Origin of the sequence: Anoxybacillus sp. J5B_2022, from assembly GCF_026847645.1 — a bacterium.
GTDB lineage: Bacteria > Bacillota > Bacilli > Bacillales > Anoxybacillaceae > Anoxybacteroides.
In genome coordinates, this window is the sequence record NZ_JAPSMC010000013.1 from 1 (window position 1) to 57,671 (window position 57,671).

The following is a 57,671-nucleotide window of genomic DNA, read 5'->3' on the forward strand; positions in this document are numbered from 1 at the left end:
AGAGTTAATTATTTCATATGAGAAAAAAGCGTTAGAAAGAGGCTTGAAAGAAGGAGTAGAGCGAGGATTACAGCAAGGACTACAGCAAGGACTACAGCAAGGTCTACAACAAGAAAAACGCCATATTGCGAAAAAGATGCTGGAAAAAGGGTACGACGTACAGACAATCCATGAACTGACGGAGTTGTCTGTGGAAGAAATTGAGATGTTGAAATGATATGGTGCTGTTCCTTTGGCTTCGGTGCCTGTCACCTGTCGATGATGCAAGCCAGGCTTAGAGAAGTGCGTTTGCTTTTTTCTCTTCTTTCCATTTTAAAAAACCGAACGAAACAATGCTTGATGTCGCGAGGTGATTCGATGATCGTTGACTATGACCGATTGTTCAAAGAACTAATCCAAACATCCTTCTCTTTTCCCCAATATGTACGAACATATTGACTTTTGGCATTTGTGGATTTTGCCGAAATATCTGTTTTCTGATGTAGCTATTTGAAAGAATGTGTCTATATTTTGGATATACTTGGTTGGTGTTGAATGGTATAATAAAAATATACAGAAAGTGAGGGATAGCAATGGGAAATGTAGACATTTTAAAAAATCATAATGAAGATGAGCGCCACGACTATGTGCATATTTTTCAATTAGTTAAGCGGGCGTTACAGGAAGCGAATTTATTGCAGTTGACTGTCATTGAAGAACAAACAGATAAATTGATCGTGAAGCCGAAACCGTTGAGTATCGAGGATAAAGTGAAAGCTTTTGAAAGCTTAGCAGGTAGTGCTGTTCTCGTTGGTGAAAATGTAAAAGAGTTGCTTAAAATGGCTAATCGGGAAGAAGAATGGAGGAATAATGAGCTTGAGTAATATCGCACTCATTGATAATAACATTTACGTTTATCATTATTTGGGCTATGAGCCAGTGAAACACCTCTTCACTCAACTGTTAAATGATGGTTTTGAAATCGCAATGTCTAGTGTTGTTGCGATGGAGTTTCTTTCATATGAAAAGATAGAAACGAACGAAGCGATTCGTCATAAGCGATACGGCTATATTCAGACATCAACGCTATACAACGTGGACTTCGAAATAGCAGAAAAGGCAGCGGAATTGCGGAGAAAATGTAAGACGGAAACCGGAAAAACATTAAAAGCAGGGGATGCGCTTATTGCTGCTACAGCGATTGCAAAAGGAATGACATTGTTTAGCAATAATGATAAAGATTTTGTACGTTTGCAAAAATGGGGATTGAATTATGTGAATCCTATTCAAGATCCAGAAGACTTGCAAACGTTTATTCATAAGCTGTTATAAGACCGTTGCTATGAATGTTTATCATTCAGCCCTTTTTTGAAATTCCACATGTGCATGATGCTGTCTTCTCATTCAATGTCTTTGTCACGTGAGCTTTTTGCGATGGTGAGTTTTTCAAAGAAACATTATACTCTCCTATGCTCACCGATCGTTCTCTCCTTACTTTTCCTTACAAACCCATATTTCCACATTTGCATTTCTCTTCGTCCCTCAGTATAGTATGCCAGAACGGCTGTTGTACTATTGGCGCGGTTGTTTTCGTCTTCCCTATCAAAAGGAGAACGGTACGACACACTCCCTCCGATCATTATGATTGCCATCCTGAATTATCCACTTTTCCCGCACGAAACCGACCGCTTTCACACCGTCTTTCACATCCGCGAAGACGAAGAACAGTTTCTATGGAGCCATCATCTTGAATTTCATGTGCTTGATTTGTCACAATTTATGGTAAAATGGAAGAAATACCGTCGGGATGTGAAGCAGTCACCCGAATGGCCGTGGTTGATGATGTTATCGGCCGTAGATAGCCGAACGAAGAAAATCGATGAAGAAATGGTTCGCGAATTGGAGGGAGTCGCGATGACGGAACAAGAAATTTTAGAGGCGTTAGAAGAATGGCAAAATTTGAGCGTTGACCCGGAAAACCGCTACGCATACGAAATGCGGCTCAAATGGCTACTCGACCAATTATCGAACATTCGCGGAAGTCGGGAAGAAGGGTTGAAAGAAGGGTTGAAAAGGGGATTGGAACAAGGTCGAGAAGAAGGGATAAAGGAAGCGATTAGGAAAATGATCGAAAAAGGAATGAGCGCCGCCGACATTGCCAATCTCCTTGATTTAACGGAAGAAGAAGTAAATGAACGGTTGAAAGGTTGATGAGTTGAAAGTGCCGGCCACACCCCAAGCGGATGATTTGAAGAGACAGAGACATGTTCGTTACAATAAGGAAGAAAATCTCCTCCACTGTGGAGGATCGAAACCGAGGTGTGTATATACGAATGAAGATTGAAGTATGGTCCGATTTTGTTTGCCTGTTTTGCTATATCGGCAAGCGCCGCTTAGAATAGGCACTCGAGTCTTTTCCGCATCGGGAGGATGTCGAGGTCGTATTCTGTAGCTTTGAGTTGGATCCGAATGCGAAAAATATGCCATTTCCGGTGCCCAACCTGTCGAAGTATTCCAGCAGGCGCTAGAGAAAGTATGGGCGGAAGAGCAGCAATCATCGTCGCTGCAGCCGCTAGCGGGAGAAGGCGGGACGTGCACGGATGAGAATTGTTCAAACGGCTAAATGACCCAAGCAAATCAAATAAAATCTTGCTTGTTGACTTTACGAACATTATCAATTTCGCCTTTTTTAAAATCAATATCGTTTAGCATAAGATTTGCGATTTCATCGACTTGCGCTCCACTGCCTAGTAGGAACGAGATCATAGCAATATCTCGTTCCTTATCGCGTCTAAAATGTTCTTTTGATGTGGGGTTAGAGTGTTTTCATATTCATGTTTCAAGAAACTCCTTAATCCCCTCGCTTAAAGTTTGCACCGAATATATATCTGGATATTAAGAAAATTTATGGTCAGAAAAATTAATGTTTGGTACAATTTCTTTATATTTACAGATTATTCTTTGAAAAATTAAATTTGAATGGAAGCACAGATACATCTATGGCCAAAGTGGTTCGAAAAGTTCGTGACATATTTAAACAGTGTAACTCTTTTAGTGAACTACATTTTCGTGAGTACACGAAAGACAACCATGTTAAAAAGTACTTTCAAACTTTGCATACAGTTATCAACGAAAATGTAAAAATAAACATTCTTATTGTTAACAATAAGGAAGCCTTACCTACATTTTTATAGCCCATTCGAAAACGAGGAGTGTCATTTTCATGATGCTCGTCATACGGCGATAAGTTTTCTATTTCCACGGTTTCATTCCACTTCAACATTCAAGATCGAGTCAAGCGGAATCGCTAAATCCGGATACAAAAAAGACGTTAACATATCCTTAGGGCCGAATACCGCCCGTTTTTGAAAACGCCCCTCTTCCAAGCCGATCACTTCAATCGTCCGATTGCTTGGATCCACCATCCAGTACTCTTTCACCCCATTTGCTTCATACAAATGATACTTTTGATTTCGATCTCTAATTCCCGTGCTGGCTGACAACACCTCGATAACTATGTCAGGCGCGCCCTTTACCCGATTTTTCGTAATTCGATTCGAGTCACAAACAACGAATAAGTCCGGCTGTACAACCGTTTGCGCCTCCTCTTCATCGCAGGCTGTATCGAATTGAACGTCAAATGGAGACAAGATGACGCGGCATCCGCGTGCTTTGAAGTAAGGAGCTAAGGCGAGATGCAGCTCGCCAACGACATATTGATGAACATACGAAGGAGATGCAAGCAAGTAAGGGACGCCGTCAATCAGTTCCCAATTCCCTTCCCAATGTTGGATATCTTTATATGAATACAGACGATCATGTTGCTCTTTTTGCATCTCTCCCACATCCTTTTTTTGTCCTTTTTCTATATTATATCACAACGGAAAGGCGCTTTCTTATCGTCAAACCAAGTCCCTCACTCGCCTTTCATTCGAAAAGCGGAGCGGGATTCATATCCGCGAAGATGAAGCGTAGTTCCTCTGGAGCCCGCACGTTGAATTCCACGCCCATGATTCGTCACAATTTATGGTAAAATAAAAAAATACCGCCGCAACATGAAATGATCGCCGGTATTATCGGCTATAAGCAATCGAAGGAGGAAAACGAAGATATGGAAGTTTTTTTGAAATATTTAGCGCGTATCGACAACGCTGACCATCGCGACCGAACAGAGGAAATTTTGAAGTGGGTTTCTAGTAAATTCTCAAATTTAGAACTGCAAATAAAGTGGAATACGCCAATGTTTACTGATCATGGCACATTTATCATCGGCTTTTCCGCAGCAAAGCATCATTTGAGCGTTTCACCCGAAGAAGTATGCATTGCGCACTTTGCCGATGAAATCGCCCAAGCTGGCTACAGTGCGACCAAAGGCTTATTTCGAATTCCGTGGAACGATCCAGTAAATTACGAATTGCTAGAGAAAATGATTGAATTTAATATTCAAGATAAAGCAGAATATACGAATTTTTGGCGGAAATAATACATTACGAAGAGGAGGTGCCCGTGATTCCGTCCAAAACAGATAAAGAGAAAGCTCTTGTCGTTGTCGCGATTACCCAAAAACAGAATAACGAAAGGGAAAAATCCATTTTTCCCTCATCTGAGAGCCCATGATGATCCCTCCTGTTGTATATGAACAGTTTATGTGTGTGGAAATATCTAACATTTTATAGCAGCTTCTTTTTGTCCTCTCGTCCTTGACACCCTGTTCGCCATCTTTGGTGATCGGTTGTCAAGGGCGGATCAGACTTGGATGAGCGAAGCGATAGTCGCAGGGGCGATTTAGACAACTTTTGACACATGTATAAATAGTTGCACTTAGTCTTGCAGTGACGACGGTGCGCTGCTTTTTACGGTTTCGTATGTCTTTGGCATTTTCGTTGCAAAATACACACCGGTAAGTACGAGGATGCCTCCGACGATTTGAGTTGTAAAAATTTTTTCTCCTAAGAGTATTGTGATGAGAGCTGTAAACACCGCTATTAAATTTAAGTAAACTCCCGCATGGCTTGGTCCTACTTTTTTGACAGAGATATTCCAAAATATAAATGAGCAGGTCGATGGGAATATCCACATGTAAATAATTCCGACAACCACTCTTGTGCTTAGTTGAGCCAGGTTAAATGGTTCGATCAGAAGAAAAGGAAATAGAAAAATAACGCTAAAAAGAACCGAGCAAGCAGTTGCAGTAATCGGAGGAACAGCTAGTTTCTTTGCAATAATCGAGTAGAATACCCATGTTAAGTTTGCGGCAATCATCATTAAGTCCCCACGATTATATGTAGTTTGAAAGATTTGTTCTAAGTGCCCCTTCGTTAAAATCAACAGCACACCGATAAGAGAAAGAGCAAATCCTCCTACATTCACTAAACGGATTCTTTCCTTTAATATAAAATATGAAAAAATGACAATCATCGCCGGGTTTAGCGAATTGACAATCGAAGCATTCATCGGCGAGGTGTACTCTAAAGCCCCATAAAGTAAAAGGTTATAACCGATAACCCCGAAAATTCCCATCGCGCATAACGGCAGCCAGTAATTTCTAAAAATTTTACGGTAATTGGGACGTTCCAAAAAATAAGAAAACGGAATAAGAAAAACTAATGCCAAAAACCATCTCGTAAAAGTAATCCATAACGGGCTCATTTCGTTAACAACATATTTGCCAATCACGTAATTTCCTGCCCAAAATAAGTTGGCTAAAATTAAAAATATCCTCTCTTTCATAAAAAAATCCCCCATTGTTATGAAATAAAATTTTGTATTTCATTTTACCAAATAATTGTTACAAAGTGTTAAACTTTCGATTTTTGTTCTAGATAAGCGGTGATTTTCATACTTGGGTGACGAGCAAAGCTTGTTCATGAACGTTTTAGTCGTCATTTATGATAAAATAAAAAAAATAGGAGTGAGACGAACTTTTGTCGATGAAGATTATTGCAGTTGGTGAAAGGACGTAAAAAGTATGGCACAGCTTTCGAAGAGGATCTCTGAGCGGGCAGTATCGGTTTGGCGAATACACGCGTTCATTCGACTCGCGATATTTCTCCTTGGATATAGCATCGTTTCTTTTTTCATTTGGAGATTTGATGGGCCAAAATGGCTCGTTTTGTTGCTTGCTGTTTTGTTCCTTATTGATTTGTTTTTATCTGTTGTGTTATGGCCGCGCTGGCGTTGGCAACGGTGGTGTTACGATGTACGCGAGCAAGAAATGGAAGTCGAATACGGGGTATGGACAAGGAGGCGTACACTTATTCCGATGAGCCGTGTTCAACACGTCGATTTCAGGCAAGGACCGCTATTCAAAAAGTATAAACTTGCTTCGGTTGCTATTTTTACAGCGGCAACGGTACATGAAATTCCAGCGCTTGATGAGCAAGAAGCCGAGAAGTTATGCCATGTAATCTCAGCATTTGTCAAGGTGGACGATCGCGATGTTTGAAAAAAAGCGGCTTCATCCGATTTCAATCTTTTCTTATATTGCGAAACAATGGATGGATATGTTATTGCCGCTGTTTATGGCAGTTGTGCTGAAGGCTCGTGAAGTGTCGATTGTTTGGAATATCGCAGTTCCTGCTGTTGCCCTTTTCTATACGACATTGGTCGGATTTTTTACATGGCTACGTTTCACGTATCAAGTAAATGACCACGAGCTATGTATTGAACAAGGGATATTCGTTCGCCAAAAACGTTCCATTCCTTTTGAACGTATTCAAGGGGTTTCTCTTTCCATCGGCTTTTTTCAGCGGTTGGCAGGAGTCGTCCAAGTACGTATCGAAACAGCGGGCAATGAAGTAGGAAAAGCAGAAGCGGTTTTGACGGCAGTGACGAAAGAAGAGGCAGAGCAAATCGCCCAGCAAATTCGAAAGGCAAAAGAAAATGTTGTTTATGATCGAGCCGTCGAGCCAACGGATCATGCAGAATTGCTCAGTGATATTGTTTTTTCGCTACGTTTGCGCGACGTGTTTTTATTATCGGCTACAAGCGGAGGAGTGTTTGGTGCACTAGCAGCCATTGCCGCCTTTATTTCCCAGTTAGACGATTTTATTTCATACGATGTTTTATATCGCGATATGCAAGGGGTGATCCGTAATACGTTGTACGGCGTGATGGCAATTTTTGTTTTATTCATCGTCGCCTACGCTCTTTCTGTCGGGCGCCATCTGTTGCGCTATGCGTTTTTTACGGTTCGGAAGCAAGAAGATATGATCGTTATTTCAAGGGGATTATTAGAAAAACAACTTTTCAGCGTATCAAGGAAGCGAGTACAGGGGATTATAATAAAAGAAAACGTCATTCAACGCTTGTTTGGCTATGTTTCTGTGCATATCATTCATGCTGGAGGTTCGTTAGACGGTGGAGAGAATGGGAGTGTCGTCCTTTGTCCGTTTGTGAAAAAGGAACGAGCGGTTTCGGTTATTGCGGCTTGCTTTCCAGAGTACTACATTCATTGTCAATTTCAGTCGCTGCCTCAACGGGCACGTGTTCGCTATATACTTCGTCCTGTGTACGTATTGGCGATTCCGATAAGTACGCTCGCTTATTTTTTCCGACCATGGGGGATCGGATTGCTACTTTTGTTGCCTATTGCTAGTTATCTTGGTTATAAAAGCTATCAAATGGCGGGATGGGCGATTTCAGGAGAGCAGCTCGCTTTGCGAAACGGTATGTTTCGTATCGAAACGATGTATACGCGAAAATACCGTATTCAATCGATTGCAACGTCCGCCACGTGGTTCCAGAAGCGGAAGCGGCTTCGTACGCTTGCTGTTGCTGTGATGCCTAGAATGTTTTTTAAAATCACAGATGTTGATGAAAATGAAGCGGAAGCAGTGTATATGTGGATGCGATGAAACAGTAGTTTTGCATATTCCATCACGAAAATCGAAAGAAATGAAATCATATGCCTTGACAAATAGATACTACTATATGATAATAAATATCGAATTAAAATTATTATAATTTGAACAACCACTATTCTTAGGAGGTAGATGAGCAATGTCTTTAATCGGAAAACAAGTACAACCATTTAAAGCGATGGCGTATCATAACGGCCAATTCGTCGAGGTAACAGACGAAAATTTCAAAGGAAAATGGAGCGTCGTTTGCTTCTATCCAGCAGACTTCACATTCGTATGCCCAACAGAATTGGAAGACCTGCAAAACGAATACGCAACATTAAAAGAACTTGGCGTGGAAGTATACTCTGTTTCGACAGATACACATTTCACACATAAAGCATGGCACGATACATCGCCAGCCATCAGCAAAATCGAATACGTGATGATCGGCGACCCTTCACAAAAATTATCGCGCATGTTTGATGTGCTTGATGAAGAAACAGGCCTTGCGCAACGCGGTACGTTCATTATCGATCCAGACGGTGTCGTGCAAGCGGTAGAAATTAACGCTGACGGTATCGGCCGTGACGCAAGCACAATCGTAAACAAAATTAAAGCAGCACAATACGTGCGCAACCATCCAGGCGAAGTTTGCCCAGCAAAATGGCAAGAAGGTGCAGAAACGCTTAAGCCAAGCCTTGATCTTGTAGGCAAAATTTAAGGAGGCTTATGCGATGATATTGGATGCTGAAATTAAAGCCCAATTAGCCCAATATCTACAATTAATGGAAAATGACATTGTGCTAAAAGTGAGCGCGGGAGACGATCAAGTTTCCCGCGACATGCTTGCTTTAGTCGATGAATTAGCGACAATGTCATCGAAAATTAAAGTAGAGAAAACAAGGCTAGAAAGAACGCCAAGCTTTAGCGTCAATCGGATTGGCGAAGACACCGGAGTAACATTCGCCGGTGTTCCTTTAGGGCACGAGTTTACGTCATTAGTGCTCGCGTTGCTTCAAGTAAGCGGAAGACCGCCAAAAGTCGATCAAGCGGTCATTGACCAAATTAAAAACATCAAAGGCACTTATCATTTTGAATCTTACGTTAGCTTAACGTGCCATAATTGCCCAGATGTCGTTCAAGCATTAAACGTCATGAGCGTTTTAAATCCGAATATTTCGCATACGATGATCGATGGGGCAGCATTTAAAGATGAAGTCGAACAAAAAGGTATTATGGCCGTGCCAACGGTCTTTTTAAATGGCGAACCGTTCGCTAGCGGTCGCATGTCGCTTGAGGAAATTCTCGCAAAATTGGGAAGTACGCCAGATGCCTCTGCGTTTGCTGAAAAAGAACCGTTTGATGTGCTTGTTGTCGGCGGCGGACCTGCGGGGGCAACGGCCGCAATTTATGCGGCGCGTAAAGGCATTCGCACAGGCATTGTTGCCGAGCGCTTTGGCGGACAAATTTTAGATACGTTAGGCATCGAAAACTTCATTAGCGTCAAATATACAGAAGGTCCGAAGCTCGCCGCAAGCCTTGAAGAACATGTGAAACATTACAACGTCGACATTATGAACTTGCAGCGTGCGAAACGGTTAGAAAAGAAAGACTTGATTGAAGTGGAGCTAGAAAACGGCGCGGTGTTAAAAAGTAAAACGGTGATTCTCGCTACAGGCGCGCGTTGGCGCAACCTTGGCGTACCTGGAGAAGCCGAGTTTAAAAACAAAGGAGTGGCTTACTGCCCGCATTGTGACGGTCCGTTGTTTGAAGGAAAACATGTCGCGGTCATTGGCGGCGGTAACTCTGGTATCGAAGCAGCGATTGACCTTGCAGGAATTGCCAAACATGTCACCGTTCTTGAATTTGCGCCAGAATTAAAGGCGGACGCTGTGTTACAAGACCGCCTGTACAGCTTGCCGAACGTGACGGTCATCAAAAATGCGCAAACGAAAGAAATTACCGGTACAGATAAAGTGAATGGCATCACATATATTGATCGCGCAACAGGCGAAGAGCACCATATTGAGCTCCAAGGGGTATTCGTGCAAATCGGTCTTGTACCGAATACCGAATGGCTAGAAGGAGTCGTCGAACGCAATCGTTTCGGTGAAATTATTGTCGACAAACGCGGTGCGACAAACGTCCCAGGCGTGTTTGCGGCAGGGGACTGCACCGACAGTGCATACAAACAAATTATTATTTCGATGGGGTCAGGCGCTACTGCCGCATTAGGGGCGTTTGACTATCTCATTCGAAATTAAATATTTATTGTTCAGAGAGCCACATCACAATGATGGCTCTCTTTTTTTGGAAAGATGGGCGTAAGGACGAGCATATCGCATTTGCCGGAATTTTAACTGCGGATATGTATCTTTGTATTGTCTAAAGTCGCATAGTGGAGGGGAACTTTACCTTCATTACCATGCGTTTTGTCTTATGTTATATAAAAAAGCATTGCTTAGTCTACTATAAAGGGCACTTTATTTGGTGCTCTTTTTTATGCCGTGATTAAAAATAGGAAGACAGGTGATGTCGTGGAAAAACGATTGACATACAAACACGTTATGGAATATCATGTAATTAGAAATTTATCTAAATATCTAATTTTTTGATCGATATTTAGAAATTTGTCTAAATATCTAAAAGAAAGTTGGTGATCGTGATGTCGTTTAATGAGGCGTTTAAAGCGATTGCGGATCCGAATCGTAGGAAAATTCTTTCACTCCTTAAAAAAGGGGACTTGACGGCAGGGGAAATTGCTGACCATTTTGCGATGCAAAAGCCGAGCGTCTCTCATCATTTAAAAATATTAAAGCAAGCGGACTTAATTGAAGACCGGCGCGTCGGCCAGCATATTTACTATTCATTAAATACGACCGTTTTCCAAGACTTAATGAGCTGGTTTTACGATATATTACAAAAAGAAGGTGAACAATGATGAAGAAAAACGTGTTCGTCATCAGTTTAATTGTATGTAGTTATGTTGTGAGCTTCGTGGCGATTCCGTATTTGCCAAACGAGGTAGCGATTCATTGGAACGCCACCGGAGAAGCAGACGGCTTTGCGAACAAATGGTGGGGAGCGCTTTTATTTCCGCTTTTTTTAACAGGGATCGTTGTGTTGTTGGCCGCCCTCCCGAAATTAGATCCGAGAAAAGAAAATTACGAGAAGTTTCAAGGGGTATATCGTCTTTTTTTAAACGTGCTCGTCACTTTCTTTTTCACGCTTCATCTCGGTACGCTTGCATACAATGTCGGGATTCCTGTTCAAATTGACCTATTTGTTCCGATTGGAATAGGAGTATTATTTATTGTCCTTGGAAACTATCTACCAAAAATTAAACCGAACTATTTCATCGGCATTCGCACGCCATGGACGTTGGAAAATGAAACGGTCTGGCAAAAAACGCACCGCCTTGGCGGCAAAGTATTTGTCATGATGGGCGTGTTGATGATGTTCACCGCATTTGTAGCGAATGCATGGCGTTTTGTTTTATTTATGATCATCGTATTTGTCGGCACGATTTATATCGTTATACAGTCGTATGTATTTTCGCGTAAATGAAGAGGAGATCGTTAGTTATTTATTTTCATTTTGCGTGCCGTTGAGTGAATAGGGGCGCAGTTCGCAATAGAAGCGGCTTCAAAAGGAAAGTATAATGGAGTAAAAAAGGAGTGATTTCGTGAGCATCGCTAACCAACGTTGGATGTCGTTGGAGGAGTATTATAAATTAAAAGAGGCAACAGATAAACGGTTGGAATATATGAATGGGGTTGTATGTATGACCCCTTCACCGTCTACAAAGCATCAGCGAATATCTGGGCGCATGTACGTCGAACTTTTTCACTTTTTTGAAGGAACAGATTGTGAAGTGTTTCATGCCCCATTTGATGTTGAGTTGTACAGCCATGAGATTGACGAAAAACATATTGTCATTCCTGATTTATGCGTCATTTGTGATAAAGAAGGGCTACAAGATCAAAAATATGTCGGTGTGCCTACATGGATCATAGAAATTTTAAGTCCATCCAATCAAGCGCATGATTTAGTTTTTAAGCTAAATATTTATATGCGCTATGGAGTAAAAGAATATTGGATTGTCAATCCGATGCTAAATAGCATACAAGTGTATGCGCTAAACGAACAAGGTCAATACGACCAGATGGAAGTGATCAAGGAAAAAGGAAACATATGTTCATCTGTTTTTCCCGCATTTTCGCTTGATGTAACAAAGATTTTTAGTTAGTTGTGACATACACAAGGGTTTTATCGAAAAGTTCTTGTGTATGTTTGATCTTTCATGGAGAATGATTAGTTTCACGAGGAGGATGGATAAATGAAACAACTCCATATTGGAAAATCTGGTCTAATGGCTTCGGAAATCGTGCTAGGGTGCATGAGAATTGCGAATATGTCGGTTTCAGAACTGTCGCGTTATGTAGACGAAGCGCTCGAAGCAGGAATTACGATGTTTGACCACGCGGATATTTATGGCAAAGGGCGTTGCGAAGAGTTGTTTGGTGAAGTGCTCGCCTCTCGCCCTGATTTGCGTGAACGCATCCACATTCAAAGTAAATGTTCGATTCGTGATGGCTATTACGATCTTTCGAAAGAACATATTTTAACTTCGGTAGATGGGATTTTACAACGGCTTCAAACCGACTATTTAGATATTTTGCTTCTTCACCGACCAGATACATTAATGGAACCAGAAGAAGTGGCGGAGGCGTTTGAACGATTATATACAAATGGAAAAGTTCGCTATTTCGGGGTGAGCAACTTTAACAGCATGCAAATCGAGCTGTTACAAGCATATGTCAAACAGCCGATTATCGCCAATCAAATGCAGTTTAGCATTATGCACGCGAATTTAGTGACGAGCGGCATTCAAGCAAACACGTTATTTGAAGGGGCGATTAACCGCGACGGACATATTTTAGAATATTGTCGTCTAAAAAATATCACCATCCAAGCGTGGTCCCCGTTTCAATACGGCTTTTTTGAAGGAGTTTTCATTGACAACGAGAAATTTCCGGAAGTCAATGAAGTACTCGGACGGCTAGCCGAGGAAAAAGGAGTAAGTAAATCAGCGATAGCGGTCGCTTGGATTTTACGGCACCCGGCGAACATGCAAGTCATCATTGGCACAACAAATACCGCTCGTTTAAAAGACATTTGCCAAGCGAGTAACGTACAGCTCTCCCGAAAAGAATGGTACGACATTTACCGCGCGGCAGGGCATCGGCTGCCGTGAGATTTGACCTAATCGTAACACAACCGAAAAACTAGTAGTAGTGAGAGGTATTTTCTTATGTTTAGTAGAATATTTTAATAAAGTTACTTTTTTTAAGACGTGAGGAGGGCGAGCAGGATGATTGTAACGACTACAAATAACATTGAAGGAAAAGAAATTGAAGAATATTTAGGAATCGTTGCAGGTGAAGTGATATTAGGTGCGAATGTCGTACGTGATTTTTTAGCCAGCATCACTGATATTATTGGCGGACGAAGCGGAACGTATGAAAGCAAACTTGCAGAAGGACGAGAAATGGCAGTACGAGAGATGGTAAGTAAAGCCAAAAACATGGGAGCCAACGCCGTTATTGGTGTGGATCTTGATTTTGAAACATTAAGAGACGGCATGATGATGTGCATCGCAACCGGAACAGCGGTAAAAATAAAATAATAGCCGCTTGTTGTTTTTGATGAATTCGAATGAAACGTGAATTAGAGCCGGGGTGTCCGGCTCTTTTTTATTTTTACCAATTTTCTCGTAGATGAACATGAATGAATTATGTATTTTCGATAAATCGTGCTAAAATAAAGGTTGGTTGCGATTGCATTTTGTGCTGGAGGATGAAACATGACAACGACGACGAAGATCAAGACGGATATTGAAATTGCTCAAGAAACGAAACTAAAGCGTATTCAAGAAATTGCGAGCGAGCTCGATCTTTTAGAGGAAGAGTTCGAGCCGTACGGGCATTATAAAGCGAAAATTTCGCTTGAGGCGATGAAACGACTTTCGACGAAACAAGACGGCAAAGTCATTTTAGTCACGGCAATTAACCCAACACCGGCAGGAGAAGGAAAATCGACCGTAACCGTCGGACTTGCTCAAGCGTTGCATAAACTCGGCAAAAAAGTCGTGGTTGCGATGCGGGAACCTTCTCTTGGTCCAACGATGGGAATAAAAGGCGGGGCGACAGGCGGAGGGTATTCACAAGTATTGCCGATGGAAGACATTAATCTTCACTTTACAGGCGATTTGCATGCGATTACGACCGCGAATAATGCCTTAGCCACTTTCATCGATAACCATATTCATCAAGGAAACGAGCTACGAATCGATACGCGCCGCATCGTTTGGAAACGAGCTCTTGATTTAAATGACCGTGCGCTGCGACGAGTAGTGGTCGGTTTAGGCGGACCGACGCAAGGCGTGCCGCGCGAGGACGGATTTGATATTACCGTTGCCTCTGAAATTATGGCGGTGTTTTGCTTAGCGACCGATTTACAAGATTTAAAACAACGTTTAGCAAAAATTGTTGTAGCGTATAACGTGGAGCGTCAGCCGGTAACAGTAGCTGACCTTGGCGTTGAAGGAGCGCTAACGCTTTTATTAAAAGATGCGATAAAGCCAAATTTAGTCCAAACAGTAGAACATGTACCTGCACTCGTGCACGGTGGGCCGTTTGCGAATATCGCTCATGGGTGCAATAGCGTCATCGCAACAAAAATGGCGCAAAAACTCGGAGAGTATGTCGTGACGGAGGCAGGGTTTGGCGCCGATTTAGGTGCGGAGAAGTTCTTGCATATAAAGGCGCGCATGGCCGGGATTCAACCAGCAGCGGTCGTCATTGTTGCGACGATTCGCGCATTAAAAATGCATGGCGGTGTGGCGAAACAACAGCTGTCGATCGAAAATGTCGAAGCGTTAAAAAAAGGATTAAGCAATTTAGAGAAACATATTGAAACGATTCAAGCGTTTGGGTTGCCGTTCATTGTGGCAATTAACCGTTTTATCACTGATACAGATAAAGAAATTCAAGCATTAACCGCATTTTGCGAAGAAAAAGGATACCCGGTATCGTTAACGGAAGTGTGGGAAAAAGGTGGAAACGGCGGAATCGATTTGGCGCGTAAAGTATTGGAAGTGGTGGAAAATACAACAAGCACCTACACCCCATTGTACGAATTGGACGAGCCAATTGCCGATAAAATTCAAAAAATCGCGCGCATTGTTTATGGCGCAAGCGACGTTTATTTTTCCGACAAGGCGAAAAAACAAATCGAGCAATTTACATCGTTTGGTTGGAACAAGCTCCCGATTTGCATGGCAAAAACGCAATATTCGCTTTCCGATGACCCAACAAAACTTGGACGACCAACCGATTTCACAATTACAGTACGCGAATTAAAACCGTCGATTGGTGCTGGTTTTCTCGTTGCCTTAACCGGCGATGTGATGACGATGCCAGGATTGCCGAAACATCCAGCGGCATTGCACATGGATGTCGACGAACATGGAAACGCGCGCGGGCTGTTCTAATGCGAAAAAAGCATAGTAATGGACAGCTGCTCGGTTAGTAGCGCAAGAAGGGCGGGGGATTTATACCCCCCGCTTTCTTTCTAATGCGTGAAGCAACACATGGACGTTCTTTTTGTTGGCCATAATAGGGGAGTAAATGTAGGAAAACGTCCGGTGAAACGGCGGGTAGTTCAACCGAAGAACCGATAAATGTCCGTGATTAATGTCGCGCGCGACGACGCTGCGCGAAAGAAGCGACAGTGCGCTGCCAGCGATGAGCGCCTCTTTAATGCCTTGGTTGCTGCTGATGATCATGAGCGATTTTATTTTTAGCCCGTTCGAGCGAATAAAATGGTTAAAATATTCCCGCGTACCGGATCCGACTTCTCGTGTAATCCAAGCTTGATTTTGCAAATCCGCGATTGACACTTCCGCTTTGCCAACAAGTTCGTGAGTATTGGACGCTACAATGACAAGCTCGTCTTGCATAAACGCATGGACAGACAGTTCTTTTTCGTTCGTCTGCCCTTCGATTAAGCCGATGTCGGCTTGAAACGAGCGAACCAGTTCGACGATTTCTTTCGTATTGCCGATGACGACTTCTAGCTCAAGCTCTGGATAGTCGTTTTGCAGCTCAAATAAGAGCGGTGGCAAAATATATTCTCCAATCGTAAAACTAGCCCCGATTTTTAACGTTCCTTTGACGGAATGGTGGTGCTCTAAAATATCTTGTTTCGTCTGTTCATACAGAGCGATCATTTGCTTGGCACGGTCGTACAACATTTCTCCGGTCGGCGTCATTTGCAGCCGTTTTGGCGAGCGAACGAATAATTTCGTCTGAAACTCTTTTTCTAAATTTTTAATGTGCAAACTAACGCTAGGTTGGGATAAATGAAGAAGTTCCGCTGTTTTCGTAAAATTTTTCACTTCGGCTAACGTCACAAACGTTTTTAATTCTTCGTAGTACACGCCGCGCTCTCCCCTTAATTATTAAAGATATTAATAGATTTCATAATTTATATTTATTTTACTAATTTTCTGTTTTAGAGTAAAGTGTAGTAATAAACCACACTTAATTTATAGGAATAATAGAAATATAATCGATGGGAAGGCAAAGAGGTGAAGGTCGTTGCAATTTCAAGTAACAAACAGTCCATTTAGCGAACAGCAAGTCGAACTGCTCAACCGGCTTTGGCCGACGTTGACGCCAGGGCAAAAGCTTTGGTTGAGTGGCTATTTAGCCGCAACGCAGTCGGTTGGTTCAGCTGTACAACTAGAAGCACCAGTATCTAAGGAAGTGACCGTTCTTTACGGGTCGCAGACGGGCAATGCGCAAAAATTAGCAGAAAAAACAGGGCAAGCGCTTAAAAGTCGCGGGTTTCACGCCACTGTTTCCTCGATGCTTGATTTTAAGCCAAACGATTTGAAAAAAATCAATACGCTACTGATTGTCGTCAGTACGTATGGTGAAGGGGAGCCGCCGGATAACGCGTTAGCATTTTACGAATTTCTCCATAGCAAGCGCGCGCCGAAACTCAATCATCTTCGCTTTTCCGTGCTGGCGCTTGGCGATACGTCGTATGAGCATTTTTGCAAGACAGGAAAAGATTTTGACAAGCGGTTAGAAGAGTTAGGTGGAAAGCGTTTATATGAACGCATCGATTGTGACGTCGACTACGAAGAGGCGGCAGCGAAATGGCTTGATGGGGTGCTTAGCGAGTTAGATAAGCAAGAAGCGGTTGCCGTGGCAGCGCCACAACCGACACAAGCACCATCGACCGCACTTTATTCGCGAAAAAACCCGTTCGAAGCGGAAGTATTAGAAAATATCAACTTAAATGGACGCGGCTCGAATAAAGAAACACGTCATATCGAGCTATCGCTAGAAGGGTCGGGACTTACGTTTGAACCAGGCGATGCGCTCGGCATTTTTCCAAAAAATGATCCGGAGTTAGTCGATCTAATCATTCAAGAGATGAGATGGAATTCAGAAACGCCGGTTTCCGTCGATCAAGAGGAAGAACCGTTGCGAGAAGCGTTACTATCGCGTTTAGAAATTACGGTATTGACAGAGCAGCTGTTGCAAAAATTAGCGGAGTTTTCGAAAAATCGCGATTTCCATGCGCTTCTTTCCGCTGAACAGGAAGCGAAGCGAAAAGAATATATGAAAGGGCGCGATGTATTGGATGTCCTTCGTGATTTCGGCCCGTGGGAGATGACGCCAGAACAGTTCGTTTCCTTCTTGCGGAAGCTGCAGCCGCGCTTTTATTCCATTGCAAGCAGTTTATTAGCTTATCCAGAAGAAGTGCATGTAACGATTGGTGCGGTTCGTTATGAAGCGCACGGACGTTTACGGAAAGGAGTTTGCTCGACGTTTTGTGCGGAGCGTCTGCACATTGGCGACAAACTTCCTGTGTTCGTTCATCAAAATCCGAACTTTAAACTGCCAAAAGATCCGAGTACTCCGATCATCATGGTTGGACCAGGTACAGGGGTGGCGCCGTTCCGCAGCTTTTTGCAAGAGCGTGAGGCAGTTGGTGCCAAAGGGAAATCGTGGCTGTTTTTTGGCGACCAACATTTCGTGACCGACTTCCTTTATCAAACGGAATGGCAAACGTGGCTGAAAAACGGCGTATTAACGAAAATGGATGTCGCGTTTTCACGCGATACGAAAGAAAAAGTGTATGTCCAACATCGCATGCTTGAGCAAAGCAAAGAGCTGTTCCGCTGGCTAGAAGAAGGCGCTGTCGTTTACGTTTGCGGCGATAAACAACATATGGCGCGCGACGTTCATCAAACGCTTATTGATATTATCGCAAAAGAAGGAAATATGACGAGTGAACAAGCGGAAGCGTATGTCTCGGAAATGCAAAAACAAAAACGGTACCAACGCGACGTGTATTAAGGAGGAATGGTTGTGGAAAAAATTGTATTGAAAGCACCAGATGGACCGCCAAGCGACGTCGAGCGCATTAAGCAAGAAAGCAACTATTTGCGCGGCACATTGAAAGAAACGATGGAAGACCGAATTACCGCCGGAATTCCAGAAGATGACAACCGGTTAATGAAGTTTCATGGCAGCTATTTGCAAGATGACCGCGATTTGCGAGCAGAGCGGCAAAAACAAAAGTTAGAGCCTGCCTATCAATTTATGATCCGCGTCCGTACCCCAGGCGGTGTAGCGACACCGGAACAGTGGCTGGCGATGGACGAATTGGCGCGGACATATGCGAACGGGACATTGAAGCTCACGACACGGCAAGCATTCCAGTTTCATGGCGTATTAAAATGGAACATGAAAAAAACGCTGCAAGCCATTAACGATGCGCTCCTTACGACGTTAGCCGCATGTGGCGACGTCAACCGAAACGTCATGTGCAACCCGAATCCGTACCAGTCAGAAGTACATGCGGAAGTGTATGAATGGGCGAAAATGTTAAGCGACCATTTATTGCCGCGCACACGGGCGTATTACGAAATTTGGCTGGACGAAGAAAAAGTAGCGGGCACACCAGAAGTAGAGGAAGAACCGATTTACGGACCGCTTTACTTGCCGCGGAAATTTAAAATCGGTATCGCCGTCCCACCGTCAAACGATGTCGATGTCTTTTCGCAAGATCTTGGGTTTATCGCGATTGTCGAACATGGAAAACTCGTTGGTTTTAATGTAGCGATCGGCGGTGGGATGGGAATGACGCACGGCGACCGCACAACGTATCCGCAGCTAGCGAAAGTGATCGGTTTTTGTAAGCCAGAACAAGTGATTGATGTAGCGGAAAAAGTCGTCACGATTCAGCGCGATTACGGCAATCGCTCGGTGCGCAAACACGCCCGCTTTAAATATACGATTGACCGGCTTGGTTTAGAAGTAGTGAAGGCTGAATTAGAGCGCCGTCTTGGGTGGAAATTAGAAGAAGCGCGCCCTTACCATTTCGAACATAACGGCGACCGTTATGGCTGGGTCGAAGGGGTGAACGGAACGTGGCATTTTACGTTGTTTGTGGAAGGAGGCCGAGTGAAAGATACGGACGATTACAAGTTGATGACCGGCTTGCGGGAAATTGCGAAAGTTCATACGGGCGATTTTCGCTTGACTGCGAACCAAAACTTAGTCATCGCGAACGTGCCAAGCGAGAAAAAAGCAGAAATCGATGCGTTGATTCAACAATACGGATTGACAGACGGCAAACGTTACAGCGCCCTTCGTCGCAATTCGCTTGCGTGTGTCGCTTTGCCGACGTGCGGATTGGCGATGGCAGAAGCAGAGCGGTATTTGCCGAAGCTGCTTGACAAAATCGAGGAAATTGTTGAGGAAAACGGACTTCGCGACGAAGAAATTACGATTCGCATGACCGGCTGTCCAAACGGCTGTGCTCGCCACGTGCTAGCCGAAATTGCATTCATCGGCAAAGCAGTTGGCAAATACAATATGTATCTCGGCGCGGCGTTTGACGGCAGCCGCCTTGGCAAACTGTACCGCGAAAATATTGGAGAGGAAGAAATTTTACGCGAGCTGCGTGTTCTTCTGTCTCGTTACGCCAAAGAGCGGCTGGACGGCGAGCATTTTGGCGACTTCGTCATCCGTGTTGGCATCGTCAAAGCCGTCACTGATGGCACGAACTTTCATGATTAATCATAGCAAAAAGAGGCTGACTCCACGAGTGTTGATTATCCATTATTTTACTAAAAAACACAAAATCATATAGCTGAACACAAGCTTCTCTGCCTCTTCCCTCGAACAAGAACGCCGGCGAGCAAATGTAATTTGCCCGCAAAGCGTTCATTGTTCGAGGAGAGCATGCGTACAGCATGTCCAGTCGGCAAGCGAACCGCTTGCCGACTACGGCAGAAAAGCTAGGAATAGAGCGCGATGTCAACTGGTTTTTAATGGTTAATCAACACGCTGAGTTTACTTCCTCGAATCCGCCTACGCAAGGCCAAGCTTTGCTTGGCTTAAGCCTCCGTCCGAACTTGTGCTTCCATCGCCGATAGGCGGGTGTTTTGCGTTTTTCTTATTTTCCTTACACCTATCGCGCGCGAAGAAGTTATAGTATACTAATGGAAACGGCGCATGCGCACAAAGGAGGCAACAAGATGACGGAACGTATGGTGAAGACAGGGTATTTGTTAGGAGTGTCGCTTCTTGTGTCGGCAATTATTTATTTTTTTGCGGCGAATTGGCAAGGGTTTGACCGGTGGACGAAAGTGGCATTGAGCGTTGGCTTAATGGGGATGTTTTATGGGGGAAGCGCAATCGTTGCTTATACGGTAAGGCACCATCGGTTTTTGAGTAACTGGCTATTTGTGTGCGGGGCGATTGCATTTGGCATTTCGGTTGCATTAGTTGGGCAAATTTACAATTCTCACGCGGATAGTTTTTGGCTTTTTCTCGTTTGGCTCATTCCAAGTTCCTTCTTTGCTTTATTGACCCGCTATGACCCTCTTCGATTTTTGAGCATCGTGTTATTGCAGCTTACGTTTTGGTTTTATTATTTTCCGTCTTCTTACCAAGTGGAACGTAGCGAATGGGAATCGTTTGCAACTCTTCTTGTGTTTTCGGTTAGTAATGCTGTTATCTGGGTTAGCAGCCGCTCCAAATTGGCGTACGCCGCCTATGTGGCAATGCATGGCTGGCTTTTCCTTCTGTTTGTGATAGGGATAACGGAGGAGAAGTTTCGATTTTGGCCGTATGCGTATGCGCTTTTATTTATCGTTCTCTTTTATTTTTTAAAACGGCGGTCGTATGTGTTGCTTACAGGCATATTTGCCGGCGCATTTTTCATCGCCCAATATTTTCGCATCGTCGAACAGTATTTTCAAGAGTGGGTATTTTTTGCAGGTCTATTACTAGCGGCTGCCATTATTTATATGGGCGTTTTCTTAGTGCAACGGACGATGAAGCGTTCCCGCTCTGCCTCTGATGTTCCTTCTACCTCTGACGAGAAAGGGAAGGTGTTCGTTCTATTGTTTCAAGCGCTCGTAACCGCTGTTGCCTCCGCGCTTGCCGTTTCGAGTGTGATGGGTCTCATCGCCCTATGGACGAACGATTTTTCCCCGTATGCTTTGTTTTGGTTGTCAATTGGTGGCTTTGTCGTTCCAGCGCTCGTTTGGCGCAAAGGGAACAAAGTGGTTCGTTATACGTTGCTAGCAGTTGGGTATATGCTTGGGGCGCTGAGTGCTTCGGGCGTTTCCGTTTGGTTATTGGCGAGCTACAGCGTCGTTTTAGCCGGGGTGTTTTTCCGTTCTACGAGCATCGGGGTACGCATCATGACGACCATCGCTGTGTCCGTTTATGGTGCGATCGTCGTGTCCCACTGGACGGACGATTTTCGTTTCACGATGCTATTTGTCCTTATTTTCAACGGTGCGTTATATACGCATAGCAAAAATCGTTACGAACGAATCGCCTTTCTTTTGCTTGGATTCGGTGCACTGTTGCTAACAACAGTTGATATAGGTGGAATTGATCGATGGTATGTGCTGTTTCATGTGTTGTTTGTCGCGGCTGTACTTGGGTTTCTCTTTTTACAAAAAGCTGCGGATGAACGCGCAGTAGCATGGGGCTATTGGTGGCTGTTTTTCGTATGGAAGTATTACGAGTACGCATGGGATTTGTTGCATAAATCGCTCAGTTTATTGCTTGCAGGTGTTTTATTGCTCGCTGCTACCGCGATTGTCGAGAAGCGAAAACAACTTGTTTTTATGGGGCAGGTGAACATTTTCGCGAAAAAGTGGCTACCGTTAGCCGTTATCGTCGTGATGCAACTTAGTTTTATCGGATATACCGCGTTTTCTAAAGAACAGCACATGCAGCATGGCCAGTTAGTGAAGCTCGAATTAGTGCCGGTCGATCCGCGCTCGTTGTTACAAGGGGATTATGTACGGCTCGGATACGAAATTTCTACGGTAAAAAACGTGAACGAACGGGGGACGATTCAAGTCATTTTACGGAAAGATGAAACTGGTGTCCATCGTTTCGTCGATATTTATTCGCTCAACGGAAAGCCGTACCATCCGGACGCTTATCAAACCGGAGATGTATTAATGAACGGAAAAATGAATGGCGACACCGTGATTTACGGCATTGAGTCGTATTTTGTCCCGGAAAAAACAGGAGGAGACGTGCAGCGCCGCGCCCGCTTCGCCTACGTTCGCGTCAGCCGAACAGGAGATGCCATTCTAGAAAAAGTAAGCGATCAATAACCGTTCATCGATGATGGGCGGTTTTTTGTATTGTTGAGCCGCTGTCTAGATTATGATGAGCGCTGCCGCTAAGCCTACTTAGCGGGTGTTTTTCTTTTTGCGCACGAAAAGCAAAAAAATTGCAACATTTGAAAAAAGGATTATAATGTAAATATTCCATTCATTTTGTAGGGAGAGGGAAACAATGCAAGTAAATGTAGAACAGGCCGCGCGTATCCGCACGACAGTGTACCCGATTTTAATTGCGATTAGCGTCGGCCATTTGTTGAATGATGCGATGCAAGCCGTCGTCCCCGCACTTTTTCCGATTTTGGAATCATCGATGAAATTGTCGTATACGCAAATCGGCTGGATTGCTTTTACGCTTAATATGACTTCATCGGTGCTACAGCCGGTCGTCGGCTTATTTTCTGACCGCCATCCTTCGCCGCATTTTTTGCCGCTTGGTATGGGCGCAAGTTTATTAGGGATGATTGGTTTAGCATTTGCGCCGCACTTTTTCTTTGTTTTATTAGCGGTTCTTTTCATCGGCTTAGGTTCTGCAGTGTTTCATCCGGAAGGGTCGCGCGTCGTTTATTTTGCGGCAGGGGAAAAGCGAGGGCTTGCTCAGTCGATTTATCAAGTTGGCGGCAATACAGGGAACGCGCTAGCACCGCTGTTTACGGCGCTTATTTTCGTGCCATTTGGACAAAAAGGAGCTAGCTGGTTTGCACTTGTCGCGATGGTTGGAATGATTGTGCTATTTCGGGTATCAAAATGGTATGCAGGCAAGTTGGAGCAAGCAGCGCGCACCCGCAAAGAAAAAAGCGAAGCAACCACTGACAAAGCTACACGTAATCGGGTTGTTTTTGCTTTATTGCTTTTAATCTTTTTAGTATTTGCCCGTTCATGGTATTACGCTGGCATTTCGAACTATTATCAATTTTATTTAATAAAGTATTACGGCATTTCTATCCGAGAAGCGCAGCTGTACTTATTTGTTTTTATGATTGCCGGAGCGATTGGAACGTTTTTTGGGGGTCCACTTGCCGATCGGTTTGGAAGACGGAATTTAATGTTAGCTTCGACGCTTGGCACCGCGCCGTTTGCACTCATTCTTCCGTATCTTCCGCTTGGACTTGTTTTGCCGATTGTTTTTATCGCCGGGTTTGTTTTATCTTCTAGTTTTTCCACCTTTGTCGTCTATGCCCAAGAATTGCTTCCGGGAAATGTCGGTATGGCTTCAGGATTGATTGTTGGCCTTGCATTTGGCATGGGTGCGCTTGGGGCGGTAGTGCTTGGGAAAATTGCTGACGTATATACGTTAAAATCGCTGATGATTATGTGCAGCTTTCTTCCACTACTCGGTATTTTAACGTTCTGGCTTCCGAAAGACCGTCGTGTTAGATAAGCCTCTTTCACGCAACTATATAAGTTGCAATAAAGAATTTCCGATTTTTTGTTTCCGTTTTCATCTAAATACAAACCGATATGATATAACGTGGTGAAGTGATCCGCTGGATGTAAAACAAAATTTCAACTTATATATACGCAAGTTCTGAACAAGGTACGACGTTTTTAATTACACTTCCTTGTACTACGATAGAAACGGCAAGCCCGCTCGTAATCGCTTGCCGTTTTTCATGAAGGAGTGAATGCTGTGCTTGATATAAAAAATATAGATTGATTGTTTTGTAAATTCTAAAAATTCGTTGAAAAATAGAAAAATAGATGTTTTAATAATACATATAGGAAGGTGATGTGAGACGCGTTATTTTGTTTTGGTTGCAGCTTTCGTAGTGTAGTGATGTGCGAAAATGTATATTTTTTTCTTCGTAATAAGAAACATTGTTTCTTATTACGAAACAAAAAGGAGGGGTGACTGTTGCTCACGGCAGAATTGGCAGCTGAATTAAAAGCGATGTTTCCAGAAATACAAGTGGAAGAGCAAGACGTTCATCCGCTTGGCAATGGCGGAAAAGTAGCGGTTTATCCGCAATCGGAAGAAGCCATTTCTAAAATCGTGAAATATGCTCATCAAAACGGAAAAAAGATCGCCATTATCGGCGGCGGGACGAAACGCGGATTTGGCGGTTTGGTCGAATGTGCAGATATTTTGCTTTCATTGGCGAATTACAGCGGAATTGTAGAACATGCGGTAGCTGATATGGTCGTCACCGTTAAATCAGGTACCCCGTTTCAACAATTACAAGATTATTTAGCTGAGTATAATCAAAAAGTGGCATTGGATCCTGCGTGGCCGCAATACGCAACGGTTGGCGGTGTCATTGCCGCGAATGAAAGCGGTCCTAAACGGCTTGGTTATGGTTCTGCTCGAGACAGCGTGATCGGGTTACGAACCGTTTATCCGGACGGAACGGTCATTCGCTCAGGCGGCAAAGTGGTAAAAAACGTGGCCGGCTACGATATGAACAAGTTATTTATTGGATCGATGGGAACGCTCGGGATTTTATCGGAGGTGACGATTAAACTCCGTCCGCTACCGAAATATGAAAGCCTTGTGTTGCTATCATTCCAAACAGGGGATATTGATAGCATTCGTTCATTTGCGGTGCAATTTTTGGATTCGATGATGGAGCCTGTTTGTTTAGAACTGTTAAATCCATCTTTGGCGGAACGGCTTGTTGGGCAACGCGCTTATACGTTAGCGATCGGTTTTGAAGATGTTGAAAGCGCTGTCCACTACCAAGAAGAATTTGTTCAACGCATCCAACCGCCTAATACAACGATTGCGATTTTTTCACCGCAAGAAGCTCGGTCGTTCTGGAATACGTTTTATCAAATCGGTCCGAATGGTGCCAACATGAAAGAGGACGGAAATACAGTTGTCGAAGCTGTGGTTAAAATCGGGGTCGTCAACCTTGATGTGCTCCATATTTTGCGGGAGAGCGAATTGTTGCAAGATGTTTGTCATGTAAACATCGAAGCGCACGGTGGGCTCGCGCATGGACTGTGTCAAGTGTATATAAAAGGTGCTGCCGAATCGGTCACTGCTGCAATTGAACAACTGCGAGCGACAGCGGTACAGCGAAAAGGATATGCGATCGTCAAGCATTTACCGCTTTCTTTGCGCCGTACGATCGACGTTTGGGGAGGAAAACCGTCCTACTTCTTTTTGCTAGAAGGAATTAAAACGAAAATCGACCCGAATCGAATTTTAAACGACCAACGGTTTGTAGGGGGGATCTAACATGAGTTTGCGGGAAAGTGATATCAAGCAAGGACCGGTGTGTACGCCAGGCAGTTTAGGAAATTATTTATGGAACGATTTGCCGGATCCGAACAAATGGGCGGATTGCGTCCATTGCGGCATGTGTTTAGAGTCGTGCCCAACATATGAACAGACGGGGCAAGAGCAACATTCGCCGCGTGGACGGGTGCATCTAATGAAATCGGTAGCGGAAGGCAAACTCGAAATCAATGAAGACTTTATCGATCCGATTTTTGCATGCTTAGATTGCCGTGCGTGTACAACCGCTTGCCCTGCCGATGTCGATGTCGGTGGTCTTATTGAAGAAGTGCGAGGGCAAATTCGCCAGGCGATTCCGTTAACCGGATGGAAAGCATTCGTTAGCAAGTTTTTCTTGCAAGGAGTGTTTCCACATCCAACCCGCCTGCATGCGTTAGGGAATTTGTTGAAACTGTACCAAAAAAGCGGATTGCAAAAATTAGCGCGCAAAACGAAGCTTATTCATATTATGCCGCAGCATTTAGCAGATATGGAAGCGATTTTGCCGGAAATAAGCGAGCCAGTGCGGAAAAAATATAAACATGTCAATGTCATTAAGGCAAAAGGGGAAACAAAGCATACGGTCGCATTATTGACAGGATGTGTCATGGATGTGATGTTTAGCGATATTAATGAAGCGACGATCCGCGTGTTGACGAGAAATGGAAATGATGTGGTCATTCCGCAAAATCAAACGTGCTGCGGGGCGCTGCATGTGCATGCCGGTGACAGGGAAACAGGCCGGGAACTTGCAAAACAAAATATCGAAGCGTTTCAGCATGTCGATCGCGTCATTGTCAACGCGGCTGGCTGCGGTTGTATGTTAAAAGAGTATCCGGAATTGTTCCGTAATGATCCGGTATGGCATGAAAAAGCGGAGGAGTTTTCACGGAAAGTAGAAGATATTTCAAAATATTTGTACGACACAGGATATGAAATACCGAAAGCACAGCTAAATACGCGCATTACGTACCACGATGCATGCCATTTGGCGCATGGTCAAGGAATACGTCAAGAACCGCGTGCCATTTTATCGAGCATTCCTGGGGTAGAAATGGTGTATATGCCGAACGCCGACCGATGCTGTGGCAGTGCCGGTATTTACAATATCACCCATCCGGAGATGGCAGGTGCGGTGCTGAAAAGCAAAATGGAAAACGTTCCTGAAGACGTCGAATTGATTTCAATGGGAAACCCAGGCTGTATGTTGCAAATGGCGATGGGGGTACTTAAGCACGGACGAAATCAAAAAGTCGTGCATACTGTGCAGCTATTGGATTGGGCGTATCAAAAAGAAGAAGGGAAGGAGGACCGTACATGAGGGGAAAAGGCATTCACACGAACGATCCACACATTCAAGCGTTAGCCCGTATCGTTGGCGGCGAGAAATCGATTTTATATAAAAAAGAAGATTTACTTGCCTATGATTGTGACGGATTTACTGTGCATCGCCATTTGCCGAAAGCGGTCGTGTTTCCGAAAAACACCGAAGAAGTGGCGGCTATCGTCAAATATTGTCATGAACACGATTTGCCGTTTCTTGCTCGCGGAGCAGGAACAGGACTAAGCGGAGGAGCGATTCCGTTAAACGGCGAAGTCATTATTAGTTTAGTGCGGATGAAACGCTTGATTAGCGTCGATTTAGAAAACCGTCGTGCAGTTGTTGAACCGGGGTTTGTCAATTTAAAGTTAACCAACTCGATCTCTGATCGAGGATATTACTATGCGCCTGACCCTTCAAGCCAATATTGCTGTACGATCGGCGGCAATGTTGCCGAAAATGCTGGAGGGGCACATTGTTTAAAATATGGCGTCACAACGAACCATATTTTAGGACTGGAAGTCGTGCTACCAAATGGCGAGATTGTCGAGATTGGCGAAAACGGTATTCCTGATCCGCCGGGGTACGATTTGCTTGGATTATTGACTGGCTCGGAAGGGACACTCGGCATCGTTACGAAAATTACGGTGCGCATTTTAAAAAATCCGGAGGCCAAGCAGACGGTGCTTGCCTATTTTGACCGCGTTGCCGATGCAAGCCAAGCCGTTTCCGACATCATTTCCGCCGGAATGGTTCCAGCCGCTTTAGAAATGATGGACCAAACAGCGATTGAAGCGGTGGAAGCAGCCGCGTTTCCCGTAGGCCATCCGAAAGATATTGAAGCATTGCTATTAATTGAGGTGGACGGCATTTCTGCTGGAATTGCTGAACAAATCGAAGCAATTTTGCACATTTGCCGCCAGCGGAACGTTCGCGAAGTAAAAGTGGCGCAAAATGAACAAGAACGGGCAAGATGGTGGGCGAACCGGAAAACCGGATTTGGTGCAATGGGGGCCATTTCGCCGGACTACTTAGTACAAGACGGGGTCATTCCGCGCAGCAAGCTACCGGAAGTATTACAACAAATTCAACAAATCAGTCAAAAATACGGATTGCGCATCGCAAATATTTTCCATGCAGGAGATGGGAATTTGCATCCGCTCGTGCTATTTGACGCAGAAAAACCAGGAGAAACGGAAAAAGCGCTAGCAGCCGGAAGCGAATGTTTACAAGCATGTGCCGCGGTTGGCGGCTCGATTACGGGAGAGCATGGGGTTGGAATCGAGAAAAAAGAAGAAATGCGCTTTATTTTCAATGATGAGGAAATTATCGCACAAACGAATATTCGTGATGTTTTTAACCCGAAAAACTTATTGAATGCTGGAAAGCTGTTCCCAACACCAGGGCGTTGTGTCGAAGTAAAAAAGGGATAAAATCGCCAGAAAATGATTGAAATGACTTTCGCTCCATGATATGATTTTGGTAAATAATTAAGAAACAGTGTTTCGTAATAACAAACAATAAAGAAGGGGAGAAAGGGGAAAAGAGCATGTCAAAGTACGTGAAAGTAGGAAATCTGCAAGTAGCCGAACTATTTTACGAGTTTATGAACAATGAAGTCATTCCGAATAGCGGGGTAGATCGCGATCAGTTTTGGGCGGACTTCGGAACGTTAGTGAAAGATTTAACGCCAAAAAACAAAGCGTTGCTTGCACGCCGTGACGAAATTCAAGAAAAGTTAAATGAATGGCATAGGGAGCACCGCGGAAATATCGACTTTGCGGAATATAAAGCATTTTTAACAGAAATTGGTTATTTAGAGCCGGAAGTGGACGATTTTACGATTACGACAGAAGGAGTCGACGATGAAATCGCCGTTCAAGCCGGACCGCAGCTAGTCGTACCAATTACGAACGCCCGTTATGCACTCAATGCGGCGAACGCTCGCTGGGGCAGCCTTTATGACGCGCTGTACGGAACGGATGCGATCAGTGAAGAAGATGGCGCGGAGCGTGGCAATACGTATAACCCAGTTCGCGGTGAAAAAGTAATCGCTTACGCACGCGAATTTTTAGATCAAGCCGTGCCGTTGAACGGCTACTCTCATAAAGACGCTGTGAAATATGCAGTGGTCGACAGAAAACTAGTTGTTACTGTCCGCGATGGCCATACGGCAACGCTCCAAGACGAAACAAAATTTGTCGGCTATCAAGGAAGAGCGGAAGAGCCGTCAGCACTCTTATTAAAAAATAACGGACTGCACATTGAAATTCAAATAGACCGCGATCATCCGATCGGAAAGACAGACGAAGCGGGGATAAAAGACATTTATTTAGAGGCGGCACTCACAACGATTATGGATTGTGAAGACTCTGTGGCAGCGGTAGATGCGGAAGATAAAGTGCTTGTATATCGCAATTTGCTTGGCTTAATCAAAGGGGATTTAACCGCTACATTTACAAAAGGAAATAAAACGTTGACGCGTGCGCTAAATCCAGATCGCACTTACCAAACGCCAAGCGGTGAAGAAATGACGTTGCCAGGCCGTTCGCTTATGTTCGTCCGCAATGTCGGCCATTTAATGACGAACAATACGGTATTGGACGAAAACGGCGAAGAAGTATACGAGGGAATACTCGATGCGGTTGTGACAAGTTTAATTATGAAACACTCGTTAATCGGCAACAGCCGTTATCCAAACTCGAGAAAAGGTTCCATTTATATCGTCAAACCAAAAATGCACGGTTCTGAGGAAGTGGCGTTTGCCAACGAGCTGTTTGACCGCGTCGAAGATATGCTCGGTTTAAAACGAAACACGATTAAAATCGGTGTCATGGACGAAGAACGTCGCACAACGCTCAACTTAAAAAATTGCATCTATCAAGTGAAAGACCGGATCGTATTTATTAATACCGGCTTCTTAGATCGCACCGGAGATGAAATCCATACGTCAATGGAAGCAGGACCGATGATTCGTAAAAACGATATGAAAACGTCGACATGGCTGCAAGGATATGAGAAATCGAACGTGAGCACCGGTCTTTTTGCCGGCTTCCAAGGCCGTGCGCAAATCGGAAAAGGGATGTGGGCAATGCCGGATATGATGGCAGAAATGCTCAAACAAAAAGGAAGCCAATTACAGGCAGGCGCCAATACGGCATGGGTTCCTTCCCCGACCGCCGCAACGTTGCATGCGCTTCATTATCATCAAATTGATGTGGCAAGCGTACAAAATGAGTTGCGCAAAGAAAAAGGCGATTATCGCGACGACATTTTGCAAATTCCGGTAGCGGTGAATCCGCAATGGACACCGAAAGAAATTCAACAAGAGCTCGATAATAATGCACAAGGTATCCTCGGCTATGTCGTCCGCTGGATCGATCAAGGGATCGGCTGCTCAAAAGTGCCGGATATTAACAATATTGGGTTGATGGAAGACCGTGCAACATTGCGCATCTCAAGCCAGCATATTGCCAACTGGTTGCATCACGGCATTTGCACGAAAGAACAAGTGCTCGAAACGTTGAAGCGGATGGCGAAAGTCGTGGATGAACAAAACGCCGGCGATCCGGCATATCGTCCGATGGCACCAGATTATGAAAACTCGGTGGCGTTCCAAGCGGCATGCGATCTTGTATTCAAAGGTTACGAGCAACCAAACGGCTATACAGAACCGATTTTACACCGCCGCCGTCTAGAAGCAAAAGCGAAGTTTGCTTCTGTTAAACAATAAACGATATTGCGAGGGCATTCTAGTAAAGTAGAATGCCCTTATCATAAAAGAAAGTACAGCGCCCTGATTTTTGGAAAATTTTCAGTCCAAATTTCGTGGTTTAATATTTCGGAATATTCAGATACATTAAACGCTAAAATTCATAAAAAAAGGAGGTGCAAACCCTAGTTACACAAAATACTGTCGGTCAGTAACTAGGTCAGGCTATGCAAAACCTTCGGGAAAAATCGTTAGAATTTCATAAGCAAGCGAAAGGAAAGTTAAGTGTAAACGTGAAAGTGCCGTTAGAAAATGCAAGTGATTTAAGTTTAGCCTATTCCCCGGGGGTAGCAGAGCCGTGTAAAGACATTTATGAGAATCCGGAGAAGATTTATAGCTATACGATGAAAGGAAACTTTGTTGCCGTTGTTTCCGATGGATCTGCTGTATTAGGGTTGGGGAATATTGGGGCTGAAGCATCGCTGCCGGTCATGGAAGGAAAAGCAGCATTATTTAAAGCGTTTGCTGATATCGACGCTGTGCCGCTTTGCATGAACACGAACGATCCAGAACAAATCATTCAAATTGTGAAATCGTTGGAGCCGACTTTTGGCGGGATTAATTTGGAAGATATTGCAGCACCAAATTGTTTTATTATTGAAGAGAGATTAAAAAAGGAAATGAACATTCCGGTGTTTCATGATGACCAGCATGGAACGGCAATTGTCACGGCAGCAGGGCTGTTGAATGCGCTGAAAATTGTAAATAAGCGGCTGGAAGATTGTAAAATTGTTGTCAACGGTGCAGGGGCGGCCGGCATCGCGGTTACAAAACTACTCCTTTATATGGGAGCTGGCGATATTATTTTATGCGATTCCAAAGGAACGATTTTTAAAGGTCGCCCATATGGGATGAATCCGATGAAAGAAGCGCTAGCGGAGATGACGAATAAGCGTGGTGTTCAAGGGTCGCTGCATGACGCCATGAAAGGTGCCGATGTGTTTATCGGGGTTTCGGTGGCTGGTGCGGTGACACCGGAAATGGTGCAATCGATGAATGAAGGTGCGATTGTGTTTGCGATGGCCAATCCGACCCCAGAAATCATGCCTGAAGCAGCGAAGGCTGCCGGAGCTGCAGTGGTAGGAACAGGGCGTTCGGATTTACCGAACCAAGTAAACAACGTGTTGGCGTTTCCAGGTATTTTTAAAGGTGCATTACGGGTAAGAGCCACAGAGATTAACGAGGAAATGAAGTTAGCGGCTGTATATGCGATTGCGAATTTGATTAGTCCGAACGAGTTGACGAACGATTATGTCATTCCACATCCGCTTGATCGGCGGGTTGTAGAAGCAGTAGCCAATGCGGTGGCTCGCACGGCTGTAAGAACAGGAGTTGCGAGAATTGCCGAACTAGATATAGAGCAATAAAACGTTGTTAGAAAGGGTACTTTTTATGAAATTTGCTCGATTTGTTATTGGTGGGAATGTATGTACAGGTGTGTTGACGGATGATATCATTCGAGAAATATCTGGTGATTTGTTTACAGATTGGGCGTATACGGGAAAAGTATTTCCTAAACAAGACGTTACTTTTCTTGCACCGCTTGTGCCAAATGAAATAATTGGAATTGGTGCAAATTACGTAGCGAAAAAGGAAGATCTCCCTGAAGTGTTGCCCGAAATTCCGGTATTTTTCTTTAAACCGTCTTCATCGGTTATCGGACCTGATGAAGAAATTGTCATTCCAAACGGGATTGAACAAGTCAAATTTGAATCGGAATTAGCTGTTATCATCGGAAAAGAGGCAAAACACGTTTCTGAAGAAGAAGTTCTAGACTATGTATTCGGCTATACGATTGCTAATGATGTGACAGCACCGCAGTTTTTTCATCAAGATGGACATTGGACGATTGGTAAGGCATTCGATACGTTTACACCGCTTGGGCCTGTAATTGAAACAGAGCTTGATCCGTTTAATATACGTGTTACTGCTAGGCTCAACGGAGTTGAAAAACAAAATAGTCCGACGGAATTTATGATTATTTCAATTCGTAAAATGCTCTCCTATCTTACAAACGTGATGACGCTGAAGCCGGGAGATGTCATTTTAACAGGGAGTCCTATTGGAGCTGAACTAGTTGGACCAGGTGACGTTATTGAATGCGAGATAAAGGAAATTGGCACATTGCGAAATACGTTTGTCCTATCTAAAGAATATTCGAAAGTGCTATAAGAAGCCTATTTCAATTTCTTCTTGAACTATACAAAATGCCCGGTGAGAAATGTGTTATAATAACAGTTATGATGTTGTGCAAGGAGTGAACGGGATTGGAAAAAGAGAATATGGTTAAATCGGTTAGCCGGGCGTTGTGGATTATCGAAATCGTCAGCTCGAAAAAAGACGGTTTAGGTGTTACTGAGATTGCAAGGCAGATGGATATTAATAAAAGTTCTGTATACCGTATTTTATCGACGCTTGTTCAACACGGCTATATTGAGCAGGACGAAGAAACAGAACGATATAAACTTGGGTATAAGTTTCTCGAGATGAGTTCAAAACTGCTAGAGTCGATTGATTTACGGGCCGAAGCAAAGCCGTATTTGCGGGAGCTGGAGAAGGCAACAAACGAAGTCGTTCACCTTGTGGTATATGATCAAGGGGAAGTCATTTATATCGAAAAACTGGAAGGAACGGAAACGTTGCGCATGCATTCAAAAGTCGGAAAGCGGGCACCGATGCATTGTACAGCAGTCGGGAAAGCTATTTTGGCTTACTTGCCTTTGCCTGTTGTGCTTGATATTTTGGATCGAAAAGGAATGCCGCAGCATACCGATCAAACGATTACGGACAAAGAAGTGTTTTTGAATGAACTTGCTGCGGTGAGGCAAAAAGGCTACGCGCTTGATTTAGAGGAAAATGAGTACGGGATTCGCTGCATCGCTGTCCCGATTTTTGACCATTCCGGAAACGTCATTGCGGCAGTGAGCGTGTCAGGCCCAACAATCCGCATGACAGACGAGCGGCTCGAACAACTTCAAGCTCACATGCGACACATCGGCCAACAAATCTCGGCAAGGCTTGGATACAGCGAACAATAAAAAATAGCTCGGTATAGGATATGCCGAGCCGTTTTTTGTTATACACTTACATGACAGAAGGTGCAACACTAAGTATAAAATATTTTGCTGCCACAGAACAATTTTGTTATTGTTAAGCTAAGAATATGGAAAAACTTAGAGGGGGATATTGTGTGAACGAATTTCGAGCATTAGTCGTCAACAAAACAGAAACCGATTTTACGGTGAAAGTGCAGACAGTTTCAATGAATGATCTTCCGGAAGGCGATGTCGTCATTCAAGTCGCTTATTCGAGCGTCAATTATAAAGACGGCTTAGCGAGCATTCCTAACGGGAAAATTGTCAAAACGTATCCATTTATTCCAGGGATCGACCTTGCAGGAGTTGTCGTTTCTTCGAAAGACCCTCGCTTTCAAGAAGGGGACGAAGTGATTGCGACAAGCTATGAAATCGGAGTTTCCCATTTCGGTGGTTACAGCGAATACGCTCGTATTCCTAGCGACTGGGTTGTTCCGCTTCCAAAAGGATTGACGTTGAAGGAAGCGATGGTGTTAGGGACAGCTGGATTTACAGCCGCCTTGTCGATTCACCGCTTAGAAGAAAACGGATTGTCTCCCGAAAAAGGCAAAGTGCTCGTCACTGGTGCGACGGGAGGAGTTGGAAGTTTAGCGGTAGCGATGTTGGCTAAACGAGGGTATAACGTCGTTGCTAGTACGGGGAAGGAAACAGAACATGAATATTTGCGCAAGCTTGGTGCGAAAGAAATTCTCTCACGGGAAGAGGTTTGCCTTGAGCAAATTCGACCGTTAGATAAACAATATTGGGCGGCTGCTGTTGACCCAGTTGGTGGGCGAACGCTTGCCACTGTATTGAGCCGCATTCAATATGGTGGATCGGTCGCTGTAAGCGGGCTCACTGGAGGAACCGATGTGCCGACAACGGTATTTCCGTTTATTTTGCGCGGCGTGAATTTGCTTGGCATTGATTCAGTGTACTGTCCGATGGAATTGCGGTTAAAAATTTGGGAGCGTATGGCTAATGATTTGAAACCAGAGCAATTGCTAGATGCCATTGCGCAAGAAATCACTCTCGAACAGTTGCCAGAAGCACTTTCTAACATTTTAAAAGGAAAACTGCGCGGCCGAACGGTTGTCAAGCTGTCGTAATCCATTAAAACGATTGGAACATAGAGAGCCATTTGTAGTACGTTGGCTCTCTTTCACTATCTTTCATCTATATCTTTCTAAAACAGAGAAAAACTGTTTTACAAATTCATAAAATACTTTGACAGACGGAGCGAGGTCGTGTTGATTGGAGATGATGATCCCGACATTTCGCTTCACTTCCGGCATTTCAATCGGAATTTTTACGGTAAAGCGAGGCATTGTATCGTAAAACGTATTTTCAGGAAGCAGTGTGATGCCGATACCGGCAGAAACGAGCCCTTTAATCGCGTCTAAATCTTCGCCTTCCGATGAAATGATCGGGGAAAATCCGGCCTGCCTACATGCATCAAGCACAATTTTATGCAAAATATATCCTTCTGGAAACGTGACAAATGGTTCGTCACGCAGCTCATTTAATGTTAAGCTTTTTCGCTTGGCAAAACGGTGATGGAGCGGCAAAAGCACAGCAAACGATTCGATGAACAAAATCTCTCCTTTAATTTCCTTGTCTTCGGTTGGCACAGGTCCGAGAAAGGCCAAGTCAATTTCCCGTTTTTTCACCGCCTCGATTAAAAATTTATAGGAACCTTGCCGTAAATGAAATTTGACATTCGGATGCTCATCTTTAAAGGCGGAAATGACCATCGGCATCGTATGGCTAGCCAAACTAGTCGGGAAGCCAATTTTAATCGTTCCACGTTCAGGATCTAAATATTCTTCGATTTGCTGCTTGGCATAATCAACCGCTCGCAATACCGTTTCTGCATGCGGTAGAAAATAGCGGCCAACCGGAGTCAGTTTCACATTCCGTCCTTCCCTCTCAAACAACTCAACGCCCAACTCATCTTCTAAATTCGCAATTTGCCGACTGATCGCCGACTGGGCGACATGAAGCATTTCCGCTGCTTCGGAAACGTGCTCTCTTTTGGCTACTTCCACAAAATATTTCAGTTGTCTTAGTTCCACGCGGCCCCCTCCTTTTTATTAATCTCAAAATGAGATTGATTTAATCTTAATTATATATTGTTTATATGAATTTTGAAAACTACAATTACAATTACAGACTTTAACGGTGAAAGGAATGGGGGAGAAGACAGATGAAATACGATGGACTACCGAAAGCGCAAGGTCTCTACCGTCCTGAATTTGAGCATGATGCATGTGGAATCGGTTTATATGCCCATCTAAAAGGGAAGCGATCGCATGATATTGTGAAAAAAGGACTTCATATGCTTCGTCAATTAGAGCACCGCGGCGGACAAGGAAGCGACCCTGAGACGGGAGACGGCGCGGGCATTATGGTGCAAATTCCGCACGAATATTTTCAAGCGGTTTGTGGAGAAATGAAGCTTCCGTCAAAAGGTCGGTATGGCATTGGTATGGTATTTTTACCAGAAAACGAACAAGAACGGACGTATTATGAAAATGAAATTAACCAAATCATTCAACAAGAAGGGCAAACGTTATTAGGATGGAGAACGGTACCTGTTAATATCGAAAAACTTGGAAAACTTGCCAAACAAAGCAAGCCGTTCATTCGTCAAGTGTTTATTGGAGCGAGCGACGATTTGCAAGATACGCTTGCTTTTGAGCGAAAATTGTATGTGATTCGGAAACAAGCGGAAAAGCTGGCGCCAAACAGCGAATTTTATTTCGCAAGCCTTTCGAGCCGTACGATTGTTTATAAAGGATTATTAACGCCAGAGCAGCTCGATGAATTTTACGTTGATCTTCAAGATGAACGTTTTCAATCGGCTTTTGCGCTCGTTCACTCTCGCTTTAGTACGAACACGTTCCCTAGCTGGGAAAGAGCTCACCCAAACCGGTACCTCATTCATAATGGTGAGATTAATACACTCCGGGGCAATGTCAACTGGATGGCGGCTCGGGAAAAGCAATTTGCTTCTGAACTTTTTGGGGACGATTTGCAAAAAATTACCCCAATTTTAGACATGAACGGAAGCGATTCGTCCATTTTAGATAACGCGTTTGAATTTTTCGTGTTGGCTGGGAAAAAATTAGCTCACGCAGCGATGATGCTCATACCGGAACCGTGGTTTTGGGATCGTGAAATGGATGATGAGAAAAAAGCGTTTTACGAGTATCATAGCTGTTTAATGGAGCCTTGGGACGGTCCAACAGCCATTGCATTTACAGACGGAAAACAAATCGGAGCGATTTTGGACCGCAACGGGTTAAGACCGGCACGGTATTATGTCACGAAAGACGATTATATTATTTTCTCATCAGAAGTCGGTGTGATTGACGTTGCTCCGGAAAACGTGCTGTACAAAGACCGCCTAAGCCCTGGAAAAATGTTGCTCATTGATTTGGAACAAGGAAGAATCATTTCCGATGAGGAAATGAAGGCGGAAATCGCCAAAGAAAAGCCGTATCGCAAATGGCTCGACGAACAGATGATATCGCTTGATGATCTTGATATTCCAGAGCAGACAGAGCGAGTGAAGGATGTTACGAAACTACAAAAAGCGTTCGGCTACACATATGAAGACGTGGAAAAAACGATGTTAGCGATGGTACAAGACGGAAAAGATCCGGTCGGCGCGATGGGGAACGATGCACCGCTTGCGGTTTTGTCTGATCGTCCACAAAGCTTGTTTAACTATTTTAAACAATTGTTTGCACAAGTGACGAATCCGCCGATCGATTCGATTCGTGAATATATCGTCACATCAACGATGACGCTGCTCGGAAAAGAAGGAAACATCCTTCATCCGGATGCAACGGCTGCCCGCCGCATTCGTTTAGATTCACCGATTCTTTCAAACGAAGAGCTTGCGGCGTTAAAAGCGAATCCGTATCCGGAGTTCCGCTCTGTCACGATTCCGACATTGTTTACGGATGATTTAAAAGAAGCGCTCGATCAACTTTGCCAGGCAGCTGACCGGGCGATGGAAGACGGTGCAGTGCTTCTTGTCTTGTCTGACCGCGGTGTAGACGATAAGCACGTAGCGATTCCGACATTGCTTGCGGTTAGTGCCCTTCATCAATATTTGATCCGAAAAGGGACGCGCACGAATGCCAGCATTATTGCCGAATGCGGTGAAGCGCGGGAAGTTCACCATTTCGCTGCGTTAATCGGATACGGTGCGGATGCTGTCAATCCGTATTTAGCGCTTGAAACGATTCGGAATGCTGTAGAGAAAGAAACGGTTTCGCTCACGTATGAAGAGGCGGTGAGCAAATATAAAAAAGCAGTCACAGATGGCGTAGTAAAAGTCATGTCAAAAATGGGCATTTCCACCGTGCAAAGCTATCGTGGCGCGCAAATTTTTGAAGCGGTCGGTATCGGAGAAGACGTCATCGAACAATATTTCACCGGAACGGCTTCGCAAATTGGCGGAATTGGTTTAAACGAGATTGCCAAAGAAGCAAAAATGCGCCATGAGGCGGCGTTCCAAACGACATATCCGGATGAAACGTTAGATTCCGGCAGCGAGTTTCAATGGAGAAGAAACGGAGAACATCATGCCTTCAATCCGAAGACGATTCATATGCTCCAATGGGCGTGCCGGAAAAATGATTATCAGCTCTTTAAGCAATATTCAAAACTAGCTAATGAAGAAAGTTTAACGTTTTTGCGAAATTTGTTTGAGTTTGATGAAACGAGAAAACCGATTCCGCTTGAAGAAGTAGAACCGGTAGAATCGATTGTGCGCCGCTTTAAAACAGGAGCGATGTCCTACGGTTCGATCAGCCAAGAAGCTCATGAAGCGCTTGCGATTGCGATGAACCGCATCGGCGGAAAAAGCAACAGCGGCGAAGGTGGAGAAGATCCGAGCCGTTACGTTCCAGACGAAAACGGAGACTTCCGCAGAAGTGCGATTAAGCAAGTCGCTTCTGGCCGTTTTGGTGTAAAAAGCCATTATTTAGTGAACGCCGATGAACTGCAAATTAAAATGGCGCAAGGGGCAAAGCCTGGCGAAGGAGGGCAACTGCCTGGTAATAAAGTCTATCCTTGGGTAGGAAAAGTGCGCGGTTCTACGCCTGGCGTTGAATTAATTTCACCGCCTCCGCACCATGATATTTATTCGATTGAAGATTTAGCACAACTCATTTACGATTTAAAAAATGCCAATCGAAATGCGCGCATTAGCGTAAAGCTTGTATCCAAGGCAGGCGTTGGAACGATTGCCGCTGGCGTAGCGAAAGGTGCTGCGGACATCATCGTCATTAGTGGCTATGACGGCGGTACAGGAGCGTCGCCGAAGACGAGTATTAAACATGCGGGACTTCCATGGGAGCTCGGCCTTGCCGAAACGCATCAAACGTTAATGTTGAACGGCTTGCGCGACCGCGTCGTGTTGGAAACGGACGGTAAGCTGATGACAGGCAGAGATGTCGTGATGGCTGCGTTGTTCGGTGCGGAAGAATTCGGGTTTGCGACGGCACCGCTTGTCGTGCTAGGTTGCGTCATGATGCGCGTGTGCCACTTGGATACATGTCCTGTCGGCGTTGCGACGCAAAATCCGGAATTGCGCGAGAAATTTATGGGCAAACCGGGGCACGTTGTGAATTTTATGTATTTTGTCGCTCAAGAAGTTCGGGAAATCATGGCGCAGCTCGGATTCCGGACGGTGGAAGAAATGGTGGGAAGAGTCGACGTATTAAAGGTGAGCGAGCGGGCGAAACAACATTGGAAAGCAAAGCATTTAGATTTATCCCGCTTGTTGTATCAAGTGAATGGCGTACGCACATTCTCTCGTCCGCAACATCATAAAATCGAAGAATCGCTTGATTACAATGAACTTTTACCAGCTGTCGCTCCAGCGTTAGAGCACATGGAAAAAGTGGAGCTGCATCTTGATATTCGCAATGTGAATCGTACGGTCGGCGCGATTGTCGGAAGCGAAATTTCGAAGCGTTACGGAGAAGAGGGGCTTCCGGAAGATACGATTCGCCTTCATTTCAAAGGTTCTGCCGGTCAAAGCTTTGCCGCATTCGTGCCAAAAGGAATGACGATGACTCTTGTCGGCGATGCGAATGATTACATCGGCAAAGGGCTTTCTGGAGGAAAAGTAATCGTCCTTCCGCCTGAAGAAGCGTCTTTTGCTTCAGGTGATAACGTGATTATTGGGAATGTGGCGTTTTATGGAGCGACATCCGGGGAAGCATACATTCGCGGACGTGCGGGCGAAAGATTTTGCGTCAGAAACAGTGGGGTAAATGCCGTTGTCGAAGGAGTAGGCGATCACGGCTGTGAATATATGACGGGAGGCCGCGTCGTCATTCTCGGATCTGTCGGCAAAAACTTTGCGGCAGGGATGTCTGGCGGTATCGCCTATGTGTTAGCTGACAATGAAGAGCAATTTGCGCGGACAGCGAACCGGGAGATGGTGCTGTTCGAATCGCTTGAAGATGAACAGGAAATCAGAGAAGTGTATGAAATGATTTCGAAGCACTATCAATATACAGGAAGTCCGAAAGCGGCTCATATATTGGCACATTGGGATCAGTTCGTCAGAAAATTTGTCAAAGTAATTCCAAGAAACTATAAATTGATGATCGAAACGATCGAGAAAATGGAGCGTTCCGGTTTGTCAAAAGAAAAAGCGGTGTTTGCCGCATTTGAAACCGTTGCGAAACAAAAAAAAGCGATAACAAACGAACCGAAGCTAGAAGCGGTCGCGAAATAAGCGGCCGCCTTCACACAGCGGAAGAGGAGGGAGACCGACAATGGGAAAAGCGACAGGGTTTATCGAATATGCGCGCGAAGAAGAAGTGAAACGTAAACCGCTTTCCCGCCTTGGTGATTGGAAGGAATATACGTTGCCGTTTTCCGATGAAACGCTTGCCAGACAAGGTGCCCGCTGTATGGACTGCGGGACTCCTTTCTGTCATATGGGGATGGAATTGAACGGTTTAACATCTGGCTGTCCGATTCATAATTTAATTCCTGAATGGAACGATTTAGTGTATCGCGGCAGATGGAAAGAGGCATTAGATCGCCTTTTAAAAACGAACAATTTCCCAGAATTTACAGGAAGAGTTTGTCCGGCTCCATGCGAAGGTTCCTGTACGGTAGCGATTTCTGATCCGGCGGTCGCCATTAAAGGCATTGAGCGGGCGATTATTGATAAAGGATTTGCGGAAGGATGGATTCAACCGAGAATTCCAAAAAAGCGAACGGGGAAAAAGGTGGCGATTGTCGGATCAGGGCCTGCCGGTCTTGCTTGCGCCGATCAATTGAATCAAGCCGGGCATTCGGTAACGGTCTATGAACGGGCTGACCGCATTGGTGGGTTATTGATGTATGGCATTCCAAATATGAAACTTGAAAAAGAAGTGATTGAGCGGAGAGTCCGTCTGTTAGAGGAAGAAGGAATTTCATTTGTGACAAATACGGAAATCGGAAAAGATATTACCGCAGAAGAACTCCGTTCACAATATGATGCCGTTGTATTATGCACAGGCGCACAAAAACAACGTGATCTTGTTATTGAAGGAAGAGAATTAGATGGCATACACTTTGCTATGGACTATTTAACGGCTGTAACGAAGAGTTTGCTTGATTCGAACTTTAAAGATGGGAATTTTATTGATGCGAAAGATAAGCATGTGATCGTTATTGGTGGTGGTGATACAGGAGCGGATTGTGTCGCTACGGCGCTAAGACAAAAATGCAAAAGCGTCGTTCAATTCGGCAAGCACCCTGCACTGCCGGAGAAGCGGACAGAGGATAACCCTTGGCCGCAATTTCCGCTCATTTTCACGCTCGATTATGCGTATGAAGAAGCAAAGGCCAAATTCGGTGACGATCCTCGCCAATATTGCATTCAAACGAAAAAAATTGTCGGGGACGAAAACGGAAAAGTAAAAGAGCTTCATACGATTCAAATGGAAAAAACGGTCGATGAAAGCGGTAAAGTGACGTTTAAAGAAATCCCTGGAACGGAAAAAATTTGGCCTTGTGATCTTGTATTTATTGCCATCGGTTTTGAAGGACCAGAACAGCCTGTTTTAGAGCAGTTCGGTGTAGAAACCGTAAACAAGAAAATAAAAGCTCCTTACGGAAAATATACAACAAATGTAGAAGGGGTTTTTGCAGCAGGGGATGCAAGAAGAGGTCAAAGCTTAGTCGTATGGGCTATTCACGAAGGACGGGAAGCAGCGAGAGAAGTAGACCGCTTCTTAATGGGAACGACGAATTTGCCGTAAACATGCGTTTTATGATTTGGTAAGAGAGAAGAGGGAGAAGTTCTCCCTCTTGTTTTTGTTGCCATGCTAAAACATTTCGTTCGTTTCCCAAGGCTCAACAATGGCGTATGCTGTTTGTGGGTCAAATCCTCTACCGATTAAATAAGTCGTGGCGGTGGCTTCTGTTCATGCATGTTCATAAGAAGTCGCTTGTGCTTCTTTCAGATCATATTTCACGAAAGGTTCAATGCTGTTTATGAGGGTAAAGAGGCTGTTTGATTTGTTGATGCGCCGACATTTCGGACTGTGGATATTGCAGGAATGATTGCGGTTGGTAATAAGGCATAGGATACATGTTTTTCCTTCCCTTCTTTTGATATAGTATGTTTCGCATCGTTTCGTGTACTAAATATTATGCCTACGGAAGGAAAAACCGAGACGAACAGCGCATGTCACTGTTCGTCTCGGTTTTTTATTGTTCAATTGCACCTTTCCACTCATTCATGCCACCGCTCATATTGTATACGTGGAAAAATCCTTCTTTGACGAGGATGTTGCTTGCCTGTGTAGACCGGTTTCCAGAACGGCAAACGATTAAATAGGACTTGTTTTTATCCAGTTCATGGAGCTTGTTTTGCAGTTGTTGCAACGGGATTAACTTTGCGTTTGGAATATGCCCGGATGTAAATTCTTCTTCTGTTCTTACATCAATGACTTCGACTTTTCCATCGGCAATCATTTTTTCAGCTTCATCGACAGATACGTCTATGTAACCGGATTTCGTAGAACAACCAGTCGCTAGCAGTAAGCTAATTAAAAAAAGAGCAAATTTTTTCATGAGCAGCTTCCTCATTTCGCTATCAGAACATAAAATGATGAGTGTAGATGAAGTGCTTCGACAGTAAATCCGTGTGACTTTACCACTTGTGCTAGCGTGTTTGAACCAATTCGCTCGTGAAGCGGAGGCCCCATCTCTGATTGGACAGCTTCCCATTCGATAATATATAACGTTCCGTTTGGTTTTAAAATCCGTTTGATTTCTGCGAATGTTTTGTCTAAATGTGGAACTTCATGCAACACGAACGCTGCTAGCGCTTTATCGATCGAGTGGTCTTCTAAACGAATATTGTCCAAACTGCTTTCAACCAACTCAATATTTCTTAGTTGTTGTTCATCAGCACGCTGTTTCAATAACTGCAGCATTTTTGGTTCGATGTCTACCGCATATACCTTTTGTGACCGAGCAGCCATAGGCAAAGTGAAAAAGCCGTTGCCTGCGCCTAAGTCAGCGATGACATCCTCTTTTTGAATGCCGAATTCCTCGATCCGCTTCTCGGGCTGCAACAATTCGTAGCGAGCCGGTTGCAGCAAACGATCCGCTTTGTTTACGTGAAATCGATGTCCACTCATCTCTTGTCCCTCCTTTTATACCCTAACAAGTATATTACACGATATTTGTTTTAGATTCAATGAATGAAATCATTGACTATGGAATTTCTGATATTGTAAAAGAGTGGAAATATGATGAATAAACGTTGGCTGGCGCTGTCTGTAGGGTCTTTTTTTATGGGAATATGGCTGGCTATTCATAACGGTTCAGCGCTTTCTTTAGATGAAGCGTTATGAAAATACTTTCGCACGTGGAGATGGTTGGATACTTTCGCCGTGTTAGGATCAAAGCTGGCGATCGGTATTTGTAGTATTGCTCTCGTTTTGTTTTTATGAGAAAACGGGAATGGATGTGCAACAACGCGCACATTATTGCATACGTTCGATCAGCAAAACAGGAGATGCATTGTTAGAAAAAATGAGTGATCGATAGAGAATAGCGATCGGGCATTCCCGAATGTTTTTATGAAAAACAAATGGGGTGCTAGTTGATTGACCGCGAATGAATGAGAGTATACAGGTCATTAACGTTTTCGATGGTTGTCTAGCACCACGGCAAAAATATCTTTTGAACGTGGAAAATGATGACGAAATTTTTGTTAAACAGATCTTCTTTTTTTCAATGTGCGAATAGCTACTTCATGTTCACCTAAAAGTTCGTAAATCGATTTATGGCTTTCAAGAAGTTCATGTAATAACTCTGTATTTTTTTCCACTTTCCCGTGAAGTTTGTGCATATCCATGCTTAATGCCTCTAGTTTTGCATCTGTTTCATCTTGCCGATGCATAAGCGCCTGAACGAGCGCATATAATTCTTCTTGTCCAGCCTGCAAAGATTTTTGAGTTGTTTCTAATTTTGTTTGTCTTTCTTCCAACCGCGTTTGCCTTTCTTCGAGTCGAGTGAAAGATTGCTCGAGCCGTGTTTGCCTTTCTTCGAGTCGAGCGAAAGATTGCTCAAGCCGTGTTTGTCTTTCTTCGAGTCGAGCGAAAGATTGCTCAAGCCGTGTTTGTCTTTCTTCGAGTCGAGCGAAAGATTGCTCGAGCCGTGTTTGTCTTTCTTCCAATCGTTTTTGTCCAGCTTCAAGCGACTCCACTTTTGTTTTGACAACATTGAGCGTATCAAGAATTTGCTGAAGAAGCTGCTCCGTCATCCCATTTCACCTCCTGTTCATCGATTATTTACGACTTAATATTATATCATGAAATGGCAACTAGATGTATAAAAAAGATGATTACAGGATTTTACACATTGATAAGCCAATATTTAAGAAACGAATGAAGATGAATGGTCGTGGAGTTTTTTACAAGCAAAAGATGGCGCGTTCCTGTGTGAAGTGACGATCGATGAGGACAACGGCAAATACGAGCGGGGAAGTATTCAATACACCGTAAGAACTAGTGCACTAGATTATAGCGAATTGGAGCAGTGACGATTTTCAAGACCAGGAACAATTCGAGTTGATGATGAAGGAAATACAAATCTATATTTCGATTAATCAATAGTTGAAAAAGGGAACAGGAATAATTCACCGATGCCTTTTTTCCCTTAGCAGGAATCCATGATTTTGCAATGAATAATTATTATAAAGGGATCGGTAAAGGGGGGGAAGGAATGCACGAACATTTTCAATTTACCGTTTTCGATGTGTTGAAAAGGAAGCATTTTGAACACACTCAAATAATAGCAGGCCATCAAGGGTTAAATCGAACGGTGAAATGGGTGCATGTCGTAGAAGTCACCAAAATTAATAAACTGTTAAATGGGAAAGAATTGATTTTGTCTACTGGCGTAGGCTGGAAGGAGAACGAATCGCTGTTTCTCTCTTTTTTGCAGCAGCTGATTGAATGTGACGCCTCTGGATTGTGCATCGAAATAGGGACTTACACTTCTTCTATTCCGCAAGAAGTGATTCGGCTGGCTGATGAACACCACTTCCCGCTCATTCTCTTTTTAAAAGAAGTTCCGTTTGTGGAAATTACCCAAGATATTCATACATATTTGATTAGCCAGCATTATCAAATGATCTCGAATTTAGAAGCATACTCTCAGCAACTGAACAAAAAATTGTTGTCGATTGACCACTATCATGAAATTTTGAAGTTTTTGCACCATTATTTAGGTCATCAAGTGATTTTCCGAATCAATGGAAAAGAAGCGGAGTTTGTACCGGAATGCCCGGGTAAAAAGAAAATGCAGCTGCTTGAGCATTTAGCACAGCCATCTAAACAGGCTGCTTCTCAATCGATTCAACTTTTTAGCAACGAATACGCAGAGTTATCCATCGTTTCGCTACAGCAAGAAATAAACGAATTTGCCCTTCTTATTTTAGATAGGACCGCGACCGCTATTGCTCAACATTTGTTGCGCGATTTATATGTCGAAGAAAAAAAGCGAATGCAAGAACAAGAATGGCTAAAAGGCTGGTTAGAAGGAGAACATAGCATTCAAGCGATTTCTGACTATTTAGCAGACCATGACCCAGAATTAAAACCAAAAGGCGGATGTGTCAGCATTTGCAAATTCAAATCGTTGAAACAACACACTAATCTTGATCTCACATATTTTAAATTGTTATTTCGAACGATTTTTGAACAACAAGGGTTTTATATATTTTCTGTCGATCTACGCAACAGCATCATTTTTATTATGTTGAACAAACGTAGTATAAAAACATGGAAAACACGCATGCAAGAAGGCTTTCAACGTTTAATGGAATCAGATTTTATTCGCACGAAAAAAGAGCCATGTTTTTTATTCGGTGTCGGGAAATTTGTCGAAAACCTCTCTCTTATTAATAAAAGCTATCAAACTGCCCTTGAAACGAATAAAATTCAACATCATCTCGGGAAAAAAGCCACGAGCTGCTTTTATGAAGACTTGCATACGGCGCGAATTATTTCCTTAATTCATCAATACGGTGATTTGCACGAAATCGTCATGGAATATTTAGAACCGGTGATTCAATATGACAAAAAGCATAATGGCCAATTAATGGAGACGCTAAAAGTGTATTTAGCGTGCAATGGTTCGAAAAAAGAAACGGCCGAACGATTATTTGTCGTGAGGCAAACGCTCTATCATCGCATTCAAAAGCTACAGCAGTTATTAGGAGCGGATTTTATGAAGCCGGAAAAGCGGTTAGCGATTGAATTGATGATTCAGGCATATGAATATTTAGCAGCAAGCCGTGAGCAATAGCACTCTTCTACAAAAAAGTAGGAGAGTTTTTATTTTGTAGTCATAAAGTTAAGAAGGATTGTCATATTGTGGAATGGGTATGGATACAATTTTTACATTATGTCTAATGAATGCCTTTACAAACTGAGAGATAATTTTAGTACATCTTAAGCCAATAGGGGGGACTATGATGGCAGTTACGAAGAGCGAAACAACTGTTTTAAAAAACTTTATTAACGGACAATGGGTGGAATCGAGCGGAACAGAAACGTTGGAAGTTCCGAATCCGGCAACAGGAGAAGTGTTGGCAAAAGTTCCGATTTCAACAAAAGAAGATGTAGAGAAGGCTGTTCAAGCGGCGAAAAAAGCATTTGAAACGTGGAAAAATACTCCGGTTCCGAAACGGGCACGCATCATGTTCAAATTTCACCATTTGTTAAATGAGCATCATGAAGAATTAGCCAAACTTGTCGTTCTAGAAAACGGTAAAGCATATAAAGAAGCATACGGTGAGATTCAGCGCGGTATTGAATGCGTCGAGTTTGCCGCAGGCGCTCCGACTTTAATGATGGGCGAGTCGTTAGCGGGGATTGCCGAAGACATTGATTCAGAGATGTTTCGTTATCCGTTAGGCGTTGTCGGGGGGATTACACCGTTTAATTTTCCGATGATGGTGCCGCTTTGGATGTTTCCGTTGGCGATTGCATGCGGAAATACGTTTGTGCTTAAACCGTCCGAACGCACGCCGATTTTAGCAAACAAATTAGCAGAGTTGTTTACCGAAGCAGGTGCGCCAGCAGGGGTGCTTAATATCGTGCATGGGGCGCATGATGTTGTAAATGCATTGATTGACCATGAAGACATTAAAGCGATTTCCTTTGTCGGCTCGCAGCCGGTCGCCAAATATGTGTATGAGCGGGCAGCTACGAAAGGAAAACGTGTACAGGCGCTTTCAGGGGCGAAGAATCATCATATCGTCATGCCGGATGCGGATATTGAACTAGCGGCGGAGCACGTGATTAGCTCTGCTTTTGGCAGCGCCGGACAGCGTTGCATGGCTTGTAGCGCGGTCGTCGTGGTCGGCAATAACGAGAAGTTTGTGCAAGTGTTAAAACAGAAGGCAGATGAATTGATTATCGGCAACGGCTTGGATGAAGAGGTATTGCTGACTCCTGTCATTCGCCAATCGCATCGCGAAAAAGTGTTGGGATACATCGAAAAAGGAATTGAAGAAGGAGCAACGTTAATTCGGGATGGGAGAAAGGAAATGGAGGAAATGCCAAAAGGCAACTTCCTCGGTCCAACGATTTTTGATCACGTAACACCGGATATGACGATCGCAAAAGAAGAAATTTTTGCGCCTGTCCTTAGCTTATTGCGCGCGGCAGATTTAGACGAAGCGCTTGCGTATATTCGCAAATCGCGGTACGGAAACGGTGCGACAATTTATACAAAAGACGCGAAAGCCGTCCGTAAATTCCGCGAAGAAGCAGACGCAGGAATGCTAGGAATCAATGTCGGAGTACCGGCGACGATGGCGTTTTTCCCATTCTCTGGATGGAAAGATTCGTTTTACGGCGACCTTCATGTAAACGGCAAAGACGGGGTGAATTTTTATACACGCAAGAAAATGATTACATCTCGGTTTGATTTTTAATTTGTGAAGAAAGAAGGGATGATAATGGTACAAACCGACCAAAGTCAGCTGCTTGCGAAAGATGAGCGCTATATATGGCATTCGATGAAGCCGTACAACCCTCAGGCGACGCTCGTCGTGACGGAAGCGAAAGGATGCTGGGTAACGGATCATACCGGAAAAAAATATTTGGACGCCATGGCCGGCCTATGGTGCGTCAACGTCGGTTATGGCCGAGAAGAACTGGCGGAAGCAGCCTACGAACAATTAAAGAAGCTCGCTTATTTTCCGCTCACGCAAAGCCATATGCCTGCGATTCAATTAGGTGAGAAATTGAACGAACTTCTTGGCGATGAATATGTCATTTTCTTTTCTAACAGCGGGTCGGAAGCGAACGAAACGGCGTTCAAAATCGCGAGACAATACCATCAACAAAAGGGCGACTATCACCGGTATAAAATTATTTCCCGCTATCGGGCGTATCACGGCAATTCATTGGGGGCACTGGCCGCCACTGGTCAGGCACAGCGGAAGTACAAATATGAACCGCTCGCACTAGGCTTTATTCATGTAGCCCCTCCGGACAGCTACCGTGATGATGATCGTGCGAAACATCCGCGGGATTTGCAATCGGTCAAAGCGATCGACAATGTTATGACGTGGGAGTTAAGTGAAACGATTGCGGCGGTGATTATGGAACCGATCATTACCGGGGGAGGAGTGCTCATTCCGCCTGATGGATATTTGCAAGCGGTGAAAGAAGTATGTGAAAAGCATGGTGCGTTGCTAATTGTTGATGAAGTCATTTGCGGTTTCGGCCGGACGGGCAAACCGTTTGGATTTATGCATGACGGAGTGAAGCCGGACATCATTACGATGGCGAAAGGGATTACAAGTGCTTACTTGCCGTTGTCCGCTACCGCTGTCCGCAAAGAAATTTATGAAGCGTTCAAAGGGACGGAAGAATATGACTATTTCCGCCATATTAACACGTTCGGCGGCAATCCGGCCGCATGCGCACTTGCTTTAAAAAATTTAGAAATCATGGAAACGGAAAAATTGTTCGAGCGTTCGCAAGAAGTCGGCGAACAATTGCTAAATGAGCTAAAACATAAATTGCAAGATCATCCTTACGTCGGCGATGTGCGCGGCAAAGGTTTGCTCATCGGGATTGAATTGGTGGTTGATAAAAAGACAAAAGAGCCGCTCGATGTATCGCTCGTCAATAAAGTCATTGGCATTTGTAAAGAAAATGGATTGATCATCGGCAAAAACGGCGCGACGGTAGCCGGATTTAATAACGTGTTAACGTTGTCACCGCCGTTGACCATTGAGAAAGAAGATCTTTCGTTTTTAGTTCAAACGCTTACAGAAGCGTTGGCGCAAATAAAATAAAAAAGGGGAGTCATGTACTCTCCTTTTTCGAATTTTGAACCGTTGCCCGCCCCGTCTGTCGCGGTGATAGCGTGTGCGATCATCGTCGCTCTTTTTGCAACTCCTTGTTGATCTCTTGCAGAACGTCACCGATTTTCCGTTCGTGGATGACGATATCGGCCCATTCATCCAATTCTGTCGGTTCCATGTTGACGATAACGAATTTGGCTCCATTTCTCTTGGCGATGAGCGGGAGTTGGTTGGCCGGCGATACTTGCAAAGAAGAACCTAACACGATGAACAATTCTGCTTGTTGTGCAGCGAGCCACGCCTTTTCCATCGCGTCCATAGGCAGTGATTCACCGAATAACACAACAGACGGGCGCAAAAACCCGCCGCAAGTACAAGTAAAATCATCACGAAGATATATATCGCTTTCATATACTTGATGGCATCGTTGACAGTGAACCGATCTCAACGATCCGTGAAGCTCGATGACGTTTTCACTGCCTGCTCGTTGGTGAAAACCGTCTACATTCTGTGTAATAATGCTTTGTATCATCCCTCGTTTTTCCCATTCGGCTAAAAGGGCATGTCCTGCATGCGGTTGGCATTGTTGAAGAGTGCGAATGCGGTATTGGTAAAAAGAGATAAACTCATCTCGATGGTGCTCAAGTGCATGAGTGCTCGCTAATTGTTGCGGATTTTTTTCTGCCATAATCCGTTCTGTGCTGAACGAAAATCAGGCAATCCGCTTTCTGTCGACATTCCTGCCCCTGTCAGCACGACTGTGTAATCGGAATTCAATAGCCACTTTGCCAACATATGTTCACCTTCTTATGATTTGCAATTTTATCCATTTCAATCAACTGATACAGTCATCAACCGCATTTTTCTCATTTGGATTGTTTAGTGTTGTTGATCATGCGTTTTCGTCATATGACATTGACATTGTATCAACTTCTTTATACATTTTAACTAAAAATAAAGAAAATTGAAACATAAAACATAATTGGGGTGATGTTTAATCGAGATAGTATGCGCATAATCGAATGGTTCGAACAGTAACTGTAATCAATAATGGGTTTGATTTACTCAGAGGAGGGTATACATGGATTTTACTCTTACGATGTCTTTTTTAGGTGTGGCGATTTTATTGACGCTCATGCCGGGACCGGATATTTTATTTGTGATCGCCCAAAGCATTTCACAAAATAAGAAAGCAGGAATTGCTACAGCGCTAGGGCTTTGTTCGGGGTTAATCGTCCATATAACCGCTGCTACGCTTGGTATTTCAGCGCTTGTTTATCAGTCGGCGTTAGCGTTTGCGGTAGTGAAATATGCCGGCGCTGCTTATTTGCTATATTTAGCATGGCAGTCATGGAAAGAAAAAGAGGTGGGCTTTGTTATTGGCGATCAGAAGCCTTTAGAGTATAGAGCGCTTTATAAAAAAGGGATTTTGATGAATCTTTTAAATCCGAAAGTATCGTTGTTCTTTTTAGCCTTATTGCCGCAGTTTGTAAATAAATCATTAGGACATGTGAGCTTGCAAATGTTTGTTCTCGGGATCATTTTTCTCGTTCAAGCTTTATTGATTTTTGTGGTGGTCAGCGTGTTTTCCGAAAAACTGCGACATATCTTGCTTGCTAATCATTTTATTGCTAAGCGGATAAACGTGATGAAAGGGCTGCTGTTAGGGTGGATCGGCATCCAGATCGCGTTTAGCGAAAAGTAGCGGTCGCTCGCTTGGCTAATGAAAAAAGTTTATTTGTGTTGACAAGAAAAATGTTATGTAAAGTTAAGGGTTGAAAAGGAGCATATGCAATCGCTATGCTCCTTTCACTTCCATATAAAAAGCGGCTAAAAATTTTCTTACATTAATCCGGCATTTCGTCGCTTTCTCGCCAGCTTCGAGCTCCTGCATGCGGAGCCGGATTTCCTCGAAATCAAACAAACGTGGGGCGAAGTGTTCGAAAGTAGGATTTGTGTAGTCGGCTAAACCAAGCGAAGATAAGTGAGTAAACGCTTGAAAGACCATGCGGCGAATTCGTTGTTCCATTGCGCGCATTTCTTTTTGCAGCAACTGTTCATCGCAAATGCCGTGAACGTACTGAAGAATTTGTGCATATAGTTCTTTGAGCTGCGGCAAATCATGCGCGGCTTGACCGTGGCGTTCCCGTTCTTCTAGCCATTGCATAATCGACAGTAAATCAGATGCTCCTGCTTCTCCGGCAATGCCTAGCGTAAGAAGAAGCTGTCTTGCTTTCTGTTCCGTATGTGTTGTTTTATATGTTGTAGCTGGAATGTGTCCGTTTTTATTTTTTTCTAACGTTTGTAGCAAACGGCGGATCGAATCGAGCGAAGAGGCAACCGAAATATATTCAGCAACTCTTTTTAAGACCGAGATCACTTCATATCGATTGATTGGTTTGTGAATATATGTGTCGATGCCATGAAGATACGCCTGCCCCACCATTTCCTTGTTTTCGACTTGGGAAATCATCACAAATGGGCCGGCAAATCCTTGTGCTCGTAATTTTTTTATCGTTTGAATGCCGTCAAGCCCCGGCATGAGTAAGTCAATGAGCACTACATCAACAGAATATAGCTGATCGATCGATACATGCAGCCCGTCTTCCGCTTGTCCCACGATTTCGCCAAGTCCGCTTTCATGAATAATTTTTTCCAACATTTTTCGTACGACCGCATCATCTTCAATAAGAAAAAAGCGCATGGCATCCTCCTTGTCAAAATAGTTGATGGCTAGGGATTTTTACTTGAAATTGCGTCCGTCCGTATTCATCAGCTGTTAGCTGTATACGGCCCTTGAAACTATGAACAATTTCCTGAGCATGCGTTAATCCAATTCCAGTAGATGGATTGCCATGTTCATCGTATTTAGTTGTGAATCCGAGTTGAAAGATCCAATCTCGGTCTTCTTCGGGGATTCCAGGACCGGAGTCGGTTACGTAAAAAACGATCTCATCGCGTTCGAGTTCCACGCGAAGACCGACCCAGCCAAAAGACGGAATGGCTTCCACTGCGTTCGCTACTAAATTATTCAATACGGAAAGAAGGGCATATACATGATTAGTAGATAGGTCGATATCGCATTCTTTTTGAAAGCGAATCGATTTTCCTAAAAGTTCGGCATATTTTTCATTTGTGCGAATGACCATGTCGCAAAGTTCTGTTATAGGAAGGCGCAAGTCAAGTTGTTCTTGGTTGATGAGCTCAGATAAACCGGCTAAAATTCGTTGAGAGTCTTTTTTGACTTCGTGTACATGTTCGGCAATATAGAGAGCGGTGCTCGGTTCTACTTTTTCCGACTCCATGAGACGCATATAAAGCTCATAGCTTTTTCTTGTAATTTCTTCCATATGACTCATCGATTTACGTAAATAGAATGCTTCTTCATAAAGGCTTGCATTAATCATTACAAGGCGTTCGAGCTCTTGTCTGCGCGCTTCTCCCAAAGCTTGCATATGTTGGAACGTTAAAATGTTATATAGCCCCACAACACAGAAGCTTCGTAAAATTCCGAACAAAAGTAACATAAAAACTATTTCTTGAGTAATGATTAATGATTCACCTATAAGTTGGCGAATAAGCAACTCAACCATATTAGAAGCGAAATCAATGGCCGCTCCAAACAGCGCTGCACGGATCGGAACCCCCATATAGGAACGAATTTTCAAAATACGCACAAGTAAAGCAAAGGTAACGTAGTAAAAAGCAGCTGGTAAATGAGAGAGTAAACTATCGAACCATAACGTTTCTCTCATCGCAATATCAATTAGAACTCTAAATCCTAAAATAAACAGACCTGTAAAAAGACCAGTTAATACAGTCGGAATCGTACGGAACCAAATAAGACCGAAAAAGAAGACGGCGCTTCCTAAAGAAAAGCGGAAAGAGCTTCCAAATGGGTTTACTTTCATTTCTCCAAAAAAAGCAGTAGCTAATGTGAGGATCAGTAATATTACAATACGTTCGCGCATCATTTTCTCCTCTGTCTATGAAAATGAGAATCCCCATTTCCTATTATACAGGAAACGGAGATTAAGGAAATATTTATAGATGTTTATGTTCGAGTCTTCGAGAAATGAGTGAGAGCGAATAGTTGACGATAAAATACATAATCGCAACTAATAAGAAAATCGGAATGACATAGTTTACATTTCTTCCATTAATAATTTGCGCATGGTTCATTAATTCTGGCAGTGCAATGACGACAGCGAGCGATGTATCTTTCAAAAGCGAAATAAACTGCCCGACAATCGGTGGGACCATACGGCGCAACGCTTGCGGCAGAACAATATGCCATAGCGTTTGCGTATAGGTGAGTCCCGATGACCGTGCGGCTTCGATTTGCCCTTTTTCAATCGAGTTCAGCCCGCTTCGCACAATTTCTGATAACATCGCCGATTCAAAGATTACGAGCGCTAAAATCGCGGCATAAAATTTATCGAGTTTGAATCCTACTTCTGGAAGAGCAAAGTAAGTAAAGAAAATAATCAACAATAACGGCAGATTACGAATCGTTTCAACTCCTATTGCAAGAATGTGGGAAACGAAAGGAATTCGACTATAGCGTAATACCCCGATGACAATGCCGATGGCAAAGCTAAATAAAATAGAGATAAAAGCGACTTCAAGCGTGACCGCAAATCCTTCAAGCAAAAACTTTAAATGAGCTGGAGCATATGCACCGATAAAATCCATTTCTCACCCCACCTTTATCGACTTCTAGCTAGACGGCGTTCGAGAGCACCAACGCCTAGACTGAGCGGAATAGTTAAAAGCAAATAAAACATCGCAACGAAAATATAAACATCGAATGTGACAAACGTTTCTGAAGAAATTAAATCGCCGAAGTACATAAGATCAAGTCCGGCAATGACCCCGAGAACAGACGAGTTTTTTACAAGATTAATAAATTGGTTGCCCATTGGCGGAATGACGATTTTCACCGCTTGCGGCAAAATGATATACCACATCGCCTGCAAATACGTCAGCCCCGATGAGCGCGCAGCTTCCATCTGTCCTTTCGGAACAGCAAGAATGCCAGCGCGAATGACTTCGGCAATAAACGCCGCCGTATAAACGGTTAACCCTAACGTACCTGCGGTGAACGAATCAAAGCGAATGCCGATGGCAGGCAGACCGACGAAAAAGACGAACACAATTAAAATAAGCGGGATATTGCGAATAAATTCGACGTAGGCAGCGCCGATCCAGTTTAATGGGCGAACCGGGGCGATGCGGAAAACGGCCATTACCGTTCCGATCGCTAAACTGCCGATTAACGCGAGGACACTCGCCTTTAATGTATTGGCAAACCCTTGCATATACATATCCCAATGTTCGATAAGAATCGAATAGTTGAGCATCTTGGTGCGTTCCCTCCTTTGCGCTTAACAAGAGATGAGCGGAAAAACATCCGCTCATCGGTTACTTCGTTATTATTGCTTCGGCTTTTCGCCGATCCATTTTTCATAAATTTTATCGTATTCGCCGTTTGCTTTAATTTCTTTTAAATATTCGTTAATGACGTCTAACAATTCTTTATCGCCTTTGCGAACAGCGATTCCGTACGGCTCTTCGGAGAACGTTTCATCGACAACGCGGAAGTTTGGATCTTGTTTCGCCATCCCGAAAAGCAACGCATTGTCTGTTGTGAGCGCGTCGCCTTGTCCTGCTTTAAGTGCTGTAAATGCTTCGGCGTAGTTTTCAAACTCTAACACCGTTGCCTCTGGCGCTTTTGCCCGAATGTTTTGCGCCGAAGTTGAGCCTTTCGCTGTTAACACAGTAACGCCTTTTTTGTTGACGTCTTTCACGCTATTAATGTTACTATCTTTTTTGACGAGTAGCGATTGTCCAGCCATGAAATAAACGTCAGAGAAGTCAACTTCTTTTTTCCGTTCTTCGGTAATTGTCATTGTCGCGATAATCGCATCAATTTCGCCGTTGTTTAGCATCGGGATACGTGTTTTTGATGTTACTTCTTTTAGCTCAATTTTATTTTCATCGCCAAGAATTTTTTTCGCTAATCCTTTGGCGATGTCAATATCAAATCCTTCTACCTCGCCCGTTTGCGGATTTTTTAAGCCGAAAAGGTTGAGGTCGTATTTGACGCCGACAACTAATTTGCCGCGTTCTTTAATTTTGTCCAACGTTGTTTCTGCTGCTTGCTCTTTTTTGTTGTCGGTTTTGTTTTCTGTCGTTGTTTCGCTGCTGCAGCCGACTAAGGCAGTGGCGCTGAGCATGGCGACAAGCCCAAGCCCAATCATTTTTTTCCAAACGGTTTTGAACATGAAAAATTTCCCCCTTTAAATTAATGATTTAAAATCCGGCTGAGAAACAGACGCGCCCGTTCTTCGCTCGGATTGGCAAAAAACTGTTCTGGTGGTGCTTCTTCCAAAATTCTCCCTTGGTCCATAAAGACGATGCGATCAGCGACTTCCCGCGCAAATCCCATTTCGTGGGTGACGACAACCATTGTCATTCCTTCTCTTGCAAGAGTTTTCATAACATCAAGTACTTCCCCGATTGTTTCTGGGTCAAGCGCGGACGTCGGTTCGTCAAATAGCATAATTTTCGGTTTCATCGCTAGTCCTCTAGCGATGGCGACGCGCTGTTGTTGGCCGCCAGACAAGGCTGTTGGGTAAGCGTTCGCTTTATCAGGAATGCCAACTTTTTCTAAATAGTACATCGCCGTTTCTTTTGCTTCTTTTTCAGGCACACCAAGCACTTTCATCGGTGCAAGCGTAATGTTTTGTAAGACGGTTTTATGCGGATATAAGTTAAAATGTTGAAAAACCATGCCGATATTGCGGCGCAGTTTATTAATATCGGTGTTTTTATCGTTCACTTTCACGCCATCAACGATGAGCTCCCCGCTTGTGATCGTTTCAAGGCGGTTAATACAGCGGACTAACGTACTTTTCCCAGAACCAGACGGACCGATAATGACGACTACTTCGCCTTGTTCAATGGTAAGATGAATATCTTTTAAGACGTGAAAGTCTCCGTAATGCTTATTTACTTGGTGGAAGTAAATCAACAAGCCCCCTCCTTTCTGTTTTTCTACTATTTTTTCTTTTCAGAATTAAATGTAAATGCAATCTACGGAAATCTACAAAAAACAACAAGAAAAAAGAGAAAAATTTTTTTCAACGAGGTTAATTTTTTTATGATACAATGAAAATGATAATTTTTATCAATATGCAGAGGGGTTTGCATCATGACAAAAATTTGTTTTTGCAAGAAAAATAAGCATGAAACGAAAAAGTTATATAAATTTTTGAAACGGACGTATAAAGAAGTGAAAGTGAAACGAAAAGACTGTTTAGGGAAATGCAAAGCATGTAAAAATGGCCCATTTGCGTTTATTGATGGAGAAATGGTCAAATGTGGCACAGTGGATGAGTTATTTTGTGAAGTAACCCACCGCCTGACGAAAGAGTGGTGGGAATTTCGTGGGAAATAAAGGAGTGAACTGGATGATGGCGATGGTGTTATTCATTTTAGCCGGCCTTGCGGAAATTGGCGGCGGGTATTTGATATGGCTTTCGTTGCGCGAATCAAAACCGCTCTGGTACGGATTGGTTGGGGGAGTGATTTTGATTGTTTACGGCATTATTCCGACGTTGCAGCAGTTTCCGTCGTTTGGCCGAGTGTATGCGGCATATGGCGGCATCTTTGTCGTTTTATCCGTTTTATGGGGCTGGGGAATCGACCGAAAAACTCCTGACCTATACGACTGGATCGGCACAGCGGTCTGTTTGCTTGGTGTGTTGATAATCTTATGGGGGCCGAGGAGTTAAATGTTTGGTTCGTATATATAGTGATAAGAAAGGATGTCCCGT

The 57,671-nt window shown here is 43.8% G+C and carries 48 protein-coding genes and 4 pseudogenes; 37 read left to right on the top strand and 15 right to left on the bottom strand.

What is annotated here, in order from left to right; genetic code table 11:
* From M4I42_RS05515 to M4I42_RS05535, 5 genes and pseudogenes are all read left to right on the top strand, one after another.
* Positions 1-217: pseudogene (locus M4I42_RS05515) on the top strand (DUF4351 domain-containing protein); the annotation flags it as partial.
* A gap of 355 nt (positions 218-572) precedes the next feature.
* Positions 573-863, top strand: coding sequence for a hypothetical protein (locus tag M4I42_RS05520; RefSeq protein WP_268851233.1), 291 nt, complete (start codon positions 573-575; stop codon positions 861-863).
* Positions 856-1,311: a PIN domain-containing protein gene (locus tag M4I42_RS05525; RefSeq protein ID WP_268851234.1), complete on the top strand. Its 456-nt coding sequence runs from the start codon at positions 856-858 to the stop codon at positions 1,309-1,311. Before M4I42_RS05520 ends, M4I42_RS05525 begins: the two co-directional genes overlap by 8 nt.
* 205 nt (positions 1,312-1,516) lie before the next feature.
* A pseudogene (locus M4I42_RS05530) lies at positions 1,517-2,190 on the top strand (Rpn family recombination-promoting nuclease/putative transposase); the annotation flags it as partial.
* Between the two features lie 122 nt (positions 2,191-2,312).
* Positions 2,313-2,450, top strand: a pseudogene (locus tag M4I42_RS05535) (DsbA family protein); the annotation flags it as partial.
* Positions 2,451-2,616: 166 nt separating this feature from the next.
* On the opposite strand, the gene M4I42_RS05540 reads toward M4I42_RS05535, so the two are convergent.
* Both M4I42_RS05540 and M4I42_RS05545 read right to left on the bottom strand, forming a co-directional pair.
* Complete coding sequence (locus M4I42_RS05540) at positions 2,617-2,745, bottom strand: hypothetical protein (RefSeq protein WP_268851236.1); 129 nt, start codon at positions 2,743-2,745, stop codon at positions 2,617-2,619.
* A gap of 500 nt (positions 2,746-3,245) precedes the next feature.
* Positions 3,246-3,815 (bottom strand): Uma2 family endonuclease, encoded by a 570-nt coding sequence (locus M4I42_RS05545; protein WP_268851237.1) that lies wholly within the window; start codon positions 3,813-3,815, stop codon positions 3,246-3,248.
* Positions 3,816-4,090: 275 nt separating this feature from the next.
* Between M4I42_RS05545 and M4I42_RS05550 the strand changes: the two genes are divergently transcribed.
* Positions 4,091-4,462 carry an iron chaperone gene (locus tag M4I42_RS05550; RefSeq protein ID WP_268851238.1) on the top strand — a complete coding sequence of 124 codons (372 nt, stop codon included), beginning with the start codon at positions 4,091-4,093 and terminating at the stop codon, positions 4,460-4,462.
* Between the two features lie 338 nt (positions 4,463-4,800).
* On the opposite strand, the gene M4I42_RS05555 is transcribed toward M4I42_RS05550, so the two are convergent.
* The gene (locus M4I42_RS05555) at positions 4,801-5,709 is read right to left on the bottom strand and encodes a DMT family transporter (protein ID WP_268851239.1); all 909 of its coding nucleotides are present in this window, start codon (positions 5,707-5,709) and stop codon (positions 4,801-4,803) included.
* 238 nt (positions 5,710-5,947) lie between these two features.
* Here M4I42_RS05555 and M4I42_RS05560 point away from each other — a divergent pair, with 238 nt between their 5' ends.
* The 10 genes from M4I42_RS05560 to M4I42_RS05605 all read left to right on the top strand — a co-directional run bounded on the left by M4I42_RS05560 (position 5,948) and on the right by M4I42_RS05605 (position 15,378).
* Complete coding sequence (locus M4I42_RS05560) at positions 5,948-6,424, top strand: PH domain-containing protein (protein WP_268851240.1); 477 nt, start codon at positions 5,948-5,950, stop codon at positions 6,422-6,424.
* A complete protein-coding gene (locus tag M4I42_RS05565; RefSeq protein WP_268851241.1) occupies positions 6,417-7,835 on the top strand; it encodes a PH domain-containing protein in 1,419 nt (472 codons plus the stop codon). The genes M4I42_RS05560 and M4I42_RS05565 overlap by 8 nt, the downstream gene beginning before the upstream one ends.
* Positions 7,836-7,980: 145 nt before the next feature.
* The gene (gene ahpC / locus M4I42_RS05570) at positions 7,981-8,544 is read left to right on the top strand and encodes an alkyl hydroperoxide reductase subunit C (protein ID WP_268851242.1); all 564 of its coding nucleotides are present in this window, start codon (positions 7,981-7,983) and stop codon (positions 8,542-8,544) included.
* 13 nt (positions 8,545-8,557) lie between these two features.
* A complete protein-coding gene (gene ahpF, locus M4I42_RS05575) occupies positions 8,558-10,087 on the top strand; it encodes an alkyl hydroperoxide reductase subunit F (RefSeq protein ID WP_268851243.1) in 1,530 nt (509 codons plus the stop codon).
* A gap of 401 nt (positions 10,088-10,488) precedes the next feature.
* Positions 10,489-10,764 carry an autorepressor SdpR family transcription factor gene (locus M4I42_RS05580; protein WP_183256029.1) on the top strand — a complete coding sequence of 92 codons (276 nt, stop codon included), beginning with the start codon at positions 10,489-10,491 and terminating at the stop codon, positions 10,762-10,764.
* Positions 10,764-11,390, top strand: a complete 627-nt coding sequence (locus tag M4I42_RS05585) for an SdpI family protein (RefSeq protein WP_268851244.1) — start codon at positions 10,764-10,766, stop codon at positions 11,388-11,390. Before M4I42_RS05580 ends, M4I42_RS05585 begins: the two co-directional genes overlap by 1 nt.
* A 118-nt stretch (positions 11,391-11,508) precedes the next feature.
* Positions 11,509-12,072 (top strand): Uma2 family endonuclease, encoded by a 564-nt coding sequence (locus M4I42_RS05590; RefSeq protein ID WP_442864076.1) that lies wholly within the window; start codon positions 11,509-11,511, stop codon positions 12,070-12,072.
* A gap of 90 nt (positions 12,073-12,162) precedes the next feature.
* Positions 12,163-13,080 (top strand): aldo/keto reductase, encoded by a 918-nt coding sequence (locus M4I42_RS05595; protein ID WP_268851245.1) that lies wholly within the window; start codon positions 12,163-12,165, stop codon positions 13,078-13,080.
* Positions 13,081-13,197: 117 nt separating this feature from the next.
* Positions 13,198-13,512, top strand: coding sequence for a YbjQ family protein (locus M4I42_RS05600; RefSeq protein ID WP_268851246.1), 315 nt, complete (start codon positions 13,198-13,200; stop codon positions 13,510-13,512).
* A gap of 177 nt (positions 13,513-13,689) precedes the next feature.
* Positions 13,690-15,378, top strand: a complete 1,689-nt coding sequence (locus M4I42_RS05605; protein ID WP_268851247.1) for a formate--tetrahydrofolate ligase — start codon at positions 13,690-13,692, stop codon at positions 15,376-15,378.
* Positions 15,379-15,438: 60 nt separating this feature from the next.
* Here M4I42_RS05605 and M4I42_RS05610 read toward each other — a convergent pair whose 3' ends face one another.
* Complete coding sequence (locus tag M4I42_RS05610; RefSeq protein WP_268851248.1) at positions 15,439-16,326, bottom strand: LysR family transcriptional regulator; 888 nt, start codon at positions 16,324-16,326, stop codon at positions 15,439-15,441.
* Positions 16,327-16,486: 160 nt separating this feature from the next.
* On the opposite strand from M4I42_RS05610, the gene M4I42_RS05615 reads away from it, so the two are divergent.
* From M4I42_RS05615 to M4I42_RS05675, 13 genes are all read left to right on the top strand, one after another.
* Positions 16,487-18,262, top strand: a complete 1,776-nt coding sequence (locus tag M4I42_RS05615) for an assimilatory sulfite reductase (NADPH) flavoprotein subunit (RefSeq protein ID WP_268851249.1) — start codon at positions 16,487-16,489, stop codon at positions 18,260-18,262.
* 6 nt (positions 18,263-18,268) lie between these two features.
* Positions 18,269-19,990, top strand: a complete 1,722-nt coding sequence (gene cysI, locus M4I42_RS05620; RefSeq protein WP_268851250.1) for an assimilatory sulfite reductase (NADPH) hemoprotein subunit — start codon at positions 18,269-18,271, stop codon at positions 19,988-19,990.
* 176 nt (positions 19,991-20,166) lie between these two features.
* On the top strand, positions 20,167-20,349 hold the full coding sequence (locus M4I42_RS05625; protein ID WP_268851251.1) for a hypothetical protein: 183 nt from the start codon (positions 20,167-20,169) through the stop codon (positions 20,347-20,349).
* Between the two features lie 102 nt (positions 20,350-20,451).
* On the top strand, positions 20,452-22,560 hold the full coding sequence (locus M4I42_RS05630) for a GDYXXLXY domain-containing protein (protein WP_268851252.1): 2,109 nt from the start codon (positions 20,452-20,454) through the stop codon (positions 22,558-22,560).
* A 184-nt stretch (positions 22,561-22,744) separates the two neighbouring features.
* On the top strand, positions 22,745-23,950 hold the full coding sequence (locus tag M4I42_RS05635) for an MFS transporter (protein WP_268851253.1): 1,206 nt from the start codon (positions 22,745-22,747) through the stop codon (positions 23,948-23,950).
* A gap of 510 nt (positions 23,951-24,460) precedes the next feature.
* Positions 24,461-25,750, top strand: a complete 1,290-nt coding sequence (locus tag M4I42_RS05640; RefSeq protein ID WP_268851285.1) for an FAD-binding oxidoreductase — start codon at positions 24,461-24,463, stop codon at positions 25,748-25,750.
* Between the two features lies 1 nt (position 25,751).
* Positions 25,752-27,110, top strand: coding sequence for a (Fe-S)-binding protein (locus tag M4I42_RS05645; RefSeq protein ID WP_268851254.1), 1,359 nt, complete (start codon positions 25,752-25,754; stop codon positions 27,108-27,110).
* Positions 27,107-28,543, top strand: a complete 1,437-nt coding sequence (locus M4I42_RS05650) for an FAD-linked oxidase C-terminal domain-containing protein (protein WP_268851255.1) — start codon at positions 27,107-27,109, stop codon at positions 28,541-28,543. Before M4I42_RS05645 ends, M4I42_RS05650 begins: the two co-directional genes overlap by 4 nt.
* A 116-nt stretch (positions 28,544-28,659) precedes the next feature.
* Positions 28,660-30,843, top strand: a complete 2,184-nt coding sequence (locus M4I42_RS05655; RefSeq protein ID WP_268851256.1) for a malate synthase G — start codon at positions 28,660-28,662, stop codon at positions 30,841-30,843.
* A gap of 206 nt (positions 30,844-31,049) precedes the next feature.
* Positions 31,050-32,249, top strand: coding sequence for an NAD(P)-dependent malic enzyme (locus tag M4I42_RS05660; protein WP_268851257.1), 1,200 nt, complete (start codon positions 31,050-31,052; stop codon positions 32,247-32,249).
* Between the two features lie 25 nt (positions 32,250-32,274).
* A complete protein-coding gene (locus M4I42_RS05665) occupies positions 32,275-33,054 on the top strand; it encodes a fumarylacetoacetate hydrolase family protein (RefSeq protein ID WP_268851258.1) in 780 nt (259 codons plus the stop codon).
* Positions 33,055-33,149: 95 nt separating this feature from the next.
* On the top strand, positions 33,150-33,920 hold the full coding sequence (locus tag M4I42_RS05670; RefSeq protein WP_268851259.1) for an IclR family transcriptional regulator: 771 nt from the start codon (positions 33,150-33,152) through the stop codon (positions 33,918-33,920).
* A gap of 125 nt (positions 33,921-34,045) precedes the next feature.
* Entirely contained in the window at positions 34,046-35,065 is a 1,020-nt protein-coding gene (locus M4I42_RS05675; protein ID WP_268851260.1) for an NADPH:quinone oxidoreductase family protein, read from the top strand.
* Between the two features lie 63 nt (positions 35,066-35,128).
* On the opposite strand, the gene M4I42_RS05680 is transcribed toward M4I42_RS05675, so the two are convergent.
* On the bottom strand, positions 35,129-36,031 hold the full coding sequence (locus tag M4I42_RS05680) for a LysR family transcriptional regulator (RefSeq protein ID WP_268851261.1): 903 nt from the start codon (positions 36,029-36,031) through the stop codon (positions 35,129-35,131).
* Positions 36,032-36,162: 131 nt separating this feature from the next.
* On the opposite strand from M4I42_RS05680, the gene gltB reads away from it, so the two are divergent.
* Positions 36,163-40,722, top strand: coding sequence for a glutamate synthase large subunit (gltB, locus tag M4I42_RS05685; RefSeq protein WP_268851262.1), 4,560 nt, complete (start codon positions 36,163-36,165; stop codon positions 40,720-40,722).
* Positions 40,723-40,762: 40 nt separating this feature from the next.
* The gene (locus tag M4I42_RS05690; RefSeq protein WP_268851263.1) at positions 40,763-42,244 is read left to right on the top strand and encodes a glutamate synthase subunit beta; all 1,482 of its coding nucleotides are present in this window, start codon (positions 40,763-40,765) and stop codon (positions 42,242-42,244) included.
* 451 nt (positions 42,245-42,695) lie between these two features.
* Here M4I42_RS05690 and M4I42_RS05695 read toward each other — a convergent pair whose 3' ends face one another.
* The 3 genes from M4I42_RS05695 to M4I42_RS05705 form a co-directional block, all read right to left on the bottom strand.
* The gene (locus tag M4I42_RS05695; RefSeq protein WP_268851264.1) at positions 42,696-43,061 is read right to left on the bottom strand and encodes a rhodanese-like domain-containing protein; all 366 of its coding nucleotides are present in this window, start codon (positions 43,059-43,061) and stop codon (positions 42,696-42,698) included.
* Positions 43,062-43,072: 11 nt separating this feature from the next.
* The gene (locus tag M4I42_RS05700; RefSeq protein WP_268851265.1) at positions 43,073-43,633 is read right to left on the bottom strand and encodes a class I SAM-dependent methyltransferase; all 561 of its coding nucleotides are present in this window, start codon (positions 43,631-43,633) and stop codon (positions 43,073-43,075) included.
* Between the two features lie 578 nt (positions 43,634-44,211).
* Positions 44,212-44,763 (bottom strand): hypothetical protein, encoded by a 552-nt coding sequence (locus tag M4I42_RS05705; RefSeq protein WP_268851266.1) that lies wholly within the window; start codon positions 44,761-44,763, stop codon positions 44,212-44,214.
* 461 nt (positions 44,764-45,224) lie between these two features.
* On the opposite strand from M4I42_RS05705, the gene M4I42_RS05710 reads away from it, so the two are divergent.
* From M4I42_RS05710 to M4I42_RS05720, 3 genes are all read left to right on the top strand, one after another.
* The gene (locus tag M4I42_RS05710; RefSeq protein ID WP_268851267.1) at positions 45,225-46,811 is read left to right on the top strand and encodes a PucR family transcriptional regulator; all 1,587 of its coding nucleotides are present in this window, start codon (positions 45,225-45,227) and stop codon (positions 46,809-46,811) included.
* Between the two features lie 169 nt (positions 46,812-46,980).
* Positions 46,981-48,447 carry a CoA-acylating methylmalonate-semialdehyde dehydrogenase gene (locus M4I42_RS05715; protein WP_268851268.1) on the top strand — a complete coding sequence of 489 codons (1,467 nt, stop codon included), beginning with the start codon at positions 46,981-46,983 and terminating at the stop codon, positions 48,445-48,447.
* 24 nt (positions 48,448-48,471) lie between these two features.
* The gene (locus tag M4I42_RS05720; protein ID WP_268851269.1) at positions 48,472-49,821 is read left to right on the top strand and encodes an aspartate aminotransferase family protein; all 1,350 of its coding nucleotides are present in this window, start codon (positions 48,472-48,474) and stop codon (positions 49,819-49,821) included.
* Between the two features lie 79 nt (positions 49,822-49,900).
* On the opposite strand, the pseudogene M4I42_RS05725 reads toward M4I42_RS05720, so the two are convergent.
* Positions 49,901-50,625, bottom strand: a pseudogene (locus M4I42_RS05725) (NAD-dependent deacylase).
* A 286-nt stretch (positions 50,626-50,911) separates the two neighbouring features.
* Here M4I42_RS05725 and M4I42_RS05730 point away from each other — a divergent pair.
* A complete protein-coding gene (locus M4I42_RS05730; RefSeq protein WP_268851270.1) occupies positions 50,912-51,535 on the top strand; it encodes a LysE family translocator in 624 nt (207 codons plus the stop codon).
* Positions 51,536-51,628: 93 nt separating this feature from the next.
* Here M4I42_RS05730 and M4I42_RS05735 read toward each other — a convergent pair whose 3' ends face one another.
* The 6 genes from M4I42_RS05735 to M4I42_RS05760 all read right to left on the bottom strand — a co-directional run bounded on the left by M4I42_RS05735 (position 51,629) and on the right by M4I42_RS05760 (position 56,866).
* Positions 51,629-52,534, bottom strand: coding sequence for a response regulator (locus M4I42_RS05735; RefSeq protein ID WP_268851271.1), 906 nt, complete (start codon positions 52,532-52,534; stop codon positions 51,629-51,631).
* A 13-nt stretch (positions 52,535-52,547) separates the two neighbouring features.
* Positions 52,548-53,801, bottom strand: a complete 1,254-nt coding sequence (locus tag M4I42_RS05740) for a sensor histidine kinase (RefSeq protein ID WP_268851272.1) — start codon at positions 53,799-53,801, stop codon at positions 52,548-52,550.
* A 73-nt stretch (positions 53,802-53,874) separates the two neighbouring features.
* Positions 53,875-54,525 carry an amino acid ABC transporter permease gene (locus M4I42_RS05745; RefSeq protein WP_268851273.1) on the bottom strand — a complete coding sequence of 217 codons (651 nt, stop codon included), beginning with the start codon at positions 54,523-54,525 and terminating at the stop codon, positions 53,875-53,877.
* Between the two features lie 14 nt (positions 54,526-54,539).
* Positions 54,540-55,193 (bottom strand): amino acid ABC transporter permease, encoded by a 654-nt coding sequence (locus M4I42_RS05750; RefSeq protein ID WP_268851274.1) that lies wholly within the window; start codon positions 55,191-55,193, stop codon positions 54,540-54,542.
* Positions 55,194-55,265: 72 nt separating this feature from the next.
* Entirely contained in the window at positions 55,266-56,117 is an 852-nt protein-coding gene (locus M4I42_RS05755) for an ABC transporter substrate-binding protein (protein WP_183182868.1), read from the bottom strand.
* 20 nt (positions 56,118-56,137) lie between these two features.
* Positions 56,138-56,866 carry an amino acid ABC transporter ATP-binding protein gene (locus tag M4I42_RS05760; RefSeq protein ID WP_268851275.1) on the bottom strand — a complete coding sequence of 243 codons (729 nt, stop codon included), beginning with the start codon at positions 56,864-56,866 and terminating at the stop codon, positions 56,138-56,140.
* A 180-nt stretch (positions 56,867-57,046) separates the two neighbouring features.
* Here M4I42_RS05760 and M4I42_RS05765 point away from each other — a divergent pair, with 180 nt between their 5' ends.
* Positions 57,047-57,292 (top strand): DUF1450 domain-containing protein, encoded by a 246-nt coding sequence (locus tag M4I42_RS05765; protein ID WP_268851276.1) that lies wholly within the window; start codon positions 57,047-57,049, stop codon positions 57,290-57,292.
* A gap of 13 nt (positions 57,293-57,305) precedes the next feature.
* Positions 57,306-57,629 carry a YnfA family protein gene (locus M4I42_RS05770; protein WP_268851286.1) on the top strand — a complete coding sequence of 108 codons (324 nt, stop codon included), beginning with the start codon at positions 57,306-57,308 and terminating at the stop codon, positions 57,627-57,629.
* The last annotated feature ends 42 nt before the right edge of the window (positions 57,630-57,671 follow it).

Excerpts from the sequence above, each read along its gene's own strand:
- M4I42_RS05520 (WP_268851233.1), top strand. The coding sequence starts at position 573 with ATGGGAAATGTAGACATTTTAAAAAATCATAATGAAGATGAGCGCCAC.
- M4I42_RS05540 (WP_268851236.1), bottom strand. The coding sequence starts at position 2,745 with ATGATCTCGTTCCTACTAGGCAGTGGAGCGCAAGTCGATGAAATCGCA.
- M4I42_RS05545 (WP_268851237.1), bottom strand. The coding sequence starts at position 3,815 with ATGCAAAAAGAGCAACATGATCGTCTGTATTCATATAAAGATATCCAA.
- M4I42_RS05550 (WP_268851238.1), top strand. The coding sequence starts at position 4,091 with ATGGAAGTTTTTTTGAAATATTTAGCGCGTATCGACAACGCTGACCAT.
- M4I42_RS05555 (WP_268851239.1), bottom strand. The coding sequence starts at position 5,709 with ATGAAAGAGAGGATATTTTTAATTTTAGCCAACTTATTTTGGGCAGGA.
- M4I42_RS05560 (WP_268851240.1), top strand. The coding sequence starts at position 5,948 with ATGGCACAGCTTTCGAAGAGGATCTCTGAGCGGGCAGTATCGGTTTGG.
- M4I42_RS05565 (WP_268851241.1), top strand. The coding sequence starts at position 6,417 with ATGTTTGAAAAAAAGCGGCTTCATCCGATTTCAATCTTTTCTTATATT.
- ahpC (WP_268851242.1), top strand. The coding sequence starts at position 7,981 with ATGTCTTTAATCGGAAAACAAGTACAACCATTTAAAGCGATGGCGTAT.
- ahpF (WP_268851243.1), top strand. The coding sequence starts at position 8,558 with ATGATATTGGATGCTGAAATTAAAGCCCAATTAGCCCAATATCTACAA.
- M4I42_RS05580 (WP_183256029.1), top strand. The coding sequence starts at position 10,489 with ATGTCGTTTAATGAGGCGTTTAAAGCGATTGCGGATCCGAATCGTAGG.
- M4I42_RS05585 (WP_268851244.1), top strand. The coding sequence starts at position 10,764 with ATGAAGAAAAACGTGTTCGTCATCAGTTTAATTGTATGTAGTTATGTT.
- M4I42_RS05595 (WP_268851245.1), top strand. The coding sequence starts at position 12,163 with ATGAAACAACTCCATATTGGAAAATCTGGTCTAATGGCTTCGGAAATC.
- M4I42_RS05600 (WP_268851246.1), top strand. The coding sequence starts at position 13,198 with ATGATTGTAACGACTACAAATAACATTGAAGGAAAAGAAATTGAAGAA.
- M4I42_RS05605 (WP_268851247.1), top strand. The coding sequence starts at position 13,690 with ATGACAACGACGACGAAGATCAAGACGGATATTGAAATTGCTCAAGAA.
- cysI (WP_268851250.1), top strand. The coding sequence starts at position 18,269 with ATGGTTGTGGAAAAAATTGTATTGAAAGCACCAGATGGACCGCCAAGC.
- M4I42_RS05625 (WP_268851251.1), top strand. The coding sequence starts at position 20,167 with ATGTCCAGTCGGCAAGCGAACCGCTTGCCGACTACGGCAGAAAAGCTA.
- M4I42_RS05630 (WP_268851252.1), top strand. The coding sequence starts at position 20,452 with ATGACGGAACGTATGGTGAAGACAGGGTATTTGTTAGGAGTGTCGCTT.
- M4I42_RS05635 (WP_268851253.1), top strand. The coding sequence starts at position 22,745 with ATGCAAGTAAATGTAGAACAGGCCGCGCGTATCCGCACGACAGTGTAC.
- M4I42_RS05640 (WP_268851285.1), top strand. The coding sequence starts at position 24,461 with ATGTTTCCAGAAATACAAGTGGAAGAGCAAGACGTTCATCCGCTTGGC.
- M4I42_RS05645 (WP_268851254.1), top strand. The coding sequence starts at position 25,752 with ATGAGTTTGCGGGAAAGTGATATCAAGCAAGGACCGGTGTGTACGCCA.
- M4I42_RS05650 (WP_268851255.1), top strand. The coding sequence starts at position 27,107 with ATGAGGGGAAAAGGCATTCACACGAACGATCCACACATTCAAGCGTTA.
- M4I42_RS05655 (WP_268851256.1), top strand. The coding sequence starts at position 28,660 with ATGTCAAAGTACGTGAAAGTAGGAAATCTGCAAGTAGCCGAACTATTT.
- M4I42_RS05660 (WP_268851257.1), top strand. The coding sequence starts at position 31,050 with ATGCAAAACCTTCGGGAAAAATCGTTAGAATTTCATAAGCAAGCGAAA.
- M4I42_RS05665 (WP_268851258.1), top strand. The coding sequence starts at position 32,275 with ATGAAATTTGCTCGATTTGTTATTGGTGGGAATGTATGTACAGGTGTG.
- M4I42_RS05675 (WP_268851260.1), top strand. The coding sequence starts at position 34,046 with ATGGAAAAACTTAGAGGGGGATATTGTGTGAACGAATTTCGAGCATTA.
- gltB (WP_268851262.1), top strand. The coding sequence starts at position 36,163 with ATGAAATACGATGGACTACCGAAAGCGCAAGGTCTCTACCGTCCTGAA.
- M4I42_RS05690 (WP_268851263.1), top strand. The coding sequence starts at position 40,763 with ATGGGAAAAGCGACAGGGTTTATCGAATATGCGCGCGAAGAAGAAGTG.
- M4I42_RS05695 (WP_268851264.1), bottom strand. The coding sequence starts at position 43,061 with ATGAAAAAATTTGCTCTTTTTTTAATTAGCTTACTGCTAGCGACTGGT.
- M4I42_RS05700 (WP_268851265.1), bottom strand. The coding sequence starts at position 43,633 with ATGAGTGGACATCGATTTCACGTAAACAAAGCGGATCGTTTGCTGCAA.
- M4I42_RS05705 (WP_268851266.1), bottom strand. The coding sequence starts at position 44,763 with ATGACGGAGCAGCTTCTTCAGCAAATTCTTGATACGCTCAATGTTGTC.
- M4I42_RS05710 (WP_268851267.1), top strand. The coding sequence starts at position 45,225 with ATGCACGAACATTTTCAATTTACCGTTTTCGATGTGTTGAAAAGGAAG.
- M4I42_RS05715 (WP_268851268.1), top strand. The coding sequence starts at position 46,981 with ATGGCAGTTACGAAGAGCGAAACAACTGTTTTAAAAAACTTTATTAAC.
- M4I42_RS05720 (WP_268851269.1), top strand. The coding sequence starts at position 48,472 with ATGGTACAAACCGACCAAAGTCAGCTGCTTGCGAAAGATGAGCGCTAT.
- M4I42_RS05730 (WP_268851270.1), top strand. The coding sequence starts at position 50,912 with ATGGATTTTACTCTTACGATGTCTTTTTTAGGTGTGGCGATTTTATTG.
- M4I42_RS05735 (WP_268851271.1), bottom strand. The coding sequence starts at position 52,534 with ATGCGCTTTTTTCTTATTGAAGATGATGCGGTCGTACGAAAAATGTTG.
- M4I42_RS05740 (WP_268851272.1), bottom strand. The coding sequence starts at position 53,801 with ATGCGCGAACGTATTGTAATATTACTGATCCTCACATTAGCTACTGCT.
- M4I42_RS05745 (WP_268851273.1), bottom strand. The coding sequence starts at position 54,525 with ATGGATTTTATCGGTGCATATGCTCCAGCTCATTTAAAGTTTTTGCTT.
- M4I42_RS05750 (WP_268851274.1), bottom strand. The coding sequence starts at position 55,193 with ATGCTCAACTATTCGATTCTTATCGAACATTGGGATATGTATATGCAA.
- M4I42_RS05755 (WP_183182868.1), bottom strand. The coding sequence starts at position 56,117 with ATGTTCAAAACCGTTTGGAAAAAAATGATTGGGCTTGGGCTTGTCGCC.
- M4I42_RS05765 (WP_268851276.1), top strand. The coding sequence starts at position 57,047 with ATGACAAAAATTTGTTTTTGCAAGAAAAATAAGCATGAAACGAAAAAG.
- M4I42_RS05770 (WP_268851286.1), top strand. The coding sequence starts at position 57,306 with ATGATGGCGATGGTGTTATTCATTTTAGCCGGCCTTGCGGAAATTGGC.